Origin of the sequence: Ruminiclostridium hungatei, from assembly GCF_002051585.1 — a bacterium.
Taxonomy (GTDB): domain Bacteria; phylum Bacillota; class Clostridia; order Acetivibrionales; family DSM-1351; genus Ruminiclostridium; species Ruminiclostridium hungatei.
Genome location: NZ_MZGX01000029.1, coordinates 1 through 57,671 on the forward strand (window position 1 = coordinate 1; position 57,671 = coordinate 57,671).

Below are 57,671 nucleotides of genomic sequence, written 5' to 3' on the forward strand. Positions count from 1 at the left end.
TCCATTGGATTCTGGAATTTAAAAGAGTCCTTTACAATGTACACGAATGTACATACATTTGCATGTATTTGTCACTGTTTACTTTTCAAAGTCCATCCCTCAAAAGCGTTGATGTCATTGCCTTTCAAGGTTTATTGCTGTTTGCTTGCCGCAATCAGCTTTTATATAATACCACGCCTTTTCATCTTTGTCAACAGTTGATTTTATAGTAATTAATTCCATGCTTTATACTCCAGTGTTGCTCCTGCTGACGGCATTTCCACGGCATTTCCACCGCCTTTTGCTGCGGCTTTGCCAGTATACCACCGCAGGAGACGCCAATTCAACCTCTGCTTATCCTTATTTATTTCAAAAAAGACCGGAAAAATCAATTTACATTATGTATACTTCTTCTCAAAGCATCATCCTCACCATAGGCTGGTTTTTCAGGCATGCTATCGACTATAATCAGCATTCTGATAAGTATACTCCGATAAAATTAAATTATTTTGCTAAGATGCACCGTGAAGTCGTTATGAAGATATCCCTTTTCTATTGATATATTCCACTGTTTTTTATATTTATTGCTCAGTGTTTCAAATACCTCTTCAGGTGAAAAATAAAAATACTTGTTATCCATATCCTTGGACTTATCCCACAGCAGATTGAAAGATATATCTTCTCTTGCCAACGTTTGAAATATTTCAACTGCTTCCGTCAGAAATAATTGATTATTTCCGAGATTAAGATTGAAGATGCCCGAGGAGAATATCACATCAAAAGCTTTGGCACGGTACGGATTACTCTTAAATAAATCAATGCATTCAAATTTTCCGTTAAGCCTTTTCTCCTCTGCTCTTTTTATCATGTGGGGCAAGACATCAATTCCCCTGTAGTTTACATTTCTGAACCTCTCAGAAACATATTCCAGTAAGTTGCCCGTACCGCAGCCAACATCCAGAACAGTTTTATCATTGAGATCGATAGCTCCCACAAGCTGCTTAAATCTGAGCTTTTGAGCAGCTTCACTCTCCCAGCCCAATATGTAATAGTCCGGATATCCTTCAACATTGTTTGCTTCATAATATTGCTTTATCTTTTCCATATGACTCATATTCTCACCTGCTATCCTGTCTGTGTTTACCTCTTCTTTATTTATTAAATTTATTATTATTTATTCCCTGTATTCCGTCGCCTGCTTACCATCTCACAAACAGAGCAGAACTTGTCAACCACGCAAACCAGTATGGATTCCGCATACACTGGTGGAATCAGGGTTAAAGGAAACATATGCCTTAATATTATATTCCTTTCAATTTCGCTCAGTTCAAACTCCGTTTCAGCATTTTTCAATGCTGCTACAGGATGATGCAGCCCGTGTAAAGGCCGGGACGGGTCTTTTATATGCCAATCATATAAAAAATAGTCATGCAGAAGTGCTCCCCTTATCAAGGCCTGGTAATTAACAGGAAGTTTCAGTGCCAGTGCAAGCTTCATACTATAATATGCTACCGATATACTATGCTCGAAAAGTGTGGTTGTTCCGTGCTGTATATATTCTTTTGCCTCACCGAACCGGGATTTTAAACATATTTCTTCAACATACCGGTCAAAATCGTTTAAGGTCTCGGCCTTATTTCTACCTGTTTTGTTAAGCAAATACACACCCTCTTGACTCTCATATTATCCAATGACCGGAATAAATATTAACTATTTATTCCCAACTTACTTTCTATTCACCACATTAATGGGATTACCCTTTAAATAAGCTTCTATATTGGCAATCAAAGTATTCATAAGTCTGATCCTTGCTTCCACTGGTGCCCATGCAAAATGAGGGGTGATAATACAATTCTTTGCACCCAGTAACGGATTCTCAGCTTTTATAGGCTCTGCTGAAACCACATCTACTGCCGCACCTGCCAGCTTTCCGCTGTTTAGGGCATCAGCAACCGCCTGTTCATCTATAACTGGACCCCTGGAGGTATTTATCAGGTATGCGCCAGTTTTCATCCTTGAGAGGCTGTCAGCGTTTATCAATCCTTTAGTTTCTTCCGTAAGAGGACAATGAAGGCTGATAAAATCCGAATGCTCAAGAAGCTGCTGAAGCCCCGTAAATTTTAGCTTATCATTCTCAAGTTCCTTTTTTTCTGTCCTGCTGTACACTTTTATATTCATCCCAAAGGATAAGGCCAATTTTGCCACAGCCTGCCCTATTGCTCCATATCCGATTATACCGAGTGTTTTGTTGTCCAGCTCAATCAAGGGATAGTTCCAAAAAGTAAAATCCTTGCTTGCGGTCCAAGCCCCTTCTCTTACCGCCCTGCTATGTTCTCCCACGTGATGGCAGAACTCCAGAATAAAAGCAAATACCAGTTGGGCCACTGAGACGGTACTATAAGCAGGTACGTTTGTAACCAATATACCCAGCTCACGAGCTGCGTCAGTATCAACTACATTGTAGCCGGTAGCCATAACTCCGATATATTTTACAGAGGGTGCTTTTTCAAGTATCTCTCTTGATAAGACAACCTTATTGGTCAAAACTATTTCCGCATGGGCTATCCTTTCTAAAATCACTTCCTTTTCAGTTCTTTCATAGAGCGTAAGTTCTCCAATTTCCTCCATTCCTGTCCAGGACAAATCTCCAGGATTCATGGCATATCCATCCAATACCACAATTTTCATTTTATGATAATCCTCCTTCTCCGCTGGGGTAACCTCTCCTATTACTGCAATTGTAGTTTTGCTTTTACTATATGTCAAGGCCGGAATGCTGTATTAGTCAGTGATGCTGTCATATATGGAAATAGTAATGGTGGACATGTATTTTTAAATGCGGTTAATTTTACTAATGAATCAAAAGTTCAGGCCTTCGAACAAGCTGGTCCTGTGTGTAATATTACGTATTGGTACTTTATGCGTGTTACATTACTTGAAAGCATTACCAAGACGTTACTTTTTTAACACATAATAAACAAACTTTGGTCATTTCGAAGAAAAAGTAACTAAAGAAAATTTTACTACATCTGATAATGTTAATGGTGATCTTTCTTACGTCAAAAGAAATGGAAATTTCTATATTTACTGCACTCTAGGAGAAGGTGCATTTTATGGGGCACAAATAAGAGTAAGTGAAGACTTATTTAATAAATATAAAAAACAATTTTATGGAATCCTCAAAAGTATAAAGGTTACAGACCCTGATAGTCTCTAAAAAATATTCCTAAATTCTCAATCAAATGCCTTTGTACATTGTTTATAAACAATGTACAAAGGCATTTATCTCAATATTTTATTCTAAGAAATCAAGATAAATTTATCTCCGGGCTTTTTGTCCCATGTTTTACTCACGCAGATTTTAACGCCGACGAGTTATGAGCTATATGAGCCCATTCCTTATTTTTTCTTGAAAAATAACCCTGTATCATTATCGGTACCCAGGTGAAATTAAAAAACGGCAAGAGTGCCAATCCCATGAACAGGTTTTTATCAGCCTTCTTTTCATTTAAGAGCACCCAAACCGAGTAAAGATTCTGCATAATAAAAGTAGTTACGGATATTGACAGAAACAGAACCATACTCCTGATATTCGGATCATCTATCTGTACAAGGAACGACTTTGTCAACTGCAGCAGCATCAACAGGCTGCCAATGACGTAAAAAAAAGGATAGAACATCATTACCACAGCGTCAAAGGCTTGAAGGCTCCTCTCTCTAAAGAGCTTTGAAACAGCACGTCTTCCATAAAGAAATACGCAACTGAAATGTCCCTGCATCCATCTGGTACGCTGTTTCCATGACTGTGAAAGGGTTATGGGCTGCTCATCATATATGACTGCATCATGAGCCCATCCTATTTTTACATCACTAAGGCACAATTGAAAATAAAATTCAACATCCTCAGTCAAGGTTTCAACCTTCCACCCAAGACACCTGATAGTTTCCAGGTTGATGGCATAACCGCTCCCGGTAAGAGTGCAGTTTATATTGAGATACTGTCTTGGCAACTGGCACAACCTGTTAGCCAGCCAGTAAGTGATTGAATAGGAGGAGGTTATCCATGACTCCCAGGGATTTTTCATATCTCTGTATCCCTGTACCACCTGGTAGCCCTCTCTCATTTTTTTGTCTATTTTACTGAGGAAATCCTTGGACACCAGGTTATCCGCATCCAGGATGCAGACGGCATCATATTCTGTTTCTGCCTTTAAAATAACATCAAATATCCAGCTCAGAGCTTTTCCTTTTCCCTTGTTAATATTGTCCCGGCGTTCAAAAACCACTGCTCCGCATTCTCTGGCAATTGCTGCCGTATCGTCACTGCAGTTGTCGGCTATCACAAACACTTCAAATTTGTCCTTGGGATAATCCATGGCCTTTACACTGTTGATTGTGCTTCTTATGACTGTCTGCTCATTATGTGCTGCAATAATGACTGCATAATTTTTAGCCGGACTCATGGCTCCTTGCTTTTCCTTCCGTCTTCTCCATCCAAAAACAGATATGATGAAGAAATATCCCATCACAGCAGCTATAACTCCTGTGGCCACCATAAATAACACGTTAATGCTAAAACTCATATATTTTAAAAATTCCATAGCTGCCCCCTGAATATATAATGTCTACTGCCGGAAAATACTTTTGTTCTTACCTGCATTTCTATAAATAAGCAAAAAAATGTACCGCATAGGAAGAGACTACAGCTAAAAACATTCCTGCCAGAACATCAGAAGGATAGTGGACTCCCAGATACAGCCTGGTTATTGCAACAACAGACGCTGCTGCATAAGCCGGAGCTGCAGCTCCATGCATATTCAGCGCAAGCGCAGTAGCAATTGAAAATGCGGCCGCGGTGTGCCCTGATGGGAAAGAGTAGTAGTCCAGTGAAACTTTGAATGTGTTTATATCCGGTACTACCTCCTTAGGTCTCAGTCTGCATATGCATCTTTTTAATATCTGTACCATAAGGTGACTTACTGCCAGTGATATCAATGCCTGAATTCCTGTATCCCTTATTCCTTCGCTTCCCAATCCGATTATCAGCAGACAAAAGGAAATTGTTACTGCTCCGCTTCCAAGGTACGTAAGTAAAGGCATTACCGCATCCAACACCCTGCATTTTATAGTTCTGTTGAAGATTAACAGCGTACTCAATTCGGTTTTGTAGAGAAGTCCCTTTATTTCGCTCATATCCGACCTCCTTGATAGTTTTCCTAAACACATCATAGCAGACCATTCTTAAGGGCGAATTATGAATTCTTTAAATATTTCTTAACAATTGGATTTTAGGAAATATCAAAGGTTCAGTTTAATAAAAAATAATAGTATAATAAATATATAGTCGGTAAAATTTTTCTCACATTTGGAATATTTCTATATTGGAACAGTCAGGAGATTAATATGGTAAATGATTTTTTAGAACTGGCAGTAAAAAGAAGGAGCATTCGAAAATTTACAGATACGCCCGTGCCCAGGGAAATGGTTGAGTACTTTATTTCCTGCGCTGCAAATGCACCCAGCGGCTGCGACAGCCAGTGCTGGCACTTTATCGCGGTAGACAGCAGGGAACTGATTGACAAATTGGCCGATGCTGCGGCAGAAGCGGCCCGTCTGTTCTACAGTGAAGGTTATTCCGGCGCCACTCCTGAATTTCTGCATTCCCGGGAAAAGGCTGTCAGCTTTTTCAGGAATGCCCCCCTTGTAATATTTGTATTTCTCGACGGTACAAGGTTCTATGACAAAAAGGCTGTCGATGCCTTTTATGAGAAGGGCTATGATTACCGTGGCATGGTTGACCGCCTTGGGTATTATGACGTGCTTTCAGTGGGTGCAGCCATACAGAATCTTCTGCTGGCGGTTAGCGAAAAGGGCTATGGTGCCTGCTGGATGAATGATCCCGTTATAGCAGACGGAGTCTTGAAGGAATTGCTCGGAGCGAAAGAAAGCTTACAGCTCTTGAGCGTCATTCCCATAGGACAGCCGAAATATATCCCAAGGGAAAAAGTGCTTAAGGATAAAAAAAGTATTTTGGAATTCAGGTAAAAAACCCCCACGCCTTTTAAATGCGTGGGGGTTTAATTAATCCTGTTTAGTTATGAAGCATATTACTTGCTTTCACAGATATATGTGTTCAATAAGGATTCAAGCATTTCCTGACGTCCTGACTTGTTCTGGATCTTTGCGTCCAGAGCGTACTTTTCCAATTCCTTAAATCCAACTTTACCGTCAATGATATCCTTACCGATACCAGTAGTGTAGCTTGAATATCTGTCAGCAACAAATGATTCGAACTTGCCGTCTGCAAGCATCTTGTCAGCTATGATAAGACCCTTTGCAAAGGTATCCATACCTGCAATATGTCCATAGAACAAGTCCGCAGGTTCAAAGGAACCTCTCCTGACCTTTGAGTCAAAGTTCAAACCGCCCTTGCCAAGGCCTCCTGCCTTAAGCACTTCATACATTGCAAGAGTTGAATCATATAGGTTTGTTGGGAATTGGTCGGTATCCCAGCCGAGCATTACATCACCCTGGTTTGCATCTATGCTTCCAAGCATGTTGTTGATTCTGGAAACTGCAAGTTCATGCTGGAAGGTATGTCCTGCCAAAGTAGCATGGTTTGCTTCAATATTCAGCTTGAAGTATGGATCAAGTCCGTAAGTCTTCAAGAATCCTATAACTGTTCCTGCATCAAAGTCATATTGGTGCTTTGTTGGCTCCTTTGGCTTAGGTTCGATAAGGAATTGTCCGTTAAAACCAATTTCCTTTGCGTAATCAACAGCCATTTTCAAGAATCTTGCCAGGTTGTCCAATTCCAGCTTCATATCTGTGTTAAGAAGTGTTTCATAACCTTCTCTGCCACCCCAGAATACATAGTTTTCTCCGCCCAATTCCTTGGTGATTTCCATGGCCTTCTTAACCTGAGCAGCCGCAAATGCAAATATATCGGCATTTGGTGATGTTGAAGCACCGTGCATGAATCTTGGGTTGCCGAATGCATTGGTGGTTCCCCAGAGAAGCTTTACATCACTTGATTTCATTCTGTCTTTGATAGCGGCAACTATGACATCAAGGTTCTTGTTGGTTTCTGCAAGAGTATCTCCTTCAGGAGCAATATCCCTGTCATGGAAAGCAAAGAATGGAACGCCGATTTTTTCTGCGAATTCAAAGTTTGCTTCTACCTTGTATTTTGCTGCATCCATAGCACTCATGGTGTTCCAGGGTCTTACATATGAACCTGCACCGAACATATCAGCTCCGCCGGCTGCGAATGTATGCCAGTAAGCTACTGCAAATCTTAAGTGTTCCTTCATGGTCTTTCCGCCTATAACCGCATCAGGATTATAGTACTTGAATGCTAATGGATTATCTGACCCACTGCCTTCAAACTTGATTTTTGAAATTCCGTTAAAAATTTCTGACATAATACCCTCCATCTGCGTGCTTTGCACGCTCTTAAATTAGTATTTTCAACCACGTGTTTTATATTATGCTCACAGCCTGTAGCCGAAGAGCTTTTTTAAAGGTATGATTGCCGCTCCAAGTGCAGAGGTGTCCTCCCCAAGTTCAGAAAGGAGTATCTCCACTCTGGAGGCCGGATATCTCAAAGCTTTAGCCAAAGCTATATTTCGTAAATGCTCCAAAATATCCTCGGAGAATTTTACCAGTTCCTTTCCCAGAACAATTCTGGAAGGGTTTATGGTATTAATGAGATTTGCCAACGCAAGCCCCAGGTATCCTGCCGCTTCTACAAAGATAACTCTTGCCGCTTCATTCCCGGACTTTATGGCGCCTACTATATCATCAATCGAGTTTATTGAGTTAATATCCAGTGTCTCGGAAAAATCGGTTATCAATCCCTGTCTTACCAGTCGCCGGGCTTTCTCCACCATTGACTTTGAGGAAACCAGGGTTTCCAGGCAGCCATAGTTTCCGCATGCACATTTAGGGCCGTTGTGGTCCACCATTATGTGACCTATTTCACCGGCACTTCCGCTGCAGCCTCTGTAAAGGTTCCCTCCTGCAAAAATGCTTGAGCCGATGCCGGATTTCATGTTGATACATACAAAATCCTTCTGTTCGGTACAGCAGCCGAGCCAATTTTCACAAATAGCCGAGCACATTGCTTCGTTGTCCACATATATTGGGAAATCGCCTACGCCTGACATCATGTGCTCCAGATTAACCTGCTCCCATCCCAAGTTAGGTGCAAAAATTATTTCATGGGTTTTATTTTCCACCATACCGGGAACTGAAATGCCCACACCCAGCAGCCTGTCTTCGCTGATATTGTTCAACCTGACAATCTGACGCACCTTTTCAACCACAGCCCCGATGGATTCAGGAACAGATTGATCAAATCCGCTGGAAATCTTATCTCGGTATTCCACATTACCCGTAATATCCATAAGGATAAATCTTATAAAATCCACGTCAATATCCACACCGATGGAATAATAGCTTTTGGGGTTCAGTTCGTATAGATTGGGCCTTCTTCCGCCTTTTGATATTCCAATGCCGGCTTCACGGATATAACCTTTTTCCAGAAGGTTTGAAACTATACTGCCGCTTGCGGTGGGGGACAGACCTGAAAGTTGGGCTAAATCGGCTTTTGATACCTGTTTGTTAGTCCGTATCAATTCCAGCAGGGAAGTTTCATTAAATTGCTTCAAAAATTTGTTGTTCCCGGTTTTTCCCAGCTTCATGCTGCTCCCCCCATTCCCCGCAATGCTGCAATAAATCTATATCAACCTGTCAGCCTTTTTGTCCAAGGTCTGACTTAGTAAACTCACATTATAATGTCCCAACTACAGCTTCAGACCGCTTCGCAAAAGCCTACTTCAATATATTATTAAGCTGTGTAAAGTCATCCTTCATGGATTTATACAGTTTGGTGTAAAGCTTGTAGAAGTCATTGTACTTGCTGATGTTTGCTTCAACAGGAGCCAAAGTATCCTTAACCTGGATTACTGCTTCACAAGCTTCCGGAACACTGCTGTACACTCCTGATCCAACTCCTGCAAGTATTGCAACTCCCAGTGCCGGGCCTTCATCTGATTTTATTCTGTTAATGCTTGTACCGAAAACATCTGCCTGCATCTGTCTCCATATGCCGCTCTTTCCGCCCCCGCCCGAAGCTCTTACTTCGGATACGCTGACACCCATATCCTTTATTATTTCCATGCAATCCTTCAAGCTGTAAGTTACGCCTTCCATGATTGAACGGACAAAGTGAGGTTTTGTGTGCTTGGCAGTCAGGCCGAAGAATACTCCTTTTGCATTGGGATCAAGGTGAGGTGTTCTTTCACCCATCAGGTAGGGCAGATATATCAAACCGTCACTGCAGGGCTTAATGGTTTCAGCCTCTGCATCCAGAAGCTTGTATACATCTATATCTGACAGTTCTGCCGTCATGAGCTCTTCCATGCAGAAGGTATCTCTGAACCACTTCAGGGACAAGCCTGCACCCTGAGTAACACCCATTATATGATAAGTGTTTGGAACAGCGTGGCAGAAAGTATGAACTCTTCCCAGGGGATCTATAGTCAGCTTGTCGGTATAAGCAAATACAACACCCGAGGTTCCTATTGTAGATGAAACTACTCCAGGTTTTACGATACCGTTTCCAACAGCACCTGCTGCCTGGTCTCCCGCTCCTCCTACCACAACCGTACCTTCATTCAAACCGGTTATAGCGGCGGCTGATGCGGTAACCTTGCCTGTAACTTCCTGTGATTCGTACATTTTTCCCAGCATGGAGGTGGATATGCCGAGTTTGCCCACCACTTCCTCACTCCACTGTCTCTGAGCTATATTCATCAACTGCATACCGCTGGCATCTGAAACTTCGGTTGCGTACTCGCCGGTCAGTCTTAATCTGATATAATCCTTTGGTAAAAGAATTTTTGCTATCTTTTCAAATATCTGCGGTTCATTGTTTTTCACCCACATGATTTTTGAAGCTGTAAATCCTGTGAGTGCAGGATTTGCTGTGATTTCTATCAATCTTTCCTTACCGATAAGCTCTGTTATCTGATCACACTCAGCCGCACTTCTCTGATCGCACCAGATAATAGCTTTTCTCAGTACCTTGTCTTCTTTATCAAGCAGTACGGCACCATGCATCTGGCCTGACAACCCGACACCCTTTACGTCGCGCTTATCAACACCACTTTTTAACATAACATTATTTATACTCTCGCATGTGCCCCTCCACCATTCTTCCGGATCCTGCTCTGCCCATCCAAGATTCGGCTGATAAAGTGGATACTCCACGGTGGAACTTGCTACAGGTCTGCCGTTTTCGTCAAACAATACAGTCTTAACTCCCGAGGTTCCAAGATCGATACCAATTAGAAAAGACAATGTATAGTCCCCCTTTCTAAACTTTTTACTTTATAATATTATATTATAAAGTATATCAATTATTCGTCATCATGTCAAAACGATTTTTAGAAAAAGCAGTAGTTTTTGCTGTTACCTTATTAACATCATTTTTTTCATGATATAACTGAAAACACGCATAGCCTTGTGACCATGCGTGTTTAGAATTTGCAATTTGACTGTTAAAAATACATATTAAAATTTATTGCAGCTTACAGCGCCGGGGAGAAAGTTTTATCCGGCATGCAAAAACCAGGCAGACTAATAAAGTACAATTTCAAGCCTGTCAAAATTAATAGTTTCTCCGAAATGATCGCTATTAAAGCTGGTCTTTTTGTACAGCCCGAATTCGGTAGAATTCTTTTTCAGCCAGATCGGGACTTCCACGTCCAGTTCCTTGCATACCGATATAAGGCACTCCTCCAACTGATCCCGGAAATCTCCCTCCGTGTTTTGAGGAACCGCCCAGGCTTCCTTTAACAATTTGCCTTGCTTGATTATTCTGCCGTATAGTTTCAACTTTCAGCTCCCCTTAGTGAGTTTTTAATACTATTATACAAAGACATGGATATTATATACCAAAACCGATGATAATAGCAAAGGTTGTACTAATTGCCTTTCATCAGCTTGTGCTCAACAGAATCCACCAGAGCTCTCCAGCTTGCTTCAATTATATCGGTAGAAACCCCAACTGTTGTCCACACATCCTGACCGTCGGTGGTTTCAATAAGAACTCTTACCTTTGAAGCTGTTGCAAAATTTGAGTCCAGTACTCTAACCTTATAATCGGTCAGCTTCATTTCTGCTATCTGGGGATAGAACCTCTCCAAAGCTTTCCGAAGTGCCTTGTCCAGTGCATTCACGGGGCCGTCGCCTTCCGCAGCGGTTATTTCCGTCTGTCCGTCAACCAGTATCTTTATCATGGCTGATGAATTGACGCTGACTGTGGGCTCATTTACAATTACCTTGAATTCCTTCAGTTCGAAAAATGACTTGTATTTGCCAAGCATCTTCCGAATTACCAGTTCGAAGGAGCTTTCTGCGCCTTCATACTGATATCCCTCGTACTCAAGCTCCTTGAGCCTTTCTATAATCTTTTTCGTCTCCGGGGAATCCTTGGTTATTGTGCTGTCCACCATGTTTATCATGCTCATGACAGCACTTCTTCCAGCCACCTCCGACATAAGGATATTTCTCTGGTTACCGACAACTTCAGGATTTATCATTTCATAAGCTGATGTATTTTTGTTTACCGCATCCGCATGCATGCCGGCTTTATGAGCAAAGGCACAGTTTCCGACAAACGGAGCCCTTTCATCGTGAACAATATTTGCTACTTCGCTTACATACCTGGCAGTTGAGGTAAGCCTCTCCATATTTGATTCGGGAATACAGGAGTAATTCATCATTAACTGCAGGTTTGGAATAATGGTACAAAGATTCGCATTGCCGCATCGCTCTCCAAAGCCGTTGATAGTACCCTGGATCTGTACCGCACCGGCCTCGACTGCAGCTATTGATCCTGCCACCGCCATTCCGTTGTCGTTGTGGCAGTGTATTCCGATTGCACAATTTACCTGTTCTTTTACCAATCCTGTGATTTTGGCTATATAGGACGGAAGGCCGGCTCCCTTGGTATCGCACAGGCAGATTGTATCGACACCCGCCTTGTTGGCCACCTTTAAAGTCTCCATGGCATACTCCGGGTTTGCCCTGTACCCGTCAAAAAAGTGTTCGGCATCATATACAACTATTTTTCCCTTATCCTTTAAGAACTTAATTGTATCATATATCATATTCAGGTTTTCTTCCAAGGTAGTTTTTAAGATATCCGTAACCTGAAAATCCCACGACTTGCCGAATACTGCAATAGCTTCTGTGCCCGCTTTTAACAGGGATTGGACGTTTGCATCCTCGTGGACCTTGATGTTGGCTCTCCTGGTTGCTCCAAAGGCTATAATCCTGGCTGTATTAAGTTCAAGCTTAAGTACCCGGTCGAAAAACTCCAGATCCTTGGGATTAGAACCGGGGTTACCGGCCTCAATATAATCAATTCCCAGTTTATCCAGCTTCTTTACTATTTTAAGCTTATCCTCCACGGTGAAGGATATTCCCAGTGCCTGAGCACCGTCTCTCAGGGTTGAATCATATATTACGAGTTTGTTTGACATACTTTATCTCCTTTCTTTATATTCCATAAAATACAACGGTATGGGCAATTACTGAAAGAACAACACTTACAAGAGTTCCTATCAGATAATATTCTGCAAACTTCCTGTCTTTGGCAATAGCGTCATACCTGGCTATTGACTTTGCCGTTAATATAAAACCAAGCGCGGAGTATTGCCCGATACTTATAAAAAACACTATCAAAATTCGTTCAAGGCTTCCGATTATTGCTCCGGCCCGTTGCTGCCGCGCATCCCCGGCAGTCTCCCTTTCAGGGTTAAATGCTGAAAAAAATAGGTTGAATATTATATTCGCAGGCTTTATAACAACCAGCAGAACCAGCAGCCATTTAATCCCACTCATTGGTGTAAGGTTTATCAGCATGAGAAGTTCATTCCATATATCATATAAGTACAGCATCGGTTCCCGGTGTGCAGCCTTAACATACAACAGAGCTACAAGCAGCAGCAATATCAGATGCAGCAGTTGATCGGCCAGAAATATCCGGGCCGGCTTTGAGAAATGACTTGAATATTCAGGCCTTTTGCTCATCCAATACTTTAAAGAATCTATTCCCCAATGGAAAAGTGCGGAAAGTATCAGGCACACCGCCAGCAACAGGCTGAACCTCACAAATACAAGTGCCAGCAGGCATGGAATTCCGTATTGTACGGAATGTACTATTACTCCTCTGTAGCATATTTTTTTATATTCTGCCGTTTTTTCGCTTTGGAGATAAAAATCGCCCAGAACGTGCAATGACAGCAAGAGCGAAATAAGAGTAAATCCCATAATACAACCCCCTCCGTTAACCCCATTCACTTACCAGGACTTCCTCCAGAACCACCCTGGTGTGCAGATAACTGTAATACCCCGAGCTTTTCAATCCTCTCTGGACCGTGGACTGCGCTATTCCAAGCCTGCGTGCAGCCTCCCTCTGGTTGTTGCGGCAGTCTGCCATTTCCAGAATCAGCCGGACCTGCTTCTGAGTCCATTTTTCCTGAATACCGGACCAGAGACTGAAGGTATTGTTTGCAAGCTTCACAATATTTTCATTACCGTCCGCCCATATTTTAATTGAAGCCTGGTCGCCATTTCTGCTGCTTTGGCTCTTTTTTATTTCATTAATCATCCTTCTTGCATGGTGATAAGCAGAGCCATCAGCTCCAATAGCCATTTCCCTGTTTATCTTTGTTGAGATGTCTCCAAAGCCGATTCCGAATCTGAGTTTCACAGGATGCATTTCAAGCATTATTTTCTCAACAATCCTGAGTATGGGCTGGGTTGAGTTCAGCAGCCCTTGAAATTCATCCCCCAGAGTAACTATAAACTTCGCTGCTATATAATTGTCAAATTCTGAATTGACTTCCTGCAATATTTGCTCAAGCCGCTCCTGCAACTGGTAACGTTCATCAATTTTGCGAGAGTTCTTGATATCGCCGATTACTGCAAAATACATACGGACCTCCGGAATTACAGCTCATTTTTACATATGTTCTATTAAGCTATACCCTATCACAGTCTGTTAACAAAATCAATAACATTAATGCATATATTCATGCATCTGACAATATATTGCATAAACTGATGCATCATTTTCATTAATGCATTACTTTATGCATTAATGTATTCAGACTTTTATCCACTGCTGCCGAATATTTTAATTTAAAAAAAGCAGCCCTTATAGGGGCTGCTTTGACTTCAAGCGCCCCTACGGGTTAATTATTACAGATTCTCCTATTTCGCTGATAGACCTGTTAATAGCGCTGAGATAAGCCTTTACACTTGCCTCGATAATATCTGTGCTTACACCCTTGCCCATATAAACAGAGTTCTCGGTGGAAATCTTTACAGTGACCTCACCCAGCGCATCCTTACCCTCAGTTACTGCTTTTATGCTGTAATGCACCAGCTCGGCCTTTACTCCGGTAGCACGTTCAATTGCATTAAAGGCGGCGTCAACAGGACCATCCCCGGTTGCAGCTTCGGTAATTACTTCATTTTCCTTTCTTATGCTGACAGTGGAGGTGGAAATCATCTTATTGCCGCTATTGATCTGGAAGCTGTCAATTACAAATATTTCAGGTACAGCTATGTTCTCGTCCACCAAGGCCTCAATGTCCTTATCTGTCACCTGTTTCTTCTTATCTGCCAGATCCTTGAACTTTTCAAAAGCAATCTTAATCTCTTCGGCTGACAAAACATAGCCCATTTCCTTGAGTCTGTCCTCAAAGGCATGACGTCCTGAAAGCTTTCCCAGGACCATTCTGTTTTTGCCTACGCCTACAGATTCAGGAGTCATTATTTCATAGGTGGATTTTTCAGACAAAACTCCATGCTGATGAATGCCTGACTCGTGGGCAAACGCATTTGCACCCACTATGGCCTTGTTGGGCTGCACACTCACTCCGGTAAGACTTGAAACAAGCTTGCTTGTTCTGTATATTTGTGTTGTGTCTATTTTATGTGTAATGTCATAGTAATCTTTTCGGGTGCTGATACCCATTATAATTTCTTCAACTGCCGCATTTCCGGCTCTTTCACCAAGGCCGTTGACAGTACATTCCACCTGCACGGCTCCGTTTTCTACAGCGGCCAGTGAATTTGCAACCGCAAGTCCCAGATCGTTATGGCAGTGGACACTTATATCGGCCTTGTCAATATTTGAAACATTGTTTCTGATATTACGGATCAATCTTCCAAACTCCACAGGAGTGGTATAGCCTACAGTATCAGGAATGTTTACCACGGTTGCTCCTGCTTTTATAACCGCCTCTACAATTCTTACAAGAAAATCTTCGCGGGTTCTGCTGGCATCTTCCGCAGAAAATTCCACATCGGAACAATAACCTTTGGCTCTCTTCACCATGGCAACAGCACGTTCAAATACCTCTTCCTCGGTCATTTTGAGCTTATATTTCATGTGAATGTCCGAAGTTGCTATAAAGGTATGAATCCTGGGACTTTCAGCATATCTTACCGCTTCCCAGGCTCTGTCTATATCTTTTTCGGTGGCCCGGCAAAGGCTGGCTATAGAAACCCCTTTTACGTTTTTGGAGAGCGTCATTATAGATTCGAAATCTCCTGGTGAGGCTATGGCAAAGCCTCCTTCAATAACATCCACTCCCAGTCTTGCCAACTGCTTGGCAATCTCCATTTTTTCCTGAAGGTTCAGATTGACTCCCGGCGTCTGTTCGCCATCCCTCAGTGTCGTATCAAAAATCTTAATCCTTCTTGCCATAGAAACAGCCTCCCTATATGGGTATAATTCACCCCTCATACTAACATTCATAAACGTCTAAAATTAAATAAATTATAACCTGGTTCCTTCCCAAATGCTTTCCGCAACTTTTTCAGTACTCCGGTACAAGCTTAAATCAATGTCTGCCCCTTTAAGGCAGTTACTGATTTAAGCCGTACTCCGCGTACCAAAAGCGCCATGGTTCCAGCTCTTTGCTCTGTCACCCGGTTAATCTCTCGTGGAATGCCCCACTTATATATTTTTTAAATTATATTATTTGTTTGTCCTACAGGCTTATTTCTTAAGCCAGCTCATCATCTTTCTGAGCTCTGCGCCTACGATTTCTACCTGGTGCTCCGCTTCATTCCTTCTCATTGCCAGGAAGTTTGATCTTCCGCCTGCGTTGTTTTCAGTAATCCAATTTGATGCAAATTTTCCATCCTGAATTTCCTTAAGTACCTTTTTCATTTCTTTTCTGGTTTCATCAGTTATAATTCTCTTTCCGGTTACATAGTCACCATACTCGGCAGTATCACTGATTGAATACCTCATTTCGGCAAAGCCGCCCTGGTTTATAAGGTCTACTATAAGCTTCATTTCGTGGACACATTCGAAATATGCTATTTCAGGCTGATATCCTGCATTTACAAGAGTCTCGAAGCCAGCCTTCATTAATTCCGTAACTCCTCCGCAAAGCACTGCCTGCTCACCGAACAAATCTGTTTCAGTTTCTTCCCTGAAGGTAGTTTCAAGTATACCTGCCCTTCCCGCTCCAATACCCGCTGCATAAGCCAGTGCGTATTCCTTTGCTTTGCCTGATGCGTCCTGAGCTATTGCTATTAATGCAGGAACTCCTCTTCCTTCCTTGTACTGGCTTCTTACTGTATGACCAGGTCCCTTCGGTGCAGCCATAATTACATCTACATCGGCAGGAGGAACTATCTGGTTGTATATTATGTTGAAACCATGCGCAAACATAAGTATATTTCCCGCTTCAAGGTTAGGAGCAATGCTTTCATCGTACATTGCCTTTTGTGACTGGTCAGGTGTGAGAATCATGATAATATCAGCCATTTTTGCAGCAACTGCAGTATCATACACCTTCAAACCATCAGCCTCAACCTGCTTTCTTCTTGTGGAACCCGGTGTTAAGCCAACTATTACGTTTACACCACTATCTTTAAGATTCTGAGCATGTGCATGACCCTGGCTTCCATATCCTATTACTGCTACAGTTTTTCCTTCCAGCAATTTTAAATTGCAATCGCTGTCGTAATACATTTTTGCCATTCTACCTTACCTCCTAGTTTTTTATTATACAATTAAAGCATTGTAAATTTTTATGTTGAACCTCCAATACCAGGCATATGCATTTCTGCACTTTTCAGCACTTCGGCCTTATATTGGGGAGTCTGCCTATTCTTCCGTATTTCCGGCCTTTATATACTTGTTGCCTCTTTCAATTGCTATGGTACCAGTCCGGACAATCTCCTTGATTCCAAACTGCTTTAGCATATCCTCCAGCGCCTCAACCTTGTCTGTTGCTCCGGAAATTTCTACAGTAAGTGTGTTTTTGGATACGTCCACTATGTTGGCCCTGAAGATTTCAACTATCTGGATGATTTCAGATCTTGTAGATGCTGTGGCATTAACCTTTATGAGAGCAAGCTCCCGGCTGACCGAATCCTTTTTATCCAACGCTTTTATTTTTATCACATCTATAAGCTTGTTGAGCTGTTTGCTTACCTGTTCCACAGTATATTCATCACCGTTTACAACTATAGTCATTCTGGAAACTTCAGGATTTTCAGTCACTCCAACTGCAAGGCTGTCTATGTTGAAACCTCTCCTGCTGAAAAGACCGGCTACCCTGGATAGAACTCCTGACCGGTTTTCAACCAAAACCGATAATGTATACTTTGCCATCTCAATTCCTCCTTTTATTTAAGCTAATCTCACCGGCTGAAAAAGCTCTCCGGCTCCGCTTTTAAATGGTAGGCTCCTCGGGGTCAATTACGCATTCCAGCAAATAAGTGCTGTCATCCCCCAGGAATCTGTCCAAAGCCTCCTCTATCTGAGAGTCGGCATTTATTCTTTCAGCCTTAAAGCCATATGCTTCGGCTAGCTTTATAAAATCAGGATTGTCATTCATAAATACCTGGGAATATCTTTTGTTATACCTGCTTTTCTGTATCTCACGAACCATTCCCAGTCTTGTGTTATTTAAAATAAGTATTTTAACTCCTATTTTGCTCTGTTTTATGGTGCCCAGCTCAGGCATGGACATCTGGAAACTTCCGTCTCCGCCTACTACCACAACAGTACTGCCAGGGCTTCCCAGCTTCGCTCCGATAGCCGCAGGCAAACCATATCCCATTGTCCCCAGTCCTCCGGAGGTTATGAAGGCACCGGGCCTTTTTGCTATAAAACTGTTGGCAGCCCATATCTGATTCTGTCCCACCTCGGTTGCCAATATGGCCTTGTCATCAAGTCTGCCGGAAAGCAGGCTTATCACAAGCCTGGGATTTACCCCCAACGTGCCGGAGGTTTCTTTTACTCCAGCCCTTTCTTTCCCGGCCGTCCTTTCAGCCTTTACCCTTTCTGCTTCTCCCACCCATTCCATAGTCTCGCACCGGCTTATGACACTGTTGAGTTCTTCAAGTATAAGCCTGGCATCGCCGACTACAGGTATGGCAGTGCTGACATTCTTACCTATTTCGGCGGGATCTATATCTATATGAATTATCTTGGCCTTCTCGGCAATTTTTTCAGCAGTTCCCAGCGCCCTGTCTCCCACTCGTGCTCCGATCAAAATGAGCAAATCGGTTTTGTTCACCGCATAGTTTGCGGCAAAAACTCCATGGGAGCCCAGCATACCCAGATTCAACGGATGATCACCCTGTATCGCACCTATGCCCATCAGGGTTGTTACAACAGGTATTCCGCACTTTTGCGCAAATTCAGTCATTATACCCGCGGCCTTAGCTGTTATCACACCGCCTCCGGCGCATATAACCGGCCTTTTTGCCCCCGCTATTGCTTCTGCTATCCTTTTTATCTGCTGGGGATGACCCTTGTAATTTGGCTTGTAGCCCTTTATATCAACTGTCTCAGGGTATATAAACTCAAGCTCCTGAGCCTGTATATCCACCGGTACATCAATAACCACCGGGCCGGGCCGGCCTGTGGACGCAATGTGAAAGGCTTCTTTTATAATTCTGGGCAGCTCCTGCGCGTTTTTTACAAGATAGTTGTGTTTGCAGAACGGAGCTGTTGCTCCTGTAGTATCAACTTCCTGGAAAACATCTCTTCCTATCAGCTCCAGCGCTACCTGCCCTGTTATGGCAACCATGGGAATGGAATCGGAATAGGCCGTGGCAATTCCGGTTATCAGGTTGGTTGCTCCCGGACCCGAGGTAGCCACACAGACTCCCGGCTTTCCCGTAACCCTGGCGTATCCGCTGGCACTATGGGCAGCTCCCTGCTCATTTCTGGTAAGAACATGGTTTATTTCGGAGTCCAGCAGAGCGTCATAAAACGGACAGATTGCCGCACCCGGATATCCAAATATGATATCAATCCCTTCAAGTTCCAATGCCTTTATCATAGCCTGTGCTCCTGTCATCTTCATACTCCGCCCTCCTTTTATTCGTTTAATAAATCAAATACAGCAATTTTTCAGCTTGCCATTTAGGTATAAAAAAACCCTCGGCTCTGCTTATGCAGGGACGAGGGATAATTCCTCCGCGGTACCACCCTGATTTAATGCAGTCTTTCTATAACTGCACTCTCAGTGAGCAACCAGGCGCGCGCCCGTGCTCCGGCTATATCGTAGCCACCGCCGATACCTAATTGCTATAAAAACATCTTTTGGCACCAGTCCTCCGGAATGAGTTATACATGCACTTTTCGTGTCAACTCACACCACCCGTTGACTCTCTGAACCGAATAAATACATCTTGCTTCCTTCATCGATTAATATAAAGGTATATAATTTTCTTTAATCATTTACCGCTTCAAGTTTGTAAGAACTTGAAAAAGCTGTAAGTCTAGATTTGAAATAATTATAGCATCTATTCCTTTTACCGTCAACAATGCAGCCTTCACGTTTTCTGACCAGTTTAAACAGCCTTTTTAATGTTTTGAATTATTATATATTAAAGCCAATAAACAGGCTATATGATTTCCTGAATTACTTTTCCTGATAATATTATAAGCAGCTAAAAGTATTTTAGCCTAATACTTTTAGCACATTTTACCGATAAACAAATAGAAAATATAAGTATCCCACAATATTTTCAGGTACTAAAGAGAATTTCTGAAAAGGAGACTCCAGGAAATGAAACGTGTAATTTCTATTTTTTTGATTATTGTTATTACTTTTGCAAATATATCCCTTGATACCCTGAATGTATTTGCAGCTCAATCAACCGCTCCGGCGGCCAGCAATGTAATCATAACCAACAACCTTGCAGGAAAATCCGATACCATATACATATTCGGACTTGATCCGGGCACTTTGGTTAAAGTCTATTCCTCGGGCAGCGAAAATAAAATATTGGCTTACGGAACCGTGCCCAACAACAAGGTAGATATTACCTTTACCATTTCCCAGCTTGGAGCAGACGGCGGAAGTGTATTCATTTCAGCAATAGTCAAGGGTAATTCCGAGAGCGGCAGAACCCGTGTGGATTTTGACGGTGAGCCAAAGTCTGATGCAATATCCGCTGATGCTGTTTCTATAACCAATAACGCTCAGAAATCAGATATTATCTACGTTTCAGGTCTTAATCCCCGTGATGTGGTCAAGGTATACAGCGCCGCCTCGGGGGGAAAGCTGCTCGGAAGCAAAACAGTTTCAACCACAGGCTCGGAGGTTTCTATCAATGTGAGTCAGGTAGGGAGTGCAGCCGGAAGTGTGTACGTGACCGTCACAACCAAAGGCTATGCTGAAAGCAAAAGGACAAAAGTGGATTTTGATGCGGAACCTGCCTCAGTACCCCTTGATCAGGATTCCATAACAATCAACAATAATGCCAAAAAGGCAGACACAATATATATATCAGGTCTCAGCGGCGGAGATGTCGTCAAGGTCTACAATGCTCAGTCAGGCGGAAAAATGATAGGCAGCAAATCCGTTTCTTCCTCCTCCTATGATGCTACCATCACTGTGGCACAACTTGGCACAGTCTCCGGAGTAATATATGTTACGGTAACAAATTCCGAGTGTGCCGAAAGCATCCGTATACCGGTTCAGTTTGAAGCCGAGCTTTCTTCCGACAAGCCGGTTCCGGAATATATCACCGTTATGAACAACTCCGGAAAACCGGACACTGTAACAGTAACCGGTCTTAACCCCGGCGATATTGTAAAAGTATATAACTCGGATATGAAGGGAAGCCTTTTAGGCTCAGGAACAGTACCTTCTACCGATGGCGAAGTGACTGTTTCCATTCCTCAGCTCAGCACCACCGGAGGCGCAGTTTATGTATCCGTAACCAGTACCGGAAAAAATGAAAGCCTCAGAGTCAAAGCTGCTTATTCTCCCGAATCAAAATCCGGCTATATCTCTCCTGCCTACATAACAGTCACCAACAATGTGGGCAAAGCAGATACCATATATATCTCCAATCTCAGTGAGGGAGATATAATCAAGGCATATGACAGGGAACTCGGCGGAAACCTGCTGGGAAGTGCCACTGTACCAAAATCAGGAACAGATGCTACAATATCAGTCTCTCAACTGGGTATTGAAAGCGGTATGGTTTACATTTCAGTTATAAATTCAGGCAGATTGGAAAGTACCAGAACAGGAGTGGGCTATCTTGGAGAGTCAAAATCCTCAGCCCTTGATGCCAACGCCATTACGGTATCAAACAATGCCGGATCTTCGGATACCGTTTATGTTACAGGACTGCCCTCAGGAACTGTCGTACGTGTTTACAGCGCACCTGTGTCTGGCTACCTGCTCGGTTCTGCAACTGTTCCGGCCTCAAGAACGGATGCCACCATCACAATCTCACAATTGGGAACTGCCTCCGGCACCATCTATGTCTCGGTAACTCAGCCGGGAGCCCAGGAAAGCGGAAGGACAAAGGCGGACTACAGCGCCGAAGGAAATTCCACAGCCCCCAATGTTAACAATATTTCCATTACAAACAATGTGGGTAAGGCTGATACGGTTTATATCAGCAACCTTACTTCCGGTGATATCGTAAGGATTTACAATGCAGCCACCCAGGGCACCATCATAGGTTCTGCCACTGTTGCGGGAACCTCCACAGACATTACAGTCAGCATATCCCAGCTTGGAGCGGCTTCTGGCAGTGTCTATGTAACCGTAACCAATACGGGCAAGACCGAGAGCGCCCGGGTGAAGGCGGACTACAGGGCCGAAAATGTTTATTCGGGAGTAGATTCCTCAAACATAACTGTTACTAATAATGCAGGTAAAGCAGATACTGTGTATTTTACAAGGCTTTCAGCAGGTGATATGGTAAGAGTTTATGATTCAAAATTAGGGGGTACACTTCTGGGCTCGGCAATTGTAGCAGGCGGTCTGACCGACACCACCGTCAGCATCCAGCAGTTGGGCAAGGGAGCAGGAAATGTCTACGTCACTGTTTCCAGCACGGACCAATCGGAAAGTGAGAGAGTGGAAGTGTCCTATGCCGCGGAAGCGCCCTCTGAAAAGCCCGCTCCGGAGCAAATAGTTGTTACAAACAACATTACCGGCACCGCTGATACCATACTTGTATCAGGCTTGAACCCTGAGGATGTCATAAAGGCCTATAGCGGCGCCTCTCAAGGCGTATTGCTTGGCACTGCAACAGTTCCGGCCAATGGAGTATCCGCAGTAATCACAGTTTCCCAGCTCGGCACTGCCGAAGGAAGTGTTTACATCTCCATAACCAATTCAGGCAAACTGGAAAGTCAAAGAACAGAGGCAAAATATTTGGGAGAAAGCAAATCCGTTCCTCCTGAAATTACTAATATCACAATTAACAATAATTCCGGCGCAGCCGATACTGTCAAGGTTTCCGGCCTTACGGCGGATGACCTGGTAAGAGTATATACCGCAGCCACCGGAGGAAGCCTCCTGGGAAGCGCGGCCGTTACAACCTTTGGTTCTGAAGCTGTTGTTACAATAACACAGCTTGGTACTTTACCGGGTAAGGTATATGTTACCGTAACAAGTAAAAACAAATCAGAAAGCGTCAGGGTGGAAGCCTCTTATGACAGCGAGCCCGTAACTTCTCCTGTAAGCAGCAGCAATATTGCGGTTGCAAACAATGCAGGAGTATCGGATACCGTTCAGGTAACCGGTTTGACCCCGGGCGACCAGGTTAAAGTATATGACTCGGCGTCGGGCGGTAATCTTTTGGGCTCGTCCGCTGTTTCTCCATCAAGCACGCAGGCTGTTGTGGAAATAGCTCAGATTGGCACTACCGCAGGAAATGTATATGTTTCCATCACAAGTGTTAATAAGTCGGAAAGCACCAGAACACCTGCTGCCTACTCCGCTGAAGCCAGATCCAAGTCCCCTGACCCGGACAAGGTATTTATTTCAAATAACTATGGAATTGCAAGCACCGTAACCGTTGGAGGTCTGAAAGAAAACGACGTGGTCGGGGTATATAGTGCAGAAGCAGGAGGAAGCCTGCTTGGAAGCGGAACGGTAGCCACATACGGTTCAGAGATTACCCTATCCGTTTCCCGGCTGGGTGATACAGAAGGAACAGTATATATTTCTGTTAAAAGCCCAGGTATGCTGGAAAGCATCAGGACTCCGGTCACTTACGCTGCGAAACCTGCCTCGGCTGCCCCTGAAAGCTCAAATATTGAGATTTATAACAATGTAGGTATCCCTGATGAAATAATTGTAAGTGGTATGGAGCCAAATGCAGTCATTAAGGTCTATAGCCTGGCAGCCGGAGGAAGTCCCATAGGTTCCTCCTCCGTTCCCGCAGACAGCACTGATGCAATTGTTTATATAACCCAACTGGGTACGGGCGGGGGTACGGTCTATGTATCGGTTACCACCTCCGGCAAGACAGAGAGCCCCAGAGCGGCAATTACCTATACCGAGGAAGAAGTTTCCGAGCCTTTGGCCCCTGGAAATGTTGAGGTAGTCAATAATTCAGGTATTGCTGACACTGTGACTGTTTCCGGCTTGCAGCCCTATGATGTGATACGTATTTACAACGCGGCCACAGGCGGCACACGGCTTGCTCTTCTGACTGCGGATAGTAACGGGGTCGTGGCAACTGCCAACATCTCACAGCTTGGTACAGGTTCCGGCAGTATATATGTGACTGTTACAAACTACGGCAAGAGCGAAAGCAAACGGATACAGGTGCAGTACGAAGCCGAATCGGTTGCGCCGCTTTCCTCCAATATTTCAATAGTAAACAATGCAGGTATGGCCGACACAATAACTGTCAAGGGTTTGAACGAAAACGATGTGGTCAAGGTGTATGACGCAGCTTCCAACGGCAACCTCATAGGCTCGGAAACCGTACTCCCGGGCAGCAGCAGGGTTACCATATCCGTGACCCAGTTGACAGCCGCAGCAGGTAAGGTATATGTTTCCGTCAGTAATTACGGAAGGGCTGAAAGCAGCCTGACCAAGGCCGCCTATATTGCTGAGACCAGTACGGTTGCTCCGTACATAGGAGACATTTACATTGTAAATAATGTTGATCTGGACGATACTATTACAGTTTACAATCTTAATGCAAGTGATGTGGTCAAAGTATACGACAAGGCTTCTGGAGGAAATCTTTTGGGCTATGCCACGGTTGCAGCCAATAAGACGGAGGCAACGGTATCCGTTGAAGACCTCGGTGCTGCGGCAGGAACTGTGTATATTTCAGCTATTACAAAAGGGAAGACCGAAAGTTCCAGAACAGAGGCAAGTTATGTTGCAGAGGGTAAGTCCACTGCGCCATATTCCGGCAATATCTATATAACCAATAATGTTGTACTTTCCGACACTGTTCTTATATCGGGACTGTCAGGAGGGGACAAGGTGAAGATATACGATTCCGCCTCCGGCGGAGTCCTGCTTGGCTCGGCAACTGCGGCTTCAACCGGCAACCAGGTCAAGATAACCATCAAACAGTTGGGCGAAGAGGCTGGAAGCATATATGTCTCCATAACCTCAAAGGGAAAGACCGAGAGTAAAAGAACCGAAGTGGAGTATGTTTCCGAGCAGACTACCAATGAACCCTATGCAGGTTATATCAAAGTGGTAAATAACAAGGCAGGCACCTTTGACACCATAACGGTGTCCAACCTGGCAGACGGGGATATTATCAATGTTTATTCCGCCGCCGCAGGGGGGAGCCTTCTGGGTTCAGCCACCGTGGCATCAGGCAGTACAGCCGGTATTGTTTCAATATCCCAGCTTGGTACCGCGGCAGGCAGCGTATACGTCAGTGTTACAAGTGCCGGAAAGGCTGAAAGCAATAGGACCAAAGCTGATTATTTGTCAGAGTAGTATGGTGGCAGATAACGAAAGGCTCATCATAGGAATTTTGCGGCTACTGTCAGGCGCGTGCCGGACAGGCTGTTGAAAAAACCTATGCTGGGCCTTTATTATTTGTATTTGTGCTAGAAACTGCTTAAAACCTCTAGAAACTGCCCTTCACTGATATAATTGCATTCCCTGTACAAGGCTCCGTTCTTATAGAATCTTAAGTATGGAACAGAGTCATTACCCAATTCCTTCTCCTTGAAAGTTCGGAATTGATCAAAATAGTCCGCCTTGTTGTATTCAAGCTCATAGATGTCAACATTCTCTTCGATGTCCAGCCTGTAAACCCAACTTTTCATATGCTGCCACTGGGAACACCAATCCTGGGTGAGAATTAAAACGACCCTGGTGCAGGATGTGAGCATATCACTCTCAAATTCACCATTTTCAACAGCTCTCAGGGCCTGTTCTTCCTGTATCAATTTACGGTTTATCATAAGCATGCCTTCCTTTAACAGTTATTAAAAAGTTTAGCTGAGCAGCAGCAAGTGAATTAATATAAGCGGAAATAAATATTGTTCTTCCCTTATAGCCGCAGTATTATTCCACAAAAAATCACTTCTTCCTTAACTCAAGGAAAAATTTCTTCAGCAGTTCGGTGCATTGCTCATGAAGAAGCCCAATTACTACGTCAACCCTGTGGTTGAACCGGGGTTCCCTGAAAAGATCCACAACAGACCCTGCCGCTCCTGCCCTGTTATCCATAGCCCCGATATAAAGGGTTTTTATTCTGGACTGTATTATTGCTCCTGCACACATGGGGCATGGCTCCAGGGTAACATACATGTCACAACCCTCCAGTCTCCATGTGCCAAGCTTTTTTGCCGCTTTTTTTATGGCCTCTATCTCCGCATGTGAGGTGACGTCCAGTTTGGCTTCTTTCCTGTTGTGCCCCCGGGATAATATTGTCCCGTCCTTGACAATTATTGCGCCAACTGCCGCTTCTCCCTTGGAAAATGCCAGTTCTGCCTGTTTTAACGCCTTTAGCATAAATTTTTCATTACTTGTATACATAAATGGAACCTCATATGAAAAGTAAATTTTCAGGGCCGCACTTTGCCGCCCTGCCAGTTATACCACTCCATCCAGGTAGCTTTCCAAAGCTGTAAGACTTACCCTGACTTTTATGGTCTTATCTCTCGACACCACCTCAACCTCTCCCTGTTCAAGGTTCCTGGCGCTTACTATCAGCCTCAGCGGTACGCCGAGAAGGTCGGCGTCAGCAAACTGGATACCGGCCTGTACATCTCTGTCATCCATTATAACCTCATACCTTGCGGATAATTTTTCATAAAGCTCCAGGCCGGTCTGTCTGACCTCTTTATTTTTCTTGTTTATCATGCAAATGTGTATCTGCCAGGGGGCCACACTTTTAGGCCATATTGGGCCATATTCATCATGGCAGGCTTCGATTATACATGCTAAAAGCCTTCCCACCCCTATACCGTAACAGCCCATTATTGGATTTTTCAGTTTCCCGTCACTGTCTGTATAGGTCATATTCATGCTCTGTGTATATCTTGTGCCAAGCTGAAATATGTTGCCTACTTCAATTCCGCGTTTTACAGCGAGCTTTCCTCCGCATTTCGTACAGGTATCTCCAGCATTGACTTTTGAGACTTCCACAAAGCTTTCGGGAGCGATATCCCGGTCCACTTCAATTCCGGTGAGATGATAATCCGTCTTATTGGCGCCGGTTACCATTGAGGCTTCTCCCTTCAAGGATTCGTCAAACAGCACGGTATTGTTTTCAGTATCTATGCCCTGAGTCCCGATAAAGCCAAAGCAGATTCCACTTCCGTCATTTTCCCGCTCATCATAAGGAAATACATTTGCCTTGACAACCCGCTTCAACTTAGCTTCATTTACCTGCAAATCGCCTCTTATAAATACGATAAGAGGCTTCTTGCTGTCCTCCACAGAGAACACCGCCGCCTTTATCAATTGTGAAGCCTCTACCTTCAGAAACCGGCATACCTCTTCTATGCTTTTCATATCCGGCGTATATACCTCAGCTATTTTCCGGTCGTCCCAGCTCAGGTGATTTTCGCTTTTAGCCGGATGCGGGCTTTCAGATTCTGCCACTTCCATATTGGCCCTATAGCCGCAGCTATCGCATATTACAATGGAATCTTCTCCGGATTCAGCCAGCAGCATGTATTCATGTGCTACCTTGCCGCCCATCATACCGGTATCGGAGGCAACAGAAACCACCTGTGGCAGCCCAACCCTCTTAAATATTTTGTGGTAGGCTTCATACACTTTTTCATAGTACAGCTCCAGATCCTCCTGTGTAGTATGAAAGGAATAGGCATCCTTCATGGTAAATTCCCTGACGCGGATAAGTCCTCCCCTGGACCTTGGCTCATCCCTGAATTTAGTCTGTAGCTGGTATATCATAAAGGGATACTTGGTGTAAGTCATTGCCTCACTTCTGGCCAAATGTACCGCGGCCTCCTCGTGAGTCATCCCCAGCAGCATATCACGGCCTGACCGGTCCTTTATCCGCAGCAGTTCGCTGCCTACGCTATCAAACCGACCGGACTCCTGCCACAGTTCAGCCGGCAGCACCACGGGGAAAAGCACCTCCTGTCCGTCAATCCTGTCCATTTCCTCTCTGATGATATTCTCAATTTTCATGGCAATCCTTTTGGCAGGCAGCAGCATGGAATATATTCCATTTGCCACCTGGCGCACATATCCGCCCCGCAATAGGTAAATATGGCTTATTATGCTTGCCTCTCCCGGCTTTTCCTTAAGTCTTTCCCCCAACAGTCTGCTTAACAGCATTAAAATCAGTCCTTTCAAATTTTCATGATAAAATCGCCATACTTCTTGTACCCACCTGTCTGAAGCACCCTTTTTAACCCGGAAAATGGATTCCCATACACGAACAACATCCTTAAAAATTTATACTTCCCGGACAATAAAAAAATCGCTGTACATGGGCTGTACAGCGATCGTATTTATTCTATCAGCACTCTGCACCGGCCCGTTTTCAAATTCTTTTGCAACTCAAGAATTGACAGCGTGAAAAGCACTTGCACCTCATGAATTTCAAGATGCAAATGCTATATTGGGCACGGGTAGCAATTAAGTTTTTCTTTTCGGCCAGATAACATAAAGTTCCTCTTTGTTGGTAATTTTATATCAGTTTACCATTGGGATAACAATATATCAAGTACCTTTTAGCTGCTTTCTTTTGCTCAGTACAAGAGTTACGGATATCAGCGCCACGGCGAAGCCCAGTTCAATCAGCATATATGACACTACCGGCCCTATATTTTCCATATTGAAGTTTGTCAAAGCTCCGATGGCCTTATTTGCCCTGATATACCAGTAGGTGGGTAAAAACTTCGCTATGGCAAGAACATTTTCACTCAGCATCTCCTGGGGAACGAACACCCCCGTCAGAAAACACATGCCCAGAGACACTACATTTGAAATTCCCGACTGGGCATTTCTGCTTTTTATCAATACTCCAATCAGAAAGCTCATGCTCAGGATGGTTATGGTCAACACCAGCGAATTTATGCAGAAGTACACGGAATTCAAGTTGAACATATCCTGCCTGTAAAGAAGCAAACTCAATATCACCAGCATGGCCCAGCATGAGACGGAGAAAACGATATTCCCGAGAAGTATCTGTGAATTTACCGAAATATTGCTTACGGGAGAACAGAGGTTTCTTCTTCTCAGCCTGATATCATTAAACACCAGCATAATGGAGCTTACACCCAGTATTATAATATTTATGAGAATATATGGCATATAGTTGTAAAAATATACAATAGCACTGGTATGGGCGGTGTTCTTTCCTGCCGACTTAAGTATCACTTCGGTTTCCAACTCAAGGTCCTTTTTTATCTGGCCCACCAGTTCCTCCTGGGATATCTCTTTGCTGTTGTTGACATACAGCCTGGCAGTATTAAAGTATTTATTTATCAGTATATCCGTATATATACTGCTTACACTGCCTGAAACAACGGTTTTGTCCACAGTTACAGTTTTTCCTGTCATAAAGTTCTTTGTAAAACCTTCAGGAATTCTGAGAATATACTCGGCATCTCTGAAGAACAGGGCATCCTGAAGCTTGTCGGTTCTGTTCTCTATATCCACGTAGGTGGAGTGCCCCCCCAGGTAGTCCTTCAAGCCCTGTATCAATGCTGAGGGTTCACCCTCATTAATAAATGCCACTCTGGTTTTTGACTGGGTGAAGGTATCTGCGTTGTTACTGTTGCCAATATAGGAGAATACTATTGATAAGGCCAGAAATACCACAATGTATATGGAAAGCGGCAAGCTCAGCTTTTTGATGATTTTAAAATAAGTCTTAAATATTATCATATTTCTGCCTCCTGATTATCATATAGGTTACAAGACAAAATACCACGGTATATATGCCCAAAAGGCCGGTATTAATATAAAACCTCGTATGCGTATCATAATAATATAAGGCATAGAACGCATCTGTTATAAGCGCTACGGGGTTGATGTACGACAGTGCCGGCACATACTGCTGGATGATGTATTTCATCCTGTCAAACATCATGCCGGCCAGGAAAGCGGCTGCCATGGTAGAAACAATCAGAATTGCGGTCTTGACTCCCTCACTCTTTTTATTTGCCGCACTGATCAGTGCCCCAAAGCTGATTCCTGACGCACATCCCAAAAGACAGTTCAGCAGTATAAACCCTATCTGATTTCCGAAGTCTATTTTCAGAACGAATACCAGATACCCCATCAGCAGCATAATCTCTGCAAGGGATACCATAAGTCCTGCAAACAACCCTGCTGACAGTACCTTTAATTTATGAACAGGCGCAGCATTCAGTCTTGCAGCTCTTTTTGACAGGTTCGCCTGAATGTCCGTAACCTCTTTCAGTCCAAAAAATGCTCCATAGAAGCAAGACATGGCAATCAGGGTATAGAAGTAATTTACCGTTATATCCGGCTTGTCTTTAGTCCCTATCTGAACCTCTCTCGTAAATCCGGCAATATTGCCCAGATCCTCTGCCAGACCGTTTTGAAGAGCGGCTGGCTCCCGCTTTACAATGCTCATTGCCGTACTGACGGTCTGACTGTATTGATCAAATATCTCCTTGATTATTGTCTGGTTAAAACCGGAGCTCTTGACGGTCAGCCTGATAGGCTCCCCGTAGGTTACATAGCCTGCAATCTCATTATTATCAAGCAGCCTGTCCGCTTCCTCCGGAGACACCACCCTGACATTGAACAGATGAATATCCTTCTCGCTGTCAGGAATATCCTTGGAATGCTGCTCCACAAAATTCTGAAAAGCTTTATCCCTCTGATATTGAGCATTATCCACTATAGCGATGTCAACAACCTTCAAGGCCTCCGATTTTGACAGATTTGAGAAAGCCATATTGAAGAAGGTGGCCAGTATCAAGGGGAATACCAGTGTCCAGAATATCAGCGATTTATCCCTTACAATACATTTCAGCCGATTATAAAATATATTTAAAAACATTTTTCTACCCCTTTTCTCAATCCCTGAGTTCCTTTCCTGTAATTTCAAGAAACACATCGTTAAGTGTAGGCAATTCAGAGTATATTCTTCCAAAGGAGATGTCATGCTCTCTGAAAAAGTCAAGCAGGGTGGTAAGATTGTTCTTACCCTTGTTATATTTGATTGAAAGAGTTTTATCAATATATTCTACGCTGCTGACATTGGGCAGATTCTTTATCTGATTAATATGGACGCTGCTCAGTCCGAATATTTCCACAGATATCTTTTCCCCCAGCTTTATCATTCCCTTTAGCTCTTCCTTGCTGCCTGAGGCAATTACCCTGCCCTTATCCATTATCACAATCCTGCTGCAAAGCTGTTCGACCTCCTCCATATAGTGGGAGGTATATATGATGGTTGCACCATCCTCGTTCAGCCTTTTTATTCCATCCAGTATATTGTTACGGCTCTGGGGATCAACTGCCACAGTGGGTTCATCCAGTATTATCAGCCTTGGCTTATGTGCTATTCCACAGGCGATATTCAACCGGCGCAGCAAGCCGCCGCTCAGCTTCTTGGGGTAGAACTTCCTGAAGTCCTTCAATCCCACGAAATCCAGGGCTTCTTCCACCAGCCCCCTCCTTTTTTCTCTGTCTCTGACATACAGGCTGCAGAAATAGTCTATATTTTCATAAACCGTGAGTTCATCAAATACTGCAACATCCTGCATGATGACACCAATATCACGTTTTATATCATAGGCGTCAGGTGCCATTGGCTTGTCAAAAAGCTCTATTTCACCTTTATCATAATTCAAAAGAGAAAGAATGCAGTTTATTGCCGTTGTCTTGCCTGAGCCGTTCGGACCAAGGAGTCCAAAGATTTCACCCTCCTTCACATTGAAAGACAAGTGATCCAGGGCAACAAGGTCTCCATACCTTTTCACAAGATTTTTTACTCCAACTATCATATCAGAACCTCCTAAGTCAATTACTATCAGCTTTCAGCCGATAGTTCGGGTTTGAGTCAAAAGCCTCCTGAAGTCAAAAGCCAATTCAAACCCAAACTGCTTTGAACCGTAATTGACTTTGGTAAACTGACTTATCCTTTAATAATATTCTAGCCTATATTCCGGCAGCACTTAAGTGTCAGGAATCAGAAGTTAATATGACAAATGTCACTTTTGTCTAGTATAATTTATACATACTCGATAAATGCACCCAAATACAACAAGATTCACATAAACAGAAGTAAATTATTTTGAAAGGGATGGGGCACTATATGAAGAAAATACTGGGTATTTCCGGAAGTCCCCGGAAGGATGGCAACACTTCGTACACTGTTAACTATGCATTGGAGCTTTTGTCTCAGAAAGGTTTTGAAACAAGATTCATTACCCTTGCAGGCAGGAACATTCATCCTTGTACAGGCTGCTGGAGCTGCAGCGGGACAGGCAACTGCGTATATAGGGATGACATGACGGAGATTCTGCTTGCCCTGCAATGGTGTGACGGGCTGCTGCTGGCTTCTCCGGTGTATTTCGGCATGGTGAGCGGTCAGATGAAAACCATGATGGACCGCTGCGCATGCATCCGGGCCAAGTACAGTGACGATCTGCTTATGGCGGGAAAAGTGGGAGGAGCTATTGCCTGTGCAAACTCCAGAAATGGCGGTCAGGAAACTACTCTTCAGAACATTCAGACCTTTTTGCTTCAGATGAACATGCTGGTTGTCAGTGACGGTCTTCCCTACTGTCATTCCGGCGGAACCATAATGAGTGACGCGGACAAGGATGCCTGGGGCCTGGAAACCGTCAGAAATCTTGCAGCCAATCTGGGCAAAATGCTTTCCAGACCTCATGTAAGGTAGCTTGTGATTCCTCCGGCACATGTGCATAATTTCTTTCCCAGAAAAAAGAACCGCTATGGGTGTCCCCTATGGCGGTTCCAGGCATAATCCTGTGTTTGAATAAGCTCCATATAAATATTGTGATGATTTTAATTAAGTATTGTCTATTTATCTATAAAAATGAATCCGTATTTTTCAAATACAGGTTTAGCTTCCTTGCTGTATAAAAATTCTGTAAAGGCTTTGGCTGCCTCGGCGTTTTTACTGTCTTTAATAACGGCTGCAGGATAGAGGACAGCCTTATGTGAATCCTTAGGCGCTGAAGCGGCAACTTTTACCTTGTCGGATATTTTTGCATCAGTGGAATATACTATACCGGCATCTGCATTGCCCGTTTCAACCCAGGTCAATACTTCCTTTACATCATTGCCATATACAACCTTGTCCTTTATTTTATCCAAAAGCCCTAGTTTTGTGAGAACCTCTTCGGCATATTGTCCTACAGGAACACCTTTCGGCTCACCCAGCCCTATATGTTTTACCTTGTCAGAGGTCAAATCCTTAAAATCCGTCACTGCAGCGGAGTCCTTGGGTACAATAAGCACTACGTCGTTCTGTAAAAATTCCCTTCTGGTCTCATCCAGCAAAAGCCCCTTGTCCTTAAGTGCATCCATTTGTTTTGTAGCTGCCGATACAAATACATCTACCTGGGCCCCATTTTCTATCTGTTGCTGCAAAGCTCCGGACGAGCCAAAGGTGAAGGTCAACTTTACATTGGTGTTTTTTCCTTCATATAAAGTTTTTATTTCCGCCAGCGAATCCTTCAGGCTGGCTGCCGCCGACACCAGCAGTTCAACGGGCTTTGACCCGTCTTCATTTGAAGGTCCGGTAGTATTTGCCCCGGTTTGAGAAACCAAAGCAGAGGAGTCGGCAGAGCTGCTGGAATTTACGGCTTCATTGGCAGTCTGCCCGCATGCGGTTGCAAAAACCATCAGCAGAATCAATAATACTGAAAAAGCTTTTTTCATACTCTTTAATTGTCTCATAATATTCTCCTGTCTACGCACTATCTTTATTATCTCTCATAAACCAAAAATGATGAAACTATAAATTTTAGTTATAATCTCACCATTGAGATGTACAAATATTCTTGTTTTGTAGATTTTAAATACCATTTGTCACGTTTCATCATTTATCATGTGCGTTTATGTTATGTTTTATTACGACTAATTATATCAGGATTAAATAAATAATCAAGAGTCAATTTAAATGAATTTAAATAATGTGCCCAATCCGGATAATATTGAAAATTCCTGAGCTTCTTCAGTCCACTGTTTGTCTCAAAATAGAAATTGCTTTTATCCACCTGGAAATATATAATATAATAAAATGTTTTACACGCTTTTATACTGTTTTATTACTTTACTTAAAGAGGATGAAACCTATGGACAACAATACCGCCTTAACTCCGCAAGAAGTGGCCGATATATTGAAAATTGCAAAAAACACGGTTTATGAATTGATTAAACGTGGAGAACTGAACTCTTACAGAGTAGGAAAAAAAGTCAGGGTTGATATAACTGATGTCAACGAATACAAGAACAGAACCAAAAGCATGAAGATCAATCCTTCAGCCGTCCCTGACAACCTGAATGCCAATCCGGCTTACGTACAGTTCTATAAAGAGCCTGCACAAAACAGCGGCTTTGTCATCTGCGGCCAGGATATAATGCTGGATATCCTCTCCCGCCACCTTCAAATGCATCCTTATGGCGTTCCGGCCCTAAGGTCTTATGTGGGCAGCTATAACGGCCTGTATGAGCTCTATCACGGAAATGTCCATATGGCTACTGCACATTTGTGGGATGGAGACACGGGACAATACAATATTCCCTATGTCAAACGCATGCTGCCCGGAGTACCGGCTGTAATAATCCACCTGGCAAGCCGTTTTCAAGGCTTGTATGTGGCTCATGGAAATCCAAAGGGCATAACGGGCTGGGAAGATTTCAGAAGGAAAGACCTTGTCATGATAAACCGTGAAAAGGGAAGCGGTACGAGAGTTCTTCTGGATGAACACCTTAGAAGACTTGGCATACCTGCCTCATCCATAAGCGGCTATGGCCGGGAAAGCACCTCACACCTGGCAATAGCAAGCACAATAGCCCGAGGGGGCGCAGACATCGGCGTAGGCAATGAAAAATCCGGTCAGCAGGTCAAGGGTATTGATTTCATCCCATTGCAGACTGAACGCTATGAGCTTGTAATAAAAAAGGAAGATATAAAAAAAGCTCCGTATATTACCGTACTTGAAATTCTCAATTCCCAGGAGTTCCGGTTGGAACTCGAAGGCATAGGCGGCTATGACCTGTCCGAGCTGGGTAAAATTATAGCCGAAACCTGACCTGCACATTATTGGTATATGCAGCTATCTTGAAGAATCGTCTGAGTTTTTTCAAGATAGCTTTTTATTTTTCATGCTTTAGTACGACATTCGGTAAATCCTGGTACATAATTGGGTATATTTTTTTGAACTACATCGTTGTCGTCCATTGGAATAAAGCAATTATTCCGCACTCCTCCGCCTTGTATTTCCAAAAAGTCTCTTCCAAATTTATGCACCCTATTTATCGAATGTTGTACTAATCTCAAGTTTTAAGCCTCCTATCTGTTCCATAATTTATACCCCATACATATTATGTTACTAGCCGGATTTTTGATAAAGCATGGGCTTTCAGGCTTTTCCCAGCCGAAAACTCATGCCCTAAAAATATTATGGGAGAGTATTATACATGAAAAAAGCTTTAATTACAGGTATAACCGGTCAGGACGGCTCATACCTATCTGAGTTTTTGTTGGATAAGGGGTATCAGGTACATGGAATAATACGCCGGAGCAGCACCGTCAATACTGGCAGGATAGCGCATTTGCTCCAGGGGCCTGACGCAAATCCCAACCTGCTTGTTCATTACGGTGACTTGACCGATTCCGGCAGTCTGTGTAAGTTGCTATATAAGATTCAGCCTGACGAAGTATATAATCTAGGTGCACAAAGCCATGTCAAGGTCTCCTTTGATGTTCCCGAGTACACCTCCGATGCAAATGGTCTTGGTACCCTGAGATTTCTGGACTGCATAAGGGAAGTCAAGCCGGATACCAGATTTTATCAGGCCTCTTCCAGCGAATTGTTTGGAAAAGTAAGAGAAATTCCTCAAAATGAAAACACACCCTTTTATCCCAGAAGCCCTTATGCGGCTGCGAAACTGTATGCCTACTGGATAACCGTCAATTACCGGGAGGCTTATGATCTTTTTGCCTGTAACGGCATCCTCTTCAACCATGAGTCCCCCAGAAGGGGCGAAACCTTTGTTACGAGGAAAATAACACTTGGAATATCCAATATTCTAAAAGGCAGGCAGGATAAGCTTGTTCTCGGGAATCTTGATGCCAAAAGAGACTGGGGCTATGCGAAAGACTATGTTGAGGCTATGTGGCTTATATTACAGCAGCCCGCTCCGGAGGATTATGTCATTGCCACCGGTGAAACCCATACCGTAAGGGAATTCTGCGAGCTGGCCTTCAAGCATGCAGGAATAACCTTGAAGTGGGAAGGGCAGGGCATTTCTGAAAAAGCCCTGGACAGCACTACAGGAAAGGAACTGATTACAATAAACAGTGAATATTTCCGCCCCACCGAGGTGGATTTGCTGCTGGGAGACCCCTCCAAGGCTAAAAGCAAGCTCAATTGGACTCAAAAGGTGTCCTTTGAGGAATTGGTGAAATTAATGGTTGAGAGCGATTTGAAAAACTGACAGATAAGAGAGTTTGGTGAACAGGTATATTATAACAGGGGAGATTGAATATGAATAAGGACAGTAAAATTTATATTGCGGGGCATACCGGCATGGTGGGATCAGCTTTGGTACGCTGTCTCAAGCGCAACGGCTATGAAAATCTCATTTATAGATCCCACAGGGAACTTGATCTGACTGACCAGGCAGCTACAGACGGATTTTTTGAGGCAGAACAGCCGGAATATGTCATTATCGCCTCGGCAAAGGTTGGGGGAATTCACGCCAATAATACCTATCCGGCTGATTTCATAATGGAAAACATGCTTATTGAGTGTAATATTATAAGAAGTTCCCATAAATATGGCGTGAAAAAGCTTCTGTTTCTCGGCAGTTCCTGCATCTATCCAAAGGCCTGCTCACAGCCCATAAAAGAAGAATATCTTCTCACCGGCCCGCTGGAATCCACCAATGAAGCCTACGCCCTGGCGAAAATATCGGGTATCAAGATGTGCCAGGCCTATAACAGACAGTTCGGCACAGACTATATATGTGCAATGCCCGCAAGCCTGTATGGAATAAACGATCGTTTTGATCTGTACAATGCCCATGTCATACCGTCAATGCTTATAAAGCTGCATAAGGCAAAACTTGAAGACAGCCCCTTCGTCGAGCTGTGGGGAACAGGTACACCCTTGCGGGAATTTCTATATGTTGATGATATGGCCGAAGCCTGTCTTTGCATGCTTTTGAACTATTCAGGGAGTGAATTCATAAATATAGGCTCAGGAAGTGAAATAAGCATCGGTGAACTGGCTGAAACAATCAGAGGCGTGGTAGACTATAAAGGAAGCATTATTTTTGATACCACAAAACCAGATGGTACACCCCGCAGAGTTCTTGACAACTCCAGAATACGCGGGATGGGCTGGAAACCTGAAATCGGCATGGAAGAAGGACTTCGAAGAGAATATGCCTATTACCTGGAAAACATCCTGTAAATCAAGAGGCAGGTCCCGGGGGATACTGCCTCTATTCCATATAGTCCTGTATTTAACCCCTTATGCCGCTCCTTACATAAAAGCTCTACGGATACCTGCCATTACGCCGGCTCAGTCTATGGATATCTGCTTTAAAACCTCCATCTGAGCCTGGAGTAGGAGCTCAGTCTTGGTTTTAAGAGTAAAAATCTCAGCCTTTATTTCCTCAAGCTTGCCTTTTGCCCTAACTATTTCCTGATTTGCCGCTTCAATGATCTTTGTTGCATTTGCCTCTGCCTCACTGGTAATAAGCCTTGCCTTTTCACATGCATTCACTTTTATTTGTTCACTTGTATGCTGTGCAACCAGGATCGAATGCTGAAGTGACTCTTCCAGCATTTTGTAATGCTGAATTGCTTCATTAAGACTGTTTATTTTTGTTCTCATTTCCTCATTTTCTTTCATTACTCGTGAGTAATCGTCATTAATAAGAGCCAGTAAATTATTAACCTGTTTTCTGCTATAGCCGTCCAAGAACGATCTTTTAAGGCAAATACTTCTCAATTCCTCAGGGGTATAATTCATACGTCCCACTCCTAATATTCTTTCATACTACATATATATTCCGAATTGCTGAATATATTCGGGTATCCTACTTTGTCCCTATGGGCATAATATCTCTGTCTTTTGCCTGAAATCTGAAATTGGTGAAATCTCTTGTTGAAATCATATCGGCTACGGCCTTTGCCCACATAACATTATTTGTATAAGCGTAAAACCTTGCTCTGTCCATAAAGACATCAATATTCTTATAATACCTGCTCATCCTTTTTACAAAGCCCTCGCCATAGTTGTCCAGAAGTGTTCCGATGTCATATGCCGGATCCCCTGTTCCCGCCAGTCCGAAATCAATAACACCGCTTATTCGGTTGGAATTTTTATTAAATAGTATGTGATATGGCATCAAATCCCCGTGTATGAGTGAAGGCTTGAAATCCAAAAATTTCTCATCCGTAAGCAGAGGCCTGAAGATTTGCCTGTAGTATTCCTTTGAATAGCTGTCGCAATAAGGAAATACCTTTCTTTCAATTTCTTCGAATTTTTCCAGCCAATCCTCCTGGGATATATTAAACTGGCTCTCAGACAAACTTTTAAGCCGCTCACCCTTCAGAGCGACCGAATGCAATTGCTTCAGAAATGCGGCAAGCTGCTCGGCAACCATATCCTGCATCCGGTTTGCCAATTGTAGCAGAGTGTTTCTGTACAAGGGTTCTCCCTTAATGTAAGTGAACTTTGCAATACCTTTTTCAATGGACTCTGCCTTCGGTATGTATATGCTCATATCTCTCCCCAGGTTATTAATAACGGCAACTTCGTTTTCAATATATACGGTACTCCAATCATACCTGGAAAACTTGAAAACATCCTTTTCATTGACAATAACAATATCAGCATGCTTGCCGTCAGTAAAATTGCACCGTTCCCTTAAAATTTCATATTCGGGATATTTATTTTTAATATAGTCCATATACTTAGTTTCCTTCGTATCCATTGCATATCCTCCAAAGTCACTTTTTCGGTATTATATAATACGAAAAGTCTTTAAAAAAGGGAACTGAAAACTTGAAAACAAATATAAACGACGACAGTTCATCATAGGTTATTTTAGCTTAATCCCCTATGGATAAAGTAACCTGCTAATGGCCTGTAACATTTAAAGCTTATATTTCCCTGCGAGGAAAATTTTTTCAATACCAGGCGGAGGAGTGCGGAATAAAGCAATTATTCCGCACTCCTCCGCCTGGTATTTCCAAAAAATCTCCTCCAAATTTATGCACCCTATCTATCGAATGTTGTACTAGAACAGCATACTCGGATAATCGGCCTCAGTACAAAAGCTTTATATTTGTTTCAGGCCAATCCTTGAGCCTCATGACGGTATTTGACAGGTTGGAATACCCGTTGCCTATAAAGAAGTCACACTGTGTAATCAGATAAGTGTCTTTTATAATCTCGATGGTATCCTTTACCATCTCAACTCCCTTGTGGCGTTTATTGGGGTAGTCCAGCAGACAGGTTGCAATCCTCTCTTTCAGGGGCACCTTTTTGCTGTCGGTGTAAATCAGCATGTCATTTTTCCCGTAAAGCTTCCTATACTGGGAAAACAATTTATTTGAATCAGTGATTACCAAAAGGTGCCGCGCACTGTATCTTACAATAAACTGCCATATATTGGGCTTGTAGAATTCATTGAGGTCATATAGCTGAGCCACCTCATTAACGATGGCATTACCCTTCACATGAACACCTATTATGGGCTTTTCATCCCTGAAATTAGGATTGGTGTTTATGAACTTCCTTATTTCCTTTAATATTTCCGGCTTCAGCTTGAGATAAGTGTCAAATAGTGTGCGGTATATCTGGTGGGGAGTCTTTCCATAGGCCCAGTGGTCACTTTTTATGAAGGGCAAAAAAGCCCTTAAAGGATAATAAACATCACTTACCAGCACATTTGCATCACTTCTCATCATACTCTTGAGATCCCGGTCTTCCATTCTCATGCGGTCGGTGTCCTCCGCCAGTATATTTTCAAACCTCCACACAGAAGGGAAGTAGGTATACTCCTTTCGGATAACATCATGAAAAGTAAACTGGGATACAGGCTCAAAGAAAAATTCATATGCGTTTGAAGTTAAGGACTCACTATAAAGACTCTCCATGCCCCAGTACACTACCGGAATCCTGTTTGTCAGCTCGGCCGCCAGAAGCTGGCACATAACGTGGTCAACCTCTCCCCAGATGCTGTTTCCCAACGCTTTTATCAGAAGAAATCTATTAGTCGACATAAGTGTTAACACCTCCATAAAACTCAGGATACCCCACTCTATGGCTCTCTGCTTCCTTAAACCGCTTATTTCCTTCCGCCTTTACCCGTTTTTTAGCCAGTTTCCTTTCATCCTTCAAATTGCGGTAAAAAAGCACCACACTTTCCGGCGGCCAGTCTTTAAGCCGTTTTACGGTATACGATACGTTTGAATATCCATTGCCTATAAAGAAATCACATTTTGAGGCCAGATAGGTATCCTTGATAATTTCAATGCCCTTTCGCCGCTTTACACTGTAATCCTGTAAATGCGGGGCATCTCCCGTAGCATTTATAAGTCCTCTTCTGCAGTCGGTATACACCACCATAGCACCATAGCGATTGATAAAATCATCAACCATTTCCTTGCAATCTGTGAGTAAAAGCAGCTTTTCTACCCTGTAGCTATCAATAAATTCCTGTATTTTTCTATGATATTGTTTATTCAGGTGAGAGAGATTTTCCACTTCCCTTACCTTGTCTCCTCCTCTGATGTGTACACCCAATGTAGGGCTGAAACCCTTCAGCTCATTCACATGGAACTCTTCAATTTCCTGTTCGATATCAGGCTTTAGCCTTATATATTTGTCAAACAAAGACCTATATATCTCATGTGCAGTCATTCCATACGCCCAGTGTTCCTTTGGAATGAAATTTATAATTGGCCGTATGAAATAGTGCACATCGCTGACCACAACATTTGCATTGCTGCCGATTATTTCTCCTAAATTTCTGTTGGCCCAGGTTATCTTATCAAGGTCTTCAACAATAATATTCTCAGAGGACCACATGGATGGATAATAGGTATACTGCGGATTTACAAGGTCATATATGGAATACTCCGATACAGGTTCAAAGAATAATTCAAATGCATTTGTTTTAAAGGATTCTCCGTACAGGCTGTTTGTTCCCCAGTAAACCACAGGAATGCGATTGGAAATTTCGGCCACCAGCAATTGCCCCATAACATGGTCCACATCCGACCAAAAACCGCAGCCCCAGGACTTGATAAGTAAAAATCTTTCATTTGTCACCGGCAGCACCCCCTTTTCGAGGTACTAATTTATTAAGTACTTTTTTCAATAAGCTGATAACTTTGCTGCCCTGCCTTACAATAAGCTTTGCATTAACCGGATACTTACGCTTCTTATAAGCCCAGTAGAGCAATTTCACATTCTTTGCCGGCCAATCCTTCAGACGGGATACAGCATGTGACAGATGTGAAAAATCATTTCCTATAAAGAAATCGCATTTTGCTGCTATATACGCATCCTTTATGACTTCAATACCCCTTCTTCTCTTGATCATGGGATTTTCCATATATGTGGGCTCCTGATCCTTGCCCAGCCGCTTGCAATCGGTATAGACAACCTTTGAGCCATATAACCTGACATATTCCTTTATGGTCTCCTTGCAATCAGTGAGGAGAAATATCTTCCTGATATTATATTTTTCTATTAATTTGTGGATATCCTTATGATATACCTTGTTGGGTTCCTTATATCTACCCTTTTTCAAGTATCTGTAGAGTCTGGTAACAGGTTTGTCAGAATTCTCCTTCCTGTAAACCTTGTTCCAGTATTGATTGTCAAATTTGTCGGCGTCCCTGGTGTCAAAGACCAGTTCCTCATCAACTCTCCGTACATGTACGGCAAGAGAAGGCTGACTGCCTTTCAGCCATGAATTGTAAAACCCCTGTATTTCGGTTTCAATATCAGGCTTGATTCTGATATATTTACCCATAAGGTAGTGATATATCTGCTCCACAGACATGCCGTACGCCACATGATTTTTGTTCAGAAAAGGAATGAGTTCATAGACATTGTAGTAGACATCCCCCACCACCACATTGGCCTTGCTTCCCAGGATATCTCCTATGTTGCGATAGACCCAGGTATCCTTTGTGTGGTCCTCTACCAATAGACTGGAACTGTCCCATATGGGGGGGTAATATGTGTATTCAGGGTTTGCAAGATCAAAAATCGTATAATTGTTTATTTGTTCGAAGTATAGCTCATATCCATTCGTATGCACAAACCCATTATGGATACAATGGGTGGGCCAATATACCACCGGAATCCTATCAGTCATTTCTGCAATGAGAAGCTGCCCCAGCAAATGATCCACATCAGCCCAAAGTATATAGCTCCAAGCCTTTATAAGCAGGAATCTATCGGTTGCCATGTTTCTTTTCACCTCAATTTATGGTATTCATGATATTTTATGTAATCCATAATTGATTGGTGAATATTTTTTCTCCGGCAACCCGGGTTATCTATAATTTACATATTATATATGGCATCCATGAGCTTATATATCTGATAGCCCGCTATTCCCAACAGGGCAAGCAGGATGATCAGAGCATATATTCCCCATGCCGTATGAGTATTGAAAGGATTTATTTTCTTCCTTTCCTCTTCGAACATCCTCTTGCTTTTTTCTCTCAGGTCCCACCAGTTATATATGCAAAAGCACATAAATAAAAGCATGACAAATAAGCCGCCTATCAATTTACCCATAAAAAGCCTCCTGTTGACATATAATCAATTCTCATCACCGTATACTGATATTTTACAATATATCTCAATAGCAGTATACGCAACAGCAGAAATTTTTACTGAAAATCAAGAGGATTTTCTATAGCACAGTGCTATTCCACTCAATGGTACGCCTGAGCCCCTCACTGACAGGTTTGAAGTCATGCAATCCGAACTCGGCACAAATCTTCGTTATATCCAGTTCCACATGCTGCGGAGATATTTTCACTTTTTCAGCATTTGTCTGCAGGAAATTCTCCGCCGAAAGCCTGCTTCCTGTTATGGCGCATATCTCCTCCGCCAGTTGCCTGATTGATATGCTTTCTTTTCCTCCCACATTATAAACCAGCTCTGTACCGTACACCAGTATGTTCATCAGCATTAATGCGCAGTCCGCTATATAGCAGAAGGTTCTGATTTTGCTGCCGCTGTCCAGCATGGTTATTTCCCTTGTGGCAAGTGCCTGCCGTATGAACTGTGCCAGTACACGTTCGTCATTGGCAGTGACTCCAGGACCATAGGTCATGGATATTCTTGCAATTTTTGCATTCACTCCTTCATAGTCTCTATATGCATAGCAAAGAGTTTCCCCCATTCTCTTGGCCTCAGAATATATGGCCCGGATATTGACGGTTGAGCACAGCCCCGGAAATTCCTCCGGTGTAGGTATGTTTTCCTCATCCGGCTCACCATATATTTCCGAAGAGCTCATGAACAGAAATGCCGCATTATCCGCCCGGGCCTTTTTCAGCAGCAGCTCGGTGACCAAGGTATTCAGGTGTATTGTATCCAGATAGTTTCTCAGAAACTTTCCGGGCTGTGCATAGGTTGCGCCGTGAACTATATAATCGGCTTTCTGAAAAAGCCCAAGTATCCCCGGTGTGTTCAAGTCCACAGAGTGGAATTTGTACCTTTTCTCGAAAAGCTCGCTCAAGGCCTTGTTGGGAAGCCCTCTGCTGACGGCCTCAATGTCGATGCCTGCATTTGTCTCCATATTTGCAAAGTGCAGCATATAAATCAGATAAGTACCAATAAGACCATTTGCCCCTGTTATCAGAACAGTCTTTCCCTTCAGAGGCGATAGATCTATTCGGGATATATATTCCCTGCAGTCCTGTTCAATATATTCGTCCAAAATATGTACCTCCTTTACTGTCATAGCTCATATTGCCGGTACCTGACGTATACCGGCAGAACTGCAGCATCCTGGAGCAGGAGCAGGCGCAAGCCCGCCCCGCCCCGGAAAAACACGGTAGCTCTTTACTTTAAAAGCTCCCGAACTGCATTGCATATTGTCTCAGCATCAGGATAATATGCCTTTTCCAGAACATCACTGGTAGGTGTGGGAGTATCCGGGCAGCATACTCTGGTAATCGGCTTTTTCAAATGGTCCAGAGCCTTTTCCGCAACAATGGCTGCTATCTCCGAGGCTGCTCCCCCTGTTTTTGCACCCGTATCACTTATTATGAGCCTGCCGGTTTTGGCAAGGGACTCAATAATAATGTCCTCATCTATGGGTTTTATTGTCCTCAGATCTATGACTTCAACGGAAATATTCTCAGTCTCAAGCTTTTGTGCGGCCTTCAGAGCCTCTATGACCATATAGGAAATTGCTGCGATTGTTACATCACTGCCTTTTCTCCTTACCACCCCTTTCCCAAACGGAATGGAATACAGCGTGTCCGGGACCTTGCCCATTGTCTTATACAACCACCTGTGCTCTACAAACAGCACAGGATTATTGTCAATTATACTGGAAACCAATAGTCCCTTGGCATCATAGGGTGTGGCAGGTACAGCGATCTTAAGCCCAGGCACATTCATAAGCATTCCCTGTATGCACTGTGAATGTTGGGCGCCGGACCCCCAGCCCCTGGCGCTGATTGTCCGGACGACCAAGGGTACGCTAACCTCTCCGCCGGTCATATAGCTCCACTTTGATGCGTGATTTACCAACTGGTCAAAGGATAGAAGCAAAAAATCCATGCGAGCGTGCACCAGAATCGGCCTCAAGCCCGCCATGGCTGCGCCGGCAGCTATACCTGTAAGTGAATTTTCAGCTATGGGTGTGTCAAACACACGATGTCCGCCATATTTTTCATGCAGGCCCCTGGTTGTGCCAAAGACCCCGGCTATGTCATCAATACCCTCACCCATGACAAATACTCGGGAATCCCTTTCCAGGGATTGATCCAATGCCTCATAAAGGGCATCCTTGTACGATATTACCCGTCCGGACTGGTCTTCATCCTCTATTATGAATTTATCCTGTTTTTCAACCTCAACTGTAGTCCAGGGCATTTTAAATACCTCCTGTTTCCGACTTAAACTTCCAGTTACCTGGCATATACAAAATCCATCAGCTCCCTGGCCTCCGGTTTTGGAGATTTCACTGCAAAATCAAACGCCTCATTTACCATACTGTCAATCTCGCTGTTTATAGTATTTTCATTGGCTTTATTCAGCAGTCCTATATCATACAGGTAATTTGCATACCATCTGATAGGGCACCTTGACAGCCAATAGTCATATTCTTCCTGCGCTCTCTGCCCCTCCCCAACATCGTTTACCGTTCCGATATGCCCTTTCCACCTGTAAGTCATGCACTCCAGAAAGGTGGGCCCCTCTCCCGCTCTGCACCTGTCTATGGCATTGCCGGAATACTCCGTTACTTTTACAACATCATTTCCGTCTATCTGGTAGCTTGGCATGCCATAGCCTTCCGCCCATCTGTAAATATTGTCCTTTGGATGTCTCGAGGTATGGTGTGAATTAATTGCATATTCGTTATTCTCACAAATATAAACAACCGGCAGCTTCTTCAGGGCTGCAAAATTCAGGCTCTCGTGAAATGTCCCTTCATCCACGGCGCCATCCCCGAAAAATACCGCTGTCACCTTCCCATCGCCGGCAATCTTTGAAGCCAGGGCCGCTCCTGTACCAATGGGAATACTGCCGCCCACAATAGCCGTAGAACCAAGAATTCCCACCTCAGGGGCCAGGAGATGCATGGACCCCCCTCTTCCAAAGGAGCAGCCCGTTTTTCTCAGGTACAATTCGGCAATCATTTTCTTAATATCCCCGCCTTTGGCTATATATTGGGCGTGACTTCTATGAGTTCCGAAAACATAGTCCTCCCTGTCCAGGTTTATACACACTCCTGCTGAAACAGCCTCTTGTCCGATAGATAAGTGTATGGGCGTTTTCATCTCATCCTTTTTATATTCACTGTCTATTTTTAATTCCACTTTTCTGATGGATAGCATGATTCTATATAAATCCAGCAATTTGTCTCTATCAAGCACCAAAATACCACTTCCGTTTCATAAAAATTAAGTGCATTATCCATTATCAAATGCAGCCTGAAGTTCTGCATTAATACAAAAGCTTAAGCCTGCCGGTATCCCAATCCGCCAGTTCACTTACTGCCATGGATACGTTGGAATAACCGTTGCCTATAAAATAGTCGCATTTTGCAGCAAGCCAGGTATCCTTTATTATCTCAAGGCCTTTTCTGGCCCTGTGCTCATATTCCTGGAAATGGGCTCCCGGCCCATCTGTCAGCACTCTGCCGCACTCGGTACTTATGACAATACCCGGGTAAAGCTCCCTGTACAGGCTCAAAATATCCCTGCAATCTGTCATAAGAAACAACCTTGCGTCAGGATACAGCTCCAGCAGCTTAGCTATCTCTTCGGGATACCTCCTGTTAAGAACCGGGAGCCCGGCGACCTCGATGATTTTATCACTTCCCCTGATATGGGCTGCAATAACCTTCCTGCCTCTCATGTATGAGTTATAGAACTCACTTATCTCGTCCAGTACAAGAGGTTGAAGCCGTATATACTTTTTGAGCATTGAGCTGTACAGATATCTTGCAATATATCCGTAGAACGGATATTTCTCTATACAGTGCATCATGTCTCCGGCCTCCATAAAGGTATCTTGCACTACTACACTTGCCCGGCTGTTTACCATGGCCTCAAGGCTTACATCCATGTTGTGGCACAAGTTTTCCTCCCGCAGGTTATCATGCCTCCATACGGAAGGAAAATAGGTAAAATCGGGATTTGAGATGTCCTCGATAGTATATTCTGATACCGGTTGGAAAAATTGTTCAAAGGTATCCAGGTTTTCATCAATACTGTACATACAGTTTTTTCCCCAGTATATTACAGGTATCCTTTTTGTTATTTCGGCAAAGTATAATTGCGTCAATACATGGTGCATATCATACCAAAACCCGTTTCCTGTGGATTTGATCAATAAAAATCTGCCGGTCTCCATGCTGCTCCTCCCCGCTACAACAGATCCTGATATCCCTTTTCCTTGAGCAGTTCTACAAGGCCTTTCACTTCCTGGGCTCTGTCACGTGGACATACGATGATTGCGTCCTTTGTGCTTACCACAATCAGGTTATCAATTCCTATGGTCGTAACAAGAGCATCCTCACTGAATATTATTGAATTACTTGTATCCATGCCCAGATGCCTTCCGCTGACCATATTCCCGTCGGCATCAGCCTTGCCGGTTTTTGCCAGAGAGTCTATGCTCCCTATATCATCCCAGTCAAACTCGCCTTTAATTACATAGATACAGTCTGTTTTTTCCAGCACCCCATTGTCAAAGGATATATTTTGTATTTTATTATATGCATCATTCAAATATCTGTTACCTGTGGGTAATTTTGAATGCTTAACTGCATGGCTGATATTTTCATCATGCTCGGGCAGGTATTTTTTCACGCTATTCATTATTGCGTCCATGCTTCCTACCAGAATTCCGCCATTCCAAAGAAATTCCCCGGATTCAAAAAACTTCCTGGCATTATCAATATCCGGCTTTTCTATAAACTTTTGAACTATTAATATCCGCTCGTCATCACCTTTTTCACTGTCCACCTGTATATATCCATACCCTGTTGCAGGATAGGAAGGAGTAATCCCCACGATTACAAGGGCTTTGGTCTTTTCTGCCGCATCATAGGCTCTCTCCAGGGCTTCCTTATACTTTTCCCGGTCATTGACATAACCATCTGCCGGAACAAAGCAGATCAGACCTTCTCCAAATCTTTTTTTCAAAGTCATGGTTGCAAACTCTATACATGCGGCTGTATTTTTTTTAAAAGGCTCCAGAATGATGTTCTCACCGGGAATCAGATTTTTTACTGTATTGCGAGTGATGTTTTTTAGGCGTTTATCGGTAACAATAAAGCAATGGTCAGCAGGGACAGTCTGAAGCAAGCGTTCAACGGTCTTTACCAGCATGCAACTGCCATTGTCAACATTAACGAACTGCTTTGGCCTCGTTTCCCGAGATATTGGCCACAATCTGGTACCTGAGCCTCCTGCCATTATAACTGCGAATCTTTCCATTTCCATCAATCTCCAAAAATAATGTTTTTAATCTATTTTATGTGAATTGGCAAACCGAGGTTCATGTAATTTTACATTTATGTAAACTCTCCTTCCGGCAAATTGCCGAACCTGTTGTGAAAAGCAAAAATGCCTGATAAAATATTCGTATGAATTTCCGGACAGTTTTTGGGACGGGGGATGCGGGATAATATGATTGAACTGGTTGATAAAATACTTATATTTTTGTCTTGTCTGATACTGTTGATTATTGATGCAGGTTACGGCCTGAGTGTTGTCCCTGTTATAACAGCTCTGACCCTTTCAGCCCTTAACACCTACTTTGATACAAAGGCAATGAGGATTCTCTCTGCCCTGGGCTATACTGCTCTGTGCCAATTTGCTCCTCAATTTCTGGTTTTTCTGCCCCTGGTTTGCTATGATATTTTTGTGACAGTGGAGCAGCCCATTGCACTTATTGCGCTTGTTCCGCTTATTACGCATTTTTCGAAGGACTCAAATACCGTCTTTCTCGTATTAGCCATACTCGCAGCCTTTTCATATCTGCTCAGGCTGCGGACCCTTAACCTTAAAAATACAAGGCTGCAGTACATGCTTTTGCGCGATACCTCCAAAGAGAAATCCCTGCTTTTGGAAAAGAAGAACAATGAATTGATGGAAAAGCAGGATTATGAAATCAATATGGCTACTCTTAATGAAAGAAACCGGATTTCCATGGAAATCCACGACAATGTGGGGCACCTGCTCTCCCGCTGTCTGCTTCAGTTGGGGGCCTTGATGACCATAAACAAGGACTTGAGCCTCAGCGAGAATCTATCCTCCATAAAAAACACCCTGTCCCAGGCAATGGACAGTATCAGGACAAGCGTGCACAATCTCCATGACCAGTCTCTTGATCTGTATTCCTCCATAAAGGGCCTGACGGATAATTTTGAATTTTGCCGGATTCATTTGGATTATGATATAAACGGTACTATGGGCAAAAAGTTGAAATACTGCTTTATAACAATTGTCAAGGAAGCCCTTTCCAACATCCTAAGGCACTCCAATGCCACGGAAGTCTCTGTTTCCCTCATAGAGCATCCGGCCCTGTACCAGCTTATTGTACAGGATAACGGAAAAGTCACCGGCTACAATATTGAAAATGGTATCGGCCTCAGCAATATTTCAGAGCGGGTGCGGAATTTCAACGGAAATATGCATATAAATATAGAAAACGGCTTTAAGATATTTATTTCAATACCAAAAGAGAATTAACCTGCAAGTATGGCAGATTGGAGCCTGGCGTGAAAGATACATGTGGCAGGTCAACGTGGATTTCACGCAGCGAAAGCCACTACGTGTCTTTCATTACTGTTTGTGTACGCGCTATGCGCGTAGATGGGAGATAATATGAATATTTTGATAGTTGATGATGACAGGCTTGTCTGTGTCTCATTAAAAACAATATTGGAAGCCGATCCTGAAATCTCGGTTACAGGTACAGGAAATAACGGACAGCAGGCAATAGAGCTGTACCGCCGGCACAAGCCCGACATCCTGCTCATGGATATAAGAATGGATACCATGACAGGCCTGGATGCAGGAGAGATACTTTTAAAGGAGTACCCGGCCGCCCGTATTCTGTATCTTACAACTTTTTCAGATGATGCCTATATTGTAAGAGCGCTCAAAATCGGAGCCAAGGGCTACCTGTTGAAGCAAAATTTTGAAAGTATCATCCCTGCGTTAAAAGCAGTTTATACAGGACAGCGGGTTTTCGGAGATGAAATAATTACAAAACTGCCTGCCCTTATTCATGGGGGCGGTTCCCCAGGCTTTTCAAACTATGACCTTACTGAAAAGGAGACTGAGCTTCTGGTGCATATATCGGAGGGCCTAAGCAACAGGGAGATATCCGAAGCTATGTTTCTTAGCGAAGGCACGGTGAGAAACTACATCAGCATTTTGCTGGAAAAGCTGAACTTAAGAGACAGAACACAACTGGCGGTTTTCTATTATAAGAACAGGTAAAGGCCGGCTTATTCCTGTCTCAGATCCATACACCCTTGTATAGCCGGAGGAAGCTCCGGGGAATACTATCCTTGAATATCAAGCCCTTATGTATTTATACCGGTTAATAAGATAATTGTTATAAAAGCAAAGGATAAATTAAGGATTCAATCATGCCTGTAAAATATATAGTTTTGACAATCTTAAACTCTGCCATAACGATTTCCGGCCAAGTGCTCTGGAAGCTGGCAGTGATGAAAACCGCAGGATATAATTATAAACTTTTAATAAACCCTCTTATAATTTCTGGAGTTTTGGCCTATGGCCTGTCAACAGCGCTCTGGCTTTTTATCCTGTCCAAAGTCCCATTTTCTGTTGCATATGCCATGACGAGCACCACCTATCTCTTCAGCCTTTTTGCAGGGTACTATATATTTAATGAAGCTATTACGCTGACCAAAGTGGCAGGAGTGGTATTTATACTGGCAGGAGTTATTTTTTTTACCCGGACATAGGCAGTATGCAGCCTGCGTAATACCAGTTGAAAATATTTGTCATATATGATACTCTAGTATAGATTTTAAAATACACAGGCCATGAAGCGGAATAGTAAAGGTAAATGCTCCTACAGAGAGTTGTACAGCGCAGTTGCGGTGGTGAAAGTACAGCAGGCAGCACACTTTGAACTCGCCGTGGAGCCGCTGCTAAAAACAGCCGTATATCTACGTTACAGATATCAAGTGGGCTTTGTCTTCAAGGATTGGGCCAACGAGAGTGGTACCGCGGATTAACCCGTCTCTTTATCAGAGACGGGTTTTATAAATTTTACCTACAAAGGCTATAATTATTTTCAAAAGGAGTTGATTAAATGCCATACTCAGCAGATATAGATAGAAAGTGGCAAAAAAAGTGGGCAGATACGGATATTTACAGATTCAATCCCGAAAACATCGACAAAAAGCTTTACTGCCTTGAAATGTTTTCATACCCCTCAGGAGCAAATTTGCACGTTGGGCATTGGTATAACTACGGCCTCACAGATTCCTGGGCCAGAATGAAAAGAATGCAGGGCTACGAGGTATTTCATCCCATGGGATTTGATGCTTTTGGCCTTCCCGCCGAAAACTATGCCATAAAAACAGGCATACATCCCCAGGATTCTACTTTGAAAAACATTGAAACCATGGAAGGCCAGCTCAAGGAAATGGGCGCGACCTTTGACTGGAACTATGAAATAAAGACCTGCATGCCTGATTACTATAAATGGACACAGTGGCTCTTTCTCCAGTTATATAAATCCGGACTGGCCTACAGAAAAAATGCACCGGTTAACTGGTGCCCCAAGTGCAACACGGTGCTGGCCAACGAACAGGTTGTAGACGGAGCCTGTGAACGGTGTGACACAGAAGTGACAAAAAGAGACTTGACCCAGTGGTTTTTTAAGATCACCGAGTATGCCCAGGAGCTGCTGGACAAGCTGGATACCATCGACTGGCCCGAGAAGACAAAGAAAATACAGACAAACTGGATAGGCCGTTCAGAGGGAGCTGAAATTTCCTTCAAGGTAGCAGGCCAAGATTTAGAATTCCAGGTATTTACCACAAGAGCGGACACTCTCTACGGCGTGACCTATGTTGTACTGGCGCCGGAAAACCCAATTGTGGATAATATTACCGCTGCCGATAACAGAGCGGCAGTTGAAAACTACATCCGGGAAACAAAGAAGCAGACAGAAATTGAAAGACTTTCAACTGTAAAGGAAAAAACCGGTGTATTTACCGGCGCCTATGCAATTCACCCCATAACAGGCGAGCAGGTTCCCATATGGATTGCGGATTATGTCCTGGCAAGCTATGGTACAGGATGTGTCATGGCAGTTCCTTCACATGACGAGCGCGACTATGACTTTGCCAAAAAATACAGCCTCGACATAAGGAGAGTTATCAGGAGTGCAGACGGCTCCGAGGATGAGCTGCCTTACTGTGAATACGGAGTACTGGTAAACAGTGCCGAGTTCGACGGCATGGCATCAGCGGACGGAAAGCTTGCAATAGTGAAGAAACTGGAGGCCAATGGCAAAGGCAGCCTGAAAATCAACTATAGGCTCAGAGACTGGCTTGTATCACGACAGAGGTACTGGGGCTCACCAATTCCCGTTGTTTACTGTGAGCACTGCGGAGAGGTAGCCGTACCAGAAGAAAATCTTCCTGTTCTTCTGCCCTATGATGTTGAATTTGCTCCCGACGGAGAATCCCCGCTCAAGAAAAGCGCGGAATTCATGAATACTACCTGTCCCAAGTGCGGAGGCCCGGCGCAAAGAGATCCAGATACCCTGGACACCTTTGTATGCTCTTCCTTCTATTACTTGAGATATGCCGATAATAAAAACAACGAAAAATGCTTTGACACAGACTGGATCAACAAGCTCCTACCCGTTGACAAATACGTGGGCGGAGCGGAGCATGCGGCAATGCATCTGCTCTATGCGCGATTCATAACCAAGGCCCTGCGGGATCTTGGGCATCTGAACTTCGACGAACCCTTCCTCTCCCTGGTGCACCAGGGAACCATCCTGGGCCCAGACGGCAACAGGATGAGCAAGTCAAAAGGAAATACCATTTCTCCCGATGTGTACGTGAGAAAGTATGGTTCGGATATATTCAGAATGTACCTTGGTTTCGGCTTCAACTATGTTGACGGCGGCCCATGGAGCGATGACGGTATAAAGGCTATTTCAAGGTTCACTTCCAGAATTGAACGTCTGGCTGAAAGCCTGCAGGAGCAGAAGGCAAAACCGGCTAGAACTGATATGGATAAGGATGACAAGGAACTCAACTTCGTAAGGCATACAGCAATAAAAGGTGCCTCCCAGGATACCGACCGCTTCCAGTTCAACACTGCCATATCACGTTGTATGGAGCTTGTAAATGCGTTATATAAGTATGATGCTGAGGTTAAAACTAAGAACATCAAGCTGTTTGAGGAAACCATCCTGGATTTGGTGAAGCTTGTAGCTCCTTTTGCACCGCATTTTGCAGAGGAAATGTGGGAACAGTTGGGCTATGAGTATTCCGTATTCAATCAAAAATGGCCTGAGTTTGATGAAAAGGCTCTGGTTCGTGATACCATTGAGGTGGCTGTTCAGATTAACGGAACAGTAAGAGGCAAGATTGAGATATCCGCCACTGCCGATAACAGCGAAGCTGAAAACGCTGCCCTGGCCGATGAAAAAATCCGTCAGTTCCTTGATGGAAAAGAAGTTAAAAAGGTGATTGTCGTCAAAGGCAGACTTGTGAATATAGTAGCAAAATAACCACTGAAAAAATAAATATGATATAAATAGTCGGAGATGTAACATCCGGCTATTTTTTTACGTTATATTTATAGAAAGAAATAGAAGAAAATTTTTTTGAGCTGATAAATAATGGACAGGCATAAACTTTTCAGTTTATTTCACTTATTATGCATAATGTGGTAATATTTTTATATAGTCATGTAAAAAGGAGGCCTTTATGGAAATAACCTTTTACAGAAAACTGGCTGACAGGGTCGCCGAGTCAGTTATAAACAGCCACGAATACTCCGAATCCGAAGCAAAAAGAATCAGGTATGGGCTGGTATGCATATTTTCGGACTTATATAAATTTATCCTTATGTTTGTGTGCTTTTCTCTGTTTTCGGCTACCAGGGAATTTTTGCTGGCTTTTCTGGCCGTCCTTTTGCTCCGACCTGTTTTAGGAGGATATCATGCCAAAAGTGAGGTGACATGTATCTTCGTTTCCTTTGCAACCATGCTTGCAAGTGTTGTGGCGGGAAAAAGCAATCTGCTCCCCTCCTATCTGCAAATTGCACTGCTTTTTCTGCTGCCCCTGGTGTGTATCCTGATTGCTCCTGTCAGAACCAGAAAGGTTATAGAAAAGAAGCTCAAGTATAAAATACTGGGGGCATTACTCACCACCGCCTTGTTGCTGCTTGACTATTTCCTGATACAGGATCAGATTCTTCAGGTGTCTGTAATTATTATATATTTTCTGTCAATTTATCAGCTAATAAAAAACAAAAAACACCAAAGAATATAAGATATTTTAATAAATTTTAAAATTTTATTGACTTTTTTGTAAAAAAGAGGGATTATTTAATTAGTGTATTGATGAAAGGAGTGATTCAATTGAAAAGAAAACTGCTTAGGTCAATCGGGTTATGTTCCTTACTTATTACTGGCTTAGTTTCTGGCGCAGCTAAATTCTGGTTCTACTTTGAGCCTAACGAGTAGTAATAACAATTTGTTTCAAATCACAGAAAACCCTTTAATACTTTAATATATGTACTTTAGCATATGGTATTTTAGGGTTTTTTGCTATATCCCGGGAGGTGGCTGTTCTGTATACTGCAAGTGAAATAATTTTTACGGCAATTGAAGGCTTGATAGTAATTATTACCTTCTCACTGATATCAAATCATACCGACTATCTTGTAAAGAATTTTTTCAGGACTCTTTTATTTACAGTTGTATATACCTCATATTCCTACCTGATTCCTTTGTTCATTCCACTTGGAGTTCATAGCGTTCTGATTTTTTTCATAACCGTCCTGATAATAAATTACCTGTTTAAAGAGAGACTGATGCTAAGCTTCATCCGCATTCTGCCTATTTTTATAGCAATGTCAATAATAGAAGTGTTAATATCTCTTGCGGGTATGCTTATTTATAACATACCAATTGAAACTTTGCTGCAAAACGACCTTTATGTATTTATTTGCAGTATAATCGCCAAAACTGTTGAAATAGCCATCTTGTTCCTTTTGAAAAAGTCTCCTATCAATAGTACCTGGCTGAACGACGACAGCATATTTCATTCCCGCTATAAGCAAATACTGATAGGCATTGCTACTATTCTGTTTTTTATAACTTGTGCCAATGTGTTTTTCACAAATAATCCTCAGTTGATGTATAACTTCAACATATTTTCTTACGTTATTTACATTATTCTGATGCTGGCAATGATTTCGGCTTTCCGTGAGGGTTCCAAGCTGGAGCTGCTGCAATATGCCAACGAAATGCAGAAGGAGAACATACAGCAGCTCATTGACTTTAACGAAATGGTTGCAAAGGAACGTCACGAATATAAAAACCATCTTAACACCATTTACGGCTTATGCACTCTTAACAAGCTGGACACAAACGAAAGAATCAAGCAATATATAAACAATTATGCAAACAACAGTTCTACGAAAAATATATTTATTGACTCAGGCAATGATTTTGTAGACGCCATTATCAATGTCAAATACAATAGTGCCATCCGGAAGGGCATCGAGTTGAGAGTGGATTTCGGTGAACCACTGCTGGTCGCCAATATCCGGGAGGATGTGGCAGTGACCATAATCTCCAATATCATTGAAAATGCCTTTGAGGCAATGAGCAGTTTTGAACGGGAAAACAAATATGTCCTCCTGAAAACTTATATTCATGGAGACAAATACTTTATTCCCATTTCCAATAATGGGCCTGCCATCCTCGAATCTGAAAAAACAAGAATTTTTAATGCAGGCTATTCAACAAAGGACAACCCTTCCAAGACAAGAGGCTTTGGCCTCAGCATCGTGAAAAATGAAGTTGCCCGCTGTAATGGAGATATCAGAATTACCAGCATCGAGGAAATAACAGAATTTCTCATATCCTTTGAAGCAAAGCCTTCGCAGGCAGAAGTAGTTTAAGTCCTGAATTATATTTCCGGGGTATCCGCACATCTTCTGGCCGTATCTTATTTGGCATACCCTTGTTTCAGTATGCTTTCTTTCCAAATGTTCTTTACTTTACAGCATATCAATTTATGGTAATTGATATGAAAATTGGTTATAATAAAGTCATTACTATTCGGCTGAAAGCCGATTGGCCCGAGGGCAAAGGCTTCATCCACAACCAGCCTTGCGGGGCTATAATAAATAACCATGAACCATGGAGTAAATGAATGTTTCAGATTTCAAACGACAGTATATACTATCTATCTACACCTATAAAATTTAAGAAGGGCATGGAATACTTTAATTCCAACAGGGTAAAATCCGTTTCTTTCAACGAGGAACATATGCTTTTTGATGCAACGGTAGTAGGAACCCGTCCTTACAATGTACAAGTTCAGTTTGACAAGGATGGGCGAATTAAAGGCTATTCCTGTACCTGCCCGGATAATTTCAAAACTGAGGCCTGCTGCAAACATATAGCCGCAGTTTTATTTCTTGTAAAATCAAAGGATGAACAGGGCTTCTTTAACTCAACCTCTCAAAAAAAAGCTGCAAAGGAAATTTTTGAATATTTTAATAATAGATCAGGAAATATTAAAACAGCCCTAAAAGTCGAATATACCCTTGAATTGCTTAAAACAAAGGCAGCTTACATAAAAAGGGGTCCAGCCGCGGTTCTCACTCTCAGGGTTGGCAGCGACAGGCTGTATATTGTCCGAAATACCGCCGAATTTTTGGATTGTCTGAAAAACAATAAGGAGCTGATATATGGAAAGGGCTTTTCCTTTGACCCTGCAATACACAGTTTTAGTGACAGGGATGCGGCAGTTATTTCTTATCTCTCTGAGATGTGGCAAAATGAGAATCTGATTGACTATCTTACAGGAGATATAAAAAAGCAGAGCGTCTTTAAGGAGAAGGAAATATTTTTGTCGGACGCTGCACTTAAAAGACTCCTGGAGCTTTTCGGGAAGCTTTCCTTCAATGTTATTGTTGACGGTCGTACAATTGAGGATGTATCTGTAATAGCCGGAGATATTCCCATAGATTTTACCTTGACAGGAAATGCCGGTTCGGTTGACCTGGACATAGACCTTATGCAGCCCCTTCATATGGTTACTGTGGACTGCGAGTATTTCCTGTATGACAAAAGGCTATACCAGGTTTCCTCATACCAGAAAGAATATTTGAGGCCCTTTCTGCAGTATGTACAGAACGAAAAAAGCAATAGAATCAGTTTTGTTGACAACGATAAGGAACGCCTGTTTACAGAAGTGCTTCCCTTTATTGAAAAAACCGGAAAGGTTTCCATAGATGAAAATCTGAAGGCTATGGTTGAACGGCCTGAATTTGAACCGGAGATTTATCTTGACAGGTTTTCGGATATAATCACTGCGGACATTAAGTTCAAATATGGTGACAGATTGATTAATCCCTTTTCTGCCGATAGAGTAAAGCCCTCTCTGGAAAAAATACTTATCCGGAATCTGGAAGCCGAAGGTGAAATACTGGATATACTGGCTGAAACCGATTGCAAGGTGAGCAGCAATAAGATATACCTTGACGAGGAAGAGAAAATATTCGATTTTGTGAATTATGTTATCCCAAAGCTTCAGGAGCGTGCTCAAGTGTTTTACTCCGAAAGCTTTAAGGCCATGAGCTTTAAAAAGCTGCCCTCCTTCTCGGGTTATTTGAGATTGAACAGTATCAGCGGATTTCTGGAGTTCAATTTTAATATTGAAGGGGTTGAACGGGAG

At 43.1% G+C, this 57,671-nt stretch carries 47 protein-coding genes (1 of these 47 running past the window's edge); 13 read left to right on the top strand and 34 right to left on the bottom strand.

Annotation, left to right across the window (positions count from 1 at the left end; translation table 11 throughout):
* Nucleotides 1–478: 478 nt before the first annotated feature.
* From CLHUN_RS18310 to CLHUN_RS18330, 5 genes are all read right to left on the bottom strand, one after another.
* Entirely contained in the window at nt 479–1,093 is a 615-nt protein-coding gene (locus tag CLHUN_RS18310; RefSeq protein WP_080066076.1) for a class I SAM-dependent methyltransferase, read from the bottom strand.
* 56 nt (nt 1,094–1,149) lie between these two features.
* Complete coding sequence (locus tag CLHUN_RS18315; RefSeq protein WP_080066077.1) at nt 1,150–1,638, bottom strand: HD domain-containing protein; 489 nt, start codon at nt 1,636–1,638, stop codon at nt 1,150–1,152.
* 66 nt (nt 1,639–1,704) lie between these two features.
* The gene (locus CLHUN_RS18320; RefSeq protein WP_080066078.1) at nt 1,705–2,667 is read right to left on the bottom strand and encodes a D-2-hydroxyacid dehydrogenase; all 963 of its coding nucleotides are present in this window, start codon (nt 2,665–2,667) and stop codon (nt 1,705–1,707) included.
* Between the two features lie 662 nt (nt 2,668–3,329).
* Nucleotides 3,330–4,580, bottom strand: a complete 1,251-nt coding sequence (locus CLHUN_RS18325) for a glycosyltransferase family 2 protein (protein ID WP_080066079.1) — start codon at nt 4,578–4,580, stop codon at nt 3,330–3,332.
* A gap of 61 nt (nt 4,581–4,641) precedes the next feature.
* Nucleotides 4,642–5,172 carry a phosphatase PAP2 family protein gene (locus CLHUN_RS18330; protein ID WP_080066080.1) on the bottom strand — a complete coding sequence of 177 codons (531 nt, stop codon included), beginning with the start codon at nt 5,170–5,172 and terminating at the stop codon, nt 4,642–4,644.
* Nucleotides 5,173–5,382: 210 nt separating this feature from the next.
* Here CLHUN_RS18330 and CLHUN_RS18335 point away from each other — a divergent pair, with 210 nt between their 5' ends.
* Nucleotides 5,383–6,024: a nitroreductase family protein gene (locus CLHUN_RS18335; protein ID WP_080066081.1), complete on the top strand. Its 642-nt coding sequence runs from the start codon at nt 5,383–5,385 to the stop codon at nt 6,022–6,024.
* Nucleotides 6,025–6,086: 62 nt separating this feature from the next.
* On the opposite strand, the gene xylA is transcribed toward CLHUN_RS18335, so the two are convergent.
* The 11 genes from xylA to ilvB form a co-directional block, all read right to left on the bottom strand.
* A complete protein-coding gene (xylA, locus tag CLHUN_RS18340; protein ID WP_080066082.1) occupies nt 6,087–7,403 on the bottom strand; it encodes a xylose isomerase in 1,317 nt (438 codons plus the stop codon).
* Nucleotides 7,404–7,472: 69 nt separating this feature from the next.
* A complete protein-coding gene (locus tag CLHUN_RS18345) occupies nt 7,473–8,684 on the bottom strand; it encodes an ROK family transcriptional regulator (protein WP_080066083.1) in 1,212 nt (403 codons plus the stop codon).
* A 130-nt stretch (nt 8,685–8,814) separates the two neighbouring features.
* Nucleotides 8,815–10,344, bottom strand: coding sequence for a xylulokinase (gene xylB, locus CLHUN_RS18350; RefSeq protein ID WP_080066084.1), 1,530 nt, complete (start codon nt 10,342–10,344; stop codon nt 8,815–8,817).
* Nucleotides 10,345–10,623: 279 nt separating this feature from the next.
* Complete coding sequence (locus CLHUN_RS18355; protein ID WP_080066085.1) at nt 10,624–10,881, bottom strand: hypothetical protein; 258 nt, start codon at nt 10,879–10,881, stop codon at nt 10,624–10,626.
* 89 nt (nt 10,882–10,970) lie between these two features.
* Nucleotides 10,971–12,533, bottom strand: coding sequence for a citramalate synthase (gene cimA, locus CLHUN_RS18360; RefSeq protein WP_080066086.1), 1,563 nt, complete (start codon nt 12,531–12,533; stop codon nt 10,971–10,973).
* 16 nt (nt 12,534–12,549) lie between these two features.
* The gene (locus tag CLHUN_RS18365; protein ID WP_080066087.1) at nt 12,550–13,323 is read right to left on the bottom strand and encodes a DUF3307 domain-containing protein; all 774 of its coding nucleotides are present in this window, start codon (nt 13,321–13,323) and stop codon (nt 12,550–12,552) included.
* A gap of 16 nt (nt 13,324–13,339) precedes the next feature.
* Nucleotides 13,340–13,990 carry a SatD family protein gene (locus CLHUN_RS18370; protein WP_080066088.1) on the bottom strand — a complete coding sequence of 217 codons (651 nt, stop codon included), beginning with the start codon at nt 13,988–13,990 and terminating at the stop codon, nt 13,340–13,342.
* 252 nt (nt 13,991–14,242) lie between these two features.
* Nucleotides 14,243–15,772, bottom strand: a complete 1,530-nt coding sequence (locus CLHUN_RS18375; protein ID WP_080066089.1) for a 2-isopropylmalate synthase — start codon at nt 15,770–15,772, stop codon at nt 14,243–14,245.
* Nucleotides 15,773–16,066: 294 nt separating this feature from the next.
* Nucleotides 16,067–17,062 (bottom strand): ketol-acid reductoisomerase, encoded by a 996-nt coding sequence (gene ilvC, locus CLHUN_RS18380; protein ID WP_080066090.1) that lies wholly within the window; start codon nt 17,060–17,062, stop codon nt 16,067–16,069.
* A 126-nt stretch (nt 17,063–17,188) separates the two neighbouring features.
* The gene (ilvN, locus tag CLHUN_RS18385; protein WP_080066091.1) at nt 17,189–17,698 is read right to left on the bottom strand and encodes an acetolactate synthase small subunit; all 510 of its coding nucleotides are present in this window, start codon (nt 17,696–17,698) and stop codon (nt 17,189–17,191) included.
* Nucleotides 17,699–17,759: 61 nt separating this feature from the next.
* Nucleotides 17,760–19,403: a biosynthetic-type acetolactate synthase large subunit gene (gene ilvB / locus CLHUN_RS18390; protein WP_080066092.1), complete on the bottom strand. Its 1,644-nt coding sequence runs from the start codon at nt 19,401–19,403 to the stop codon at nt 17,760–17,762.
* 708 nt (nt 19,404–20,111) lie between these two features.
* Between ilvB and CLHUN_RS18395 the strand changes: the two genes are divergently transcribed.
* Nucleotides 20,112–25,274: a beta strand repeat-containing protein gene (locus CLHUN_RS18395; protein ID WP_080066093.1), complete on the top strand. Its 5,163-nt coding sequence runs from the start codon at nt 20,112–20,114 to the stop codon at nt 25,272–25,274.
* A gap of 113 nt (nt 25,275–25,387) precedes the next feature.
* On the opposite strand, the gene CLHUN_RS18400 is transcribed toward CLHUN_RS18395, so the two are convergent.
* The 6 genes from CLHUN_RS18400 to CLHUN_RS18425 form a co-directional block, all read right to left on the bottom strand.
* A complete protein-coding gene (locus CLHUN_RS18400; RefSeq protein ID WP_080066094.1) occupies nt 25,388–25,747 on the bottom strand; it encodes a hypothetical protein in 360 nt (119 codons plus the stop codon).
* A 118-nt stretch (nt 25,748–25,865) separates the two neighbouring features.
* Entirely contained in the window at nt 25,866–26,324 is a 459-nt protein-coding gene (gene tadA, locus CLHUN_RS18405; protein WP_080066095.1) for a tRNA adenosine(34) deaminase TadA, read from the bottom strand.
* 57 nt (nt 26,325–26,381) lie between these two features.
* On the bottom strand, nt 26,382–28,100 hold the full coding sequence (locus CLHUN_RS18410) for a proline--tRNA ligase (protein ID WP_080066141.1): 1,719 nt from the start codon (nt 28,098–28,100) through the stop codon (nt 26,382–26,384).
* Nucleotides 28,101–28,487: 387 nt separating this feature from the next.
* Nucleotides 28,488–29,657: an ABC transporter permease gene (locus CLHUN_RS18415; RefSeq protein ID WP_080066096.1), complete on the bottom strand. Its 1,170-nt coding sequence runs from the start codon at nt 29,655–29,657 to the stop codon at nt 28,488–28,490.
* Complete coding sequence (locus CLHUN_RS18420; RefSeq protein ID WP_080066097.1) at nt 29,644–30,804, bottom strand: ABC transporter permease; 1,161 nt, start codon at nt 30,802–30,804, stop codon at nt 29,644–29,646. Before CLHUN_RS18420 ends, CLHUN_RS18415 begins: the two co-directional genes overlap by 14 nt.
* A gap of 16 nt (nt 30,805–30,820) precedes the next feature.
* On the bottom strand, nt 30,821–31,753 hold the full coding sequence (locus tag CLHUN_RS18425; protein WP_080066098.1) for an ABC transporter ATP-binding protein: 933 nt from the start codon (nt 31,751–31,753) through the stop codon (nt 30,821–30,823).
* A 311-nt stretch (nt 31,754–32,064) separates the two neighbouring features.
* Here CLHUN_RS18425 and CLHUN_RS18430 point away from each other — a divergent pair, with 311 nt between their 5' ends.
* Nucleotides 32,065–32,652: a flavodoxin family protein gene (locus tag CLHUN_RS18430; RefSeq protein WP_080066099.1), complete on the top strand. Its 588-nt coding sequence runs from the start codon at nt 32,065–32,067 to the stop codon at nt 32,650–32,652.
* 143 nt (nt 32,653–32,795) lie between these two features.
* Here the strand turns inward: CLHUN_RS18430 and modA are convergent, their stop codons facing one another.
* The gene (gene modA, locus CLHUN_RS18435) at nt 32,796–33,677 is read right to left on the bottom strand and encodes a molybdate ABC transporter substrate-binding protein (RefSeq protein ID WP_242656558.1); all 882 of its coding nucleotides are present in this window, start codon (nt 33,675–33,677) and stop codon (nt 32,796–32,798) included.
* Between the two features lie 398 nt (nt 33,678–34,075).
* Here modA and CLHUN_RS18440 point away from each other — a divergent pair, with 398 nt between their 5' ends.
* From CLHUN_RS18440 to CLHUN_RS18450, 3 genes are all read left to right on the top strand, one after another.
* On the top strand, nt 34,076–35,035 hold the full coding sequence (locus CLHUN_RS18440) for a substrate-binding domain-containing protein (RefSeq protein ID WP_080066100.1): 960 nt from the start codon (nt 34,076–34,078) through the stop codon (nt 35,033–35,035).
* Nucleotides 35,036–35,423: 388 nt separating this feature from the next.
* Nucleotides 35,424–36,443 carry a GDP-mannose 4,6-dehydratase gene (gene gmd, locus CLHUN_RS18445; RefSeq protein WP_080066101.1) on the top strand — a complete coding sequence of 340 codons (1,020 nt, stop codon included), beginning with the start codon at nt 35,424–35,426 and terminating at the stop codon, nt 36,441–36,443.
* A gap of 50 nt (nt 36,444–36,493) precedes the next feature.
* Complete coding sequence (locus CLHUN_RS18450; RefSeq protein WP_080066102.1) at nt 36,494–37,423, top strand: GDP-L-fucose synthase family protein; 930 nt, start codon at nt 36,494–36,496, stop codon at nt 37,421–37,423.
* Nucleotides 37,424–37,534: 111 nt separating this feature from the next.
* Here CLHUN_RS18450 and CLHUN_RS18455 read toward each other — a convergent pair whose 3' ends face one another.
* The 11 genes from CLHUN_RS18455 to CLHUN_RS18505 all read right to left on the bottom strand — a co-directional run bounded on the left by CLHUN_RS18455 (nt 37,535) and on the right by CLHUN_RS18505 (nt 48,177).
* On the bottom strand, nt 37,535–37,987 hold the full coding sequence (locus tag CLHUN_RS18455; RefSeq protein ID WP_080066103.1) for a DivIVA domain-containing protein: 453 nt from the start codon (nt 37,985–37,987) through the stop codon (nt 37,535–37,537).
* Nucleotides 37,988–38,054: 67 nt separating this feature from the next.
* Complete coding sequence (locus CLHUN_RS18460; RefSeq protein ID WP_080066104.1) at nt 38,055–38,954, bottom strand: aminoglycoside phosphotransferase family protein; 900 nt, start codon at nt 38,952–38,954, stop codon at nt 38,055–38,057.
* 334 nt (nt 38,955–39,288) lie between these two features.
* Entirely contained in the window at nt 39,289–40,248 is a 960-nt protein-coding gene (locus tag CLHUN_RS18465; protein WP_080066105.1) for an O-fucosyltransferase family protein, read from the bottom strand.
* On the bottom strand, nt 40,238–41,299 hold the full coding sequence (locus CLHUN_RS18470) for an O-fucosyltransferase family protein (RefSeq protein ID WP_080066106.1): 1,062 nt from the start codon (nt 41,297–41,299) through the stop codon (nt 40,238–40,240). The genes CLHUN_RS18465 and CLHUN_RS18470 overlap by 11 nt, the downstream gene beginning before the upstream one ends.
* A complete protein-coding gene (locus CLHUN_RS18475) occupies nt 41,289–42,449 on the bottom strand; it encodes an O-fucosyltransferase family protein (RefSeq protein ID WP_080066107.1) in 1,161 nt (386 codons plus the stop codon). Before CLHUN_RS18475 ends, CLHUN_RS18470 begins: the two co-directional genes overlap by 11 nt.
* Before the next feature lie 98 nt (nt 42,450–42,547).
* Nucleotides 42,548–42,784, bottom strand: coding sequence for a hypothetical protein (locus CLHUN_RS18480; protein ID WP_080066108.1), 237 nt, complete (start codon nt 42,782–42,784; stop codon nt 42,548–42,550).
* Nucleotides 42,785–42,902: 118 nt separating this feature from the next.
* Entirely contained in the window at nt 42,903–43,937 is a 1,035-nt protein-coding gene (locus CLHUN_RS18485; RefSeq protein WP_080066109.1) for an NAD-dependent epimerase/dehydratase family protein, read from the bottom strand.
* Nucleotides 43,938–44,062: 125 nt separating this feature from the next.
* Entirely contained in the window at nt 44,063–45,103 is a 1,041-nt protein-coding gene (locus CLHUN_RS18490) for an alpha-ketoacid dehydrogenase subunit beta (RefSeq protein ID WP_080066110.1), read from the bottom strand.
* A gap of 35 nt (nt 45,104–45,138) precedes the next feature.
* Nucleotides 45,139–46,107: a thiamine pyrophosphate-dependent dehydrogenase E1 component subunit alpha gene (locus CLHUN_RS18495; protein WP_242656560.1), complete on the bottom strand. Its 969-nt coding sequence runs from the start codon at nt 46,105–46,107 to the stop codon at nt 45,139–45,141.
* Between the two features lie 70 nt (nt 46,108–46,177).
* Complete coding sequence (locus CLHUN_RS18500) at nt 46,178–47,089, bottom strand: O-fucosyltransferase family protein (RefSeq protein WP_080066111.1); 912 nt, start codon at nt 47,087–47,089, stop codon at nt 46,178–46,180.
* A 14-nt stretch (nt 47,090–47,103) separates the two neighbouring features.
* The gene (locus CLHUN_RS18505; RefSeq protein ID WP_080066144.1) at nt 47,104–48,177 is read right to left on the bottom strand and encodes a mannose-1-phosphate guanylyltransferase; all 1,074 of its coding nucleotides are present in this window, start codon (nt 48,175–48,177) and stop codon (nt 47,104–47,106) included.
* 192 nt (nt 48,178–48,369) lie between these two features.
* Between CLHUN_RS18505 and CLHUN_RS18510 the strand changes: the two genes are divergently transcribed.
* The 7 genes from CLHUN_RS18510 to CLHUN_RS18540 form a co-directional block, all read left to right on the top strand.
* Nucleotides 48,370–49,434, top strand: a complete 1,065-nt coding sequence (locus tag CLHUN_RS18510; protein ID WP_080066112.1) for a histidine kinase — start codon at nt 48,370–48,372, stop codon at nt 49,432–49,434.
* Between the two features lie 135 nt (nt 49,435–49,569).
* Nucleotides 49,570–50,190 carry a response regulator gene (locus CLHUN_RS18515; protein ID WP_080066113.1) on the top strand — a complete coding sequence of 207 codons (621 nt, stop codon included), beginning with the start codon at nt 49,570–49,572 and terminating at the stop codon, nt 50,188–50,190.
* Nucleotides 50,191–50,342: 152 nt separating this feature from the next.
* Entirely contained in the window at nt 50,343–50,684 is a 342-nt protein-coding gene (locus tag CLHUN_RS18520) for an EamA family transporter (RefSeq protein WP_080066114.1), read from the top strand.
* A 353-nt stretch (nt 50,685–51,037) separates the two neighbouring features.
* Nucleotides 51,038–53,482, top strand: a complete 2,445-nt coding sequence (gene leuS / locus CLHUN_RS18525; protein WP_080066115.1) for a leucine--tRNA ligase — start codon at nt 51,038–51,040, stop codon at nt 53,480–53,482.
* A gap of 199 nt (nt 53,483–53,681) precedes the next feature.
* Nucleotides 53,682–54,248, top strand: a complete 567-nt coding sequence (locus CLHUN_RS18530) for an accessory gene regulator B family protein (RefSeq protein WP_080066116.1) — start codon at nt 53,682–53,684, stop codon at nt 54,246–54,248.
* Between the two features lie 343 nt (nt 54,249–54,591).
* Nucleotides 54,592–55,887: a sensor histidine kinase gene (locus CLHUN_RS18535; protein ID WP_242656559.1), complete on the top strand. Its 1,296-nt coding sequence runs from the start codon at nt 54,592–54,594 to the stop codon at nt 55,885–55,887.
* 254 nt (nt 55,888–56,141) lie between these two features.
* A protein-coding gene (locus CLHUN_RS18540; RefSeq protein WP_080066117.1) for a DEAD/DEAH box helicase crosses the window boundary here: on the top strand, nt 56,142–57,671 show its 5' end (the start). Its footprint extends 1,704 nt past the window's final position; 1,530 of the gene's 3,234 nt are visible here — the first part of the coding sequence; it begins with the start codon at nt 56,142–56,144; its stop codon lies off the right edge, out of view.

Excerpts from the sequence above, each read along its gene's own strand:
- CLHUN_RS18505 (WP_080066144.1), bottom strand. The coding sequence starts at position 48,177 with ATGGAAAGATTCGCAGTTATAATGGCAGGAGGCTCAGGTACCAGATTG.
- CLHUN_RS18475 (WP_080066107.1), bottom strand. The coding sequence starts at position 42,449 with ATGGCAACCGATAGATTCCTGCTTATAAAGGCTTGGAGCTATATACTT.
- CLHUN_RS18320 (WP_080066078.1), bottom strand. The coding sequence starts at position 2,667 with ATGAAAATTGTGGTATTGGATGGATATGCCATGAATCCTGGAGATTTG.
- CLHUN_RS18490 (WP_080066110.1), bottom strand. The coding sequence starts at position 45,103 with ATGCCCTGGACTACAGTTGAGGTTGAAAAACAGGATAAATTCATAATA.
- gmd (WP_080066101.1), top strand. The coding sequence starts at position 35,424 with ATGAAAAAAGCTTTAATTACAGGTATAACCGGTCAGGACGGCTCATAC.
- CLHUN_RS18365 (WP_080066087.1), bottom strand. The coding sequence starts at position 13,323 with ATGGGATTTACTCTTATTTCGCTCTTGCTGTCATTGCACGTTCTGGGC.
- leuS (WP_080066115.1), top strand. The coding sequence starts at position 51,038 with ATGCCATACTCAGCAGATATAGATAGAAAGTGGCAAAAAAAGTGGGCA.
- ilvC (WP_080066090.1), bottom strand. The coding sequence starts at position 17,062 with ATGGCAAAAATGTATTACGACAGCGATTGCAATTTAAAATTGCTGGAA.
- CLHUN_RS18480 (WP_080066108.1), bottom strand. The coding sequence starts at position 42,784 with ATGGGTAAATTGATAGGCGGCTTATTTGTCATGCTTTTATTTATGTGC.
- xylA (WP_080066082.1), bottom strand. The coding sequence starts at position 7,403 with ATGTCAGAAATTTTTAACGGAATTTCAAAAATCAAGTTTGAAGGCAGT.
- CLHUN_RS18430 (WP_080066099.1), top strand. The coding sequence starts at position 32,065 with ATGAAGAAAATACTGGGTATTTCCGGAAGTCCCCGGAAGGATGGCAAC.
- ilvB (WP_080066092.1), bottom strand. The coding sequence starts at position 19,403 with ATGAAGATGACAGGAGCACAGGCTATGATAAAGGCATTGGAACTTGAA.
- ilvN (WP_080066091.1), bottom strand. The coding sequence starts at position 17,698 with ATGGCAAAGTATACATTATCGGTTTTGGTTGAAAACCGGTCAGGAGTT.
- CLHUN_RS18375 (WP_080066089.1), bottom strand. The coding sequence starts at position 15,772 with ATGGCAAGAAGGATTAAGATTTTTGATACGACACTGAGGGATGGCGAA.
- CLHUN_RS18455 (WP_080066103.1), bottom strand. The coding sequence starts at position 37,987 with ATGAATTATACCCCTGAGGAATTGAGAAGTATTTGCCTTAAAAGATCG.
- CLHUN_RS18500 (WP_080066111.1), bottom strand. The coding sequence starts at position 47,089 with ATGGAGACCGGCAGATTTTTATTGATCAAATCCACAGGAAACGGGTTT.
- CLHUN_RS18410 (WP_080066141.1), bottom strand. The coding sequence starts at position 28,100 with ATGCTGTTAAGCAGACTGTTGGGGGAAAGACTTAAGGAAAAGCCGGGA.
- CLHUN_RS18370 (WP_080066088.1), bottom strand. The coding sequence starts at position 13,990 with ATGTATTTTGCAGTAATCGGCGATATCAAGAACTCTCGCAAAATTGAT.
- CLHUN_RS18415 (WP_080066096.1), bottom strand. The coding sequence starts at position 29,657 with ATGATAATATTTAAGACTTATTTTAAAATCATCAAAAAGCTGAGCTTG.
- CLHUN_RS18335 (WP_080066081.1), top strand. The coding sequence starts at position 5,383 with ATGGTAAATGATTTTTTAGAACTGGCAGTAAAAAGAAGGAGCATTCGA.
- CLHUN_RS18395 (WP_080066093.1), top strand. The coding sequence starts at position 20,112 with ATGAAACGTGTAATTTCTATTTTTTTGATTATTGTTATTACTTTTGCA.
- CLHUN_RS18465 (WP_080066105.1), bottom strand. The coding sequence starts at position 40,248 with ATGTCGACTAATAGATTTCTTCTGATAAAAGCGTTGGGAAACAGCATC.
- CLHUN_RS18345 (WP_080066083.1), bottom strand. The coding sequence starts at position 8,684 with ATGAAGCTGGGAAAAACCGGGAACAACAAATTTTTGAAGCAATTTAAT.
- CLHUN_RS18425 (WP_080066098.1), bottom strand. The coding sequence starts at position 31,753 with ATGATAGTTGGAGTAAAAAATCTTGTGAAAAGGTATGGAGACCTTGTT.
- modA (WP_242656558.1), bottom strand. The coding sequence starts at position 33,677 with ATGAGACAATTAAAGAGTATGAAAAAAGCTTTTTCAGTATTATTGATT.
- CLHUN_RS18530 (WP_080066116.1), top strand. The coding sequence starts at position 53,682 with ATGGAAATAACCTTTTACAGAAAACTGGCTGACAGGGTCGCCGAGTCA.
- CLHUN_RS18310 (WP_080066076.1), bottom strand. The coding sequence starts at position 1,093 with ATGAGTCATATGGAAAAGATAAAGCAATATTATGAAGCAAACAATGTT.
- CLHUN_RS18400 (WP_080066094.1), bottom strand. The coding sequence starts at position 25,747 with ATGATAAACCGTAAATTGATACAGGAAGAACAGGCCCTGAGAGCTGTT.
- CLHUN_RS18330 (WP_080066080.1), bottom strand. The coding sequence starts at position 5,172 with ATGAGCGAAATAAAGGGACTTCTCTACAAAACCGAATTGAGTACGCTG.
- tadA (WP_080066095.1), bottom strand. The coding sequence starts at position 26,324 with ATGTATACAAGTAATGAAAAATTTATGCTAAAGGCGTTAAAACAGGCA.
- CLHUN_RS18420 (WP_080066097.1), bottom strand. The coding sequence starts at position 30,804 with ATGTTTTTAAATATATTTTATAATCGGCTGAAATGTATTGTAAGGGAT.
- CLHUN_RS18515 (WP_080066113.1), top strand. The coding sequence starts at position 49,570 with ATGAATATTTTGATAGTTGATGATGACAGGCTTGTCTGTGTCTCATTA.
- cimA (WP_080066086.1), bottom strand. The coding sequence starts at position 12,533 with ATGTCAAACAAACTCGTAATATATGATTCAACCCTGAGAGACGGTGCT.
- CLHUN_RS18325 (WP_080066079.1), bottom strand. The coding sequence starts at position 4,580 with ATGGAATTTTTAAAATATATGAGTTTTAGCATTAACGTGTTATTTATG.
- CLHUN_RS18440 (WP_080066100.1), top strand. The coding sequence starts at position 34,076 with ATGGACAACAATACCGCCTTAACTCCGCAAGAAGTGGCCGATATATTG.
- CLHUN_RS18510 (WP_080066112.1), top strand. The coding sequence starts at position 48,370 with ATGATTGAACTGGTTGATAAAATACTTATATTTTTGTCTTGTCTGATA.
- CLHUN_RS18520 (WP_080066114.1), top strand. The coding sequence starts at position 50,343 with ATGCCTGTAAAATATATAGTTTTGACAATCTTAAACTCTGCCATAACG.
- CLHUN_RS18450 (WP_080066102.1), top strand. The coding sequence starts at position 36,494 with ATGAATAAGGACAGTAAAATTTATATTGCGGGGCATACCGGCATGGTG.
- CLHUN_RS18460 (WP_080066104.1), bottom strand. The coding sequence starts at position 38,954 with ATGGATACGAAGGAAACTAAGTATATGGACTATATTAAAAATAAATAT.